The organism is Vibrio sabulosilitoris, assembly GCF_055391395.1.
On record NZ_AP029599.1, the window covers coordinates 1,264,330 to 1,322,000 of the forward strand.

Annotated in this window: 51 protein-coding genes and 1 other RNA gene (2 of these 52 only partly in view); 39 read left to right on the forward strand and 13 right to left on the reverse strand. The window is 49.7% G+C overall.

The annotated features are described in order from the left end of the window. The 5 genes from ACZ5R2_RS05960 to smpB all read right to left on the reverse strand — a co-directional run. Positions 1-116, reverse strand: the beginning of a protein-coding gene (locus ACZ5R2_RS05960; RefSeq protein WP_464901437.1) for a PmeII family type II restriction endonuclease. Its footprint begins 616 nt before the window's first position; 116 of the gene's 732 nt are visible here — the first part of the coding sequence; it begins with the start codon at positions 114-116; its stop codon lies beyond the left edge, outside the window. A gap of 126 nt (positions 117-242) precedes the next feature. Next, positions 243-1,604 (reverse strand): DNA cytosine methyltransferase, encoded by a 1,362-nt coding sequence (locus ACZ5R2_RS05965; RefSeq protein WP_464919427.1) that lies wholly within the window; start codon positions 1,602-1,604, stop codon positions 243-245. A gap of 336 nt (positions 1,605-1,940) precedes the next feature. Next, positions 1,941-3,200, reverse strand: coding sequence for a tyrosine-type recombinase/integrase (locus ACZ5R2_RS05970; protein WP_464901439.1), 1,260 nt, complete (start codon positions 3,198-3,200; stop codon positions 1,941-1,943). A 98-nt stretch (positions 3,201-3,298) separates the two neighbouring features. Further along, positions 3,299-3,665, reverse strand: a transfer-messenger RNA (tmRNA) gene (gene ssrA, locus ACZ5R2_RS05975). Between the two features lie 67 nt (positions 3,666-3,732). Further along, positions 3,733-4,218 carry an SsrA-binding protein SmpB gene (gene smpB, locus ACZ5R2_RS05980; RefSeq protein WP_438458928.1) on the reverse strand — a complete coding sequence of 162 codons (486 nt, stop codon included), beginning with the start codon at positions 4,216-4,218 and terminating at the stop codon, positions 3,733-3,735. A 117-nt stretch (positions 4,219-4,335) separates the two neighbouring features. Between smpB and ACZ5R2_RS05985 the strand changes: the two genes are divergently transcribed. Then, the gene (locus tag ACZ5R2_RS05985) at positions 4,336-4,779 is read left to right on the forward strand and encodes an SRPBCC family protein (protein ID WP_438473730.1); all 444 of its coding nucleotides are present in this window, start codon (positions 4,336-4,338) and stop codon (positions 4,777-4,779) included. After that, positions 4,769-5,128 (forward strand): RnfH family protein, encoded by a 360-nt coding sequence (locus ACZ5R2_RS05990; protein ID WP_438458926.1) that lies wholly within the window; start codon positions 4,769-4,771, stop codon positions 5,126-5,128. The genes ACZ5R2_RS05985 and ACZ5R2_RS05990 overlap by 11 nt, the downstream gene beginning before the upstream one ends. 72 nt (positions 5,129-5,200) lie before the next feature. Here ACZ5R2_RS05990 and bamE read toward each other — a convergent pair whose 3' ends face one another. From bamE to nadK, 3 genes are all read right to left on the reverse strand, one after another. Beyond that, positions 5,201-5,560, reverse strand: a complete 360-nt coding sequence (gene bamE / locus ACZ5R2_RS05995) for an outer membrane protein assembly factor BamE (protein WP_438458925.1) — start codon at positions 5,558-5,560, stop codon at positions 5,201-5,203. 198 nt (positions 5,561-5,758) lie between these two features. Continuing rightward, positions 5,759-7,423: a DNA repair protein RecN gene (recN, locus tag ACZ5R2_RS06000; protein ID WP_464902315.1), complete on the reverse strand. Its 1,665-nt coding sequence runs from the start codon at positions 7,421-7,423 to the stop codon at positions 5,759-5,761. Between the two features lie 265 nt (positions 7,424-7,688). After that, on the reverse strand, positions 7,689-8,573 hold the full coding sequence (gene nadK, locus ACZ5R2_RS06005) for an NAD(+) kinase (protein WP_464901440.1): 885 nt from the start codon (positions 8,571-8,573) through the stop codon (positions 7,689-7,691). A gap of 313 nt (positions 8,574-8,886) precedes the next feature. Here nadK and grpE point away from each other — a divergent pair, with 313 nt between their 5' ends. The 4 genes from grpE (at position 8,887) to ACZ5R2_RS06025 (ending at position 15,360) form a co-directional block, all read left to right on the forward strand. Next, complete coding sequence (grpE, locus tag ACZ5R2_RS06010; RefSeq protein WP_464902316.1) at positions 8,887-9,504, forward strand: nucleotide exchange factor GrpE; 618 nt, start codon at positions 8,887-8,889, stop codon at positions 9,502-9,504. A 430-nt stretch (positions 9,505-9,934) separates the two neighbouring features. Beyond that, on the forward strand, positions 9,935-11,845 hold the full coding sequence (gene dnaK / locus ACZ5R2_RS06015; protein WP_464901441.1) for a molecular chaperone DnaK: 1,911 nt from the start codon (positions 9,935-9,937) through the stop codon (positions 11,843-11,845). Between the two features lie 212 nt (positions 11,846-12,057). Continuing rightward, the gene (gene dnaJ / locus ACZ5R2_RS06020; protein WP_438458920.1) at positions 12,058-13,200 is read left to right on the forward strand and encodes a molecular chaperone DnaJ; all 1,143 of its coding nucleotides are present in this window, start codon (positions 12,058-12,060) and stop codon (positions 13,198-13,200) included. Between the two features lie 444 nt (positions 13,201-13,644). Beyond that, on the forward strand, positions 13,645-15,360 hold the full coding sequence (locus ACZ5R2_RS06025) for an amidohydrolase (RefSeq protein WP_464901442.1): 1,716 nt from the start codon (positions 13,645-13,647) through the stop codon (positions 15,358-15,360). A 34-nt stretch (positions 15,361-15,394) separates the two neighbouring features. Here ACZ5R2_RS06025 and ACZ5R2_RS06030 read toward each other — a convergent pair whose 3' ends face one another. Next, a complete protein-coding gene (locus ACZ5R2_RS06030) occupies positions 15,395-16,330 on the reverse strand; it encodes a LysR family transcriptional regulator (RefSeq protein ID WP_464901443.1) in 936 nt (311 codons plus the stop codon). Positions 16,331-16,560: 230 nt separating this feature from the next. Between ACZ5R2_RS06030 and dinB the strand changes: the two genes are divergently transcribed. Further along, the gene (gene dinB, locus ACZ5R2_RS06035) at positions 16,561-17,616 is read left to right on the forward strand and encodes a DNA polymerase IV (RefSeq protein ID WP_464901444.1); all 1,056 of its coding nucleotides are present in this window, start codon (positions 16,561-16,563) and stop codon (positions 17,614-17,616) included. A 31-nt stretch (positions 17,617-17,647) separates the two neighbouring features. Further along, a complete protein-coding gene (locus ACZ5R2_RS06040) occupies positions 17,648-18,388 on the forward strand; it encodes a DUF2884 family protein (protein WP_464901445.1) in 741 nt (246 codons plus the stop codon). A 153-nt stretch (positions 18,389-18,541) separates the two neighbouring features. Here ACZ5R2_RS06040 and ACZ5R2_RS06045 read toward each other — a convergent pair whose 3' ends face one another. Continuing rightward, positions 18,542-20,014: an aminoacyl-histidine dipeptidase gene (locus ACZ5R2_RS06045; RefSeq protein ID WP_464901446.1), complete on the reverse strand. Its 1,473-nt coding sequence runs from the start codon at positions 20,012-20,014 to the stop codon at positions 18,542-18,544. Positions 20,015-21,168: 1,154 nt separating this feature from the next. On the opposite strand from ACZ5R2_RS06045, the gene ACZ5R2_RS06050 reads away from it, so the two are divergent. The 14 genes from ACZ5R2_RS06050 to pgpA all read left to right on the forward strand — a co-directional run bounded on the left by ACZ5R2_RS06050 (position 21,169) and on the right by pgpA (position 33,819). Further along, positions 21,169-22,458: an NCS2 family permease gene (locus ACZ5R2_RS06050; RefSeq protein WP_464901447.1), complete on the forward strand. Its 1,290-nt coding sequence runs from the start codon at positions 21,169-21,171 to the stop codon at positions 22,456-22,458. 27 nt (positions 22,459-22,485) lie between these two features. Beyond that, the gene (gpt, locus tag ACZ5R2_RS06055) at positions 22,486-22,950 is read left to right on the forward strand and encodes a xanthine phosphoribosyltransferase (protein ID WP_438458915.1); all 465 of its coding nucleotides are present in this window, start codon (positions 22,486-22,488) and stop codon (positions 22,948-22,950) included. Between the two features lie 105 nt (positions 22,951-23,055). Continuing rightward, the gene (gene frsA / locus ACZ5R2_RS06060) at positions 23,056-24,342 is read left to right on the forward strand and encodes an esterase FrsA (protein ID WP_464902317.1); all 1,287 of its coding nucleotides are present in this window, start codon (positions 23,056-23,058) and stop codon (positions 24,340-24,342) included. An 86-nt stretch (positions 24,343-24,428) separates the two neighbouring features. Then, positions 24,429-24,815, forward strand: coding sequence for a sigma factor-binding protein Crl (crl, locus tag ACZ5R2_RS06065; protein WP_464901448.1), 387 nt, complete (start codon positions 24,429-24,431; stop codon positions 24,813-24,815). Between the two features lie 119 nt (positions 24,816-24,934). Beyond that, complete coding sequence (gene proB / locus ACZ5R2_RS06070; RefSeq protein ID WP_464901449.1) at positions 24,935-26,077, forward strand: glutamate 5-kinase; 1,143 nt, start codon at positions 24,935-24,937, stop codon at positions 26,075-26,077. Positions 26,078-26,094: 17 nt separating this feature from the next. Next, positions 26,095-27,345, forward strand: a complete 1,251-nt coding sequence (locus tag ACZ5R2_RS06075; protein ID WP_464901450.1) for a glutamate-5-semialdehyde dehydrogenase — start codon at positions 26,095-26,097, stop codon at positions 27,343-27,345. 105 nt (positions 27,346-27,450) lie between these two features. Beyond that, positions 27,451-27,900, forward strand: coding sequence for a transcriptional regulator NrdR (gene nrdR, locus ACZ5R2_RS06080; protein ID WP_438458911.1), 450 nt, complete (start codon positions 27,451-27,453; stop codon positions 27,898-27,900). 11 nt (positions 27,901-27,911) lie between these two features. Then, the gene (gene ribD, locus ACZ5R2_RS06085; protein WP_464901451.1) at positions 27,912-29,054 is read left to right on the forward strand and encodes a bifunctional diaminohydroxyphosphoribosylaminopyrimidine deaminase/5-amino-6-(5-phosphoribosylamino)uracil reductase RibD; all 1,143 of its coding nucleotides are present in this window, start codon (positions 27,912-27,914) and stop codon (positions 29,052-29,054) included. A gap of 14 nt (positions 29,055-29,068) precedes the next feature. Beyond that, a complete protein-coding gene (locus ACZ5R2_RS06090; RefSeq protein ID WP_464901452.1) occupies positions 29,069-29,722 on the forward strand; it encodes a riboflavin synthase in 654 nt (217 codons plus the stop codon). 27 nt (positions 29,723-29,749) lie between these two features. Further along, complete coding sequence (ribBA, locus tag ACZ5R2_RS06095) at positions 29,750-30,859, forward strand: bifunctional 3,4-dihydroxy-2-butanone-4-phosphate synthase/GTP cyclohydrolase II (RefSeq protein ID WP_464901453.1); 1,110 nt, start codon at positions 29,750-29,752, stop codon at positions 30,857-30,859. 199 nt (positions 30,860-31,058) lie between these two features. Continuing rightward, entirely contained in the window at positions 31,059-31,529 is a 471-nt protein-coding gene (gene ribH / locus ACZ5R2_RS06100) for a 6,7-dimethyl-8-ribityllumazine synthase (RefSeq protein WP_438458907.1), read from the forward strand. After that, complete coding sequence (gene nusB / locus ACZ5R2_RS06105) at positions 31,529-31,999, forward strand: transcription antitermination factor NusB (RefSeq protein WP_464901454.1); 471 nt, start codon at positions 31,529-31,531, stop codon at positions 31,997-31,999. Before ribH ends, nusB begins: the two co-directional genes overlap by 1 nt. 345 nt (positions 32,000-32,344) lie before the next feature. Next, complete coding sequence (gene thiL / locus ACZ5R2_RS06110) at positions 32,345-33,319, forward strand: thiamine-phosphate kinase (protein ID WP_464901455.1); 975 nt, start codon at positions 32,345-32,347, stop codon at positions 33,317-33,319. Next, positions 33,316-33,819: a phosphatidylglycerophosphatase A gene (gene pgpA / locus ACZ5R2_RS06115; protein WP_464901456.1), complete on the forward strand. Its 504-nt coding sequence runs from the start codon at positions 33,316-33,318 to the stop codon at positions 33,817-33,819. The genes thiL and pgpA overlap by 4 nt, the downstream gene beginning before the upstream one ends. Before the next feature lie 162 nt (positions 33,820-33,981). Here the strand turns inward: pgpA and ACZ5R2_RS06120 are convergent, their stop codons facing one another. From ACZ5R2_RS06120 to map, 3 genes are all read right to left on the reverse strand, one after another. Beyond that, positions 33,982-34,365 (reverse strand): DUF3461 family protein, encoded by a 384-nt coding sequence (locus ACZ5R2_RS06120; protein ID WP_464901457.1) that lies wholly within the window; start codon positions 34,363-34,365, stop codon positions 33,982-33,984. A gap of 177 nt (positions 34,366-34,542) precedes the next feature. Next, a complete protein-coding gene (gene glnD / locus ACZ5R2_RS06125) occupies positions 34,543-37,167 on the reverse strand; it encodes a bifunctional uridylyltransferase/uridylyl-removing protein GlnD (RefSeq protein WP_464901458.1) in 2,625 nt (874 codons plus the stop codon). Positions 37,168-37,379: 212 nt separating this feature from the next. Continuing rightward, entirely contained in the window at positions 37,380-38,261 is an 882-nt protein-coding gene (map, locus tag ACZ5R2_RS06130; RefSeq protein ID WP_464901459.1) for a type I methionyl aminopeptidase, read from the reverse strand. Between the two features lie 333 nt (positions 38,262-38,594). Between map and rpsB the strand changes: the two genes are divergently transcribed. The 17 genes from rpsB to accA all read left to right on the forward strand — a co-directional run. Next, on the forward strand, positions 38,595-39,323 hold the full coding sequence (gene rpsB, locus ACZ5R2_RS06135) for a 30S ribosomal protein S2 (protein WP_464901460.1): 729 nt from the start codon (positions 38,595-38,597) through the stop codon (positions 39,321-39,323). Between the two features lie 129 nt (positions 39,324-39,452). Continuing rightward, on the forward strand, positions 39,453-40,295 hold the full coding sequence (tsf, locus tag ACZ5R2_RS06140; protein WP_464901461.1) for a translation elongation factor Ts: 843 nt from the start codon (positions 39,453-39,455) through the stop codon (positions 40,293-40,295). A 140-nt stretch (positions 40,296-40,435) separates the two neighbouring features. Next, positions 40,436-41,167 (forward strand): UMP kinase, encoded by a 732-nt coding sequence (gene pyrH, locus ACZ5R2_RS06145; protein WP_464901462.1) that lies wholly within the window; start codon positions 40,436-40,438, stop codon positions 41,165-41,167. Positions 41,168-41,320: 153 nt separating this feature from the next. After that, complete coding sequence (gene frr, locus ACZ5R2_RS06150; protein ID WP_438458896.1) at positions 41,321-41,878, forward strand: ribosome recycling factor; 558 nt, start codon at positions 41,321-41,323, stop codon at positions 41,876-41,878. An 88-nt stretch (positions 41,879-41,966) separates the two neighbouring features. Next, positions 41,967-42,722 (forward strand): isoprenyl transferase, encoded by a 756-nt coding sequence (locus ACZ5R2_RS06155; protein WP_464901463.1) that lies wholly within the window; start codon positions 41,967-41,969, stop codon positions 42,720-42,722. Between the two features lie 15 nt (positions 42,723-42,737). After that, the gene (locus ACZ5R2_RS06160) at positions 42,738-43,580 is read left to right on the forward strand and encodes a phosphatidate cytidylyltransferase (protein ID WP_464901464.1); all 843 of its coding nucleotides are present in this window, start codon (positions 42,738-42,740) and stop codon (positions 43,578-43,580) included. A 42-nt stretch (positions 43,581-43,622) separates the two neighbouring features. Then, the gene (gene ispC, locus ACZ5R2_RS06165; RefSeq protein ID WP_464901465.1) at positions 43,623-44,825 is read left to right on the forward strand and encodes a 1-deoxy-D-xylulose-5-phosphate reductoisomerase; all 1,203 of its coding nucleotides are present in this window, start codon (positions 43,623-43,625) and stop codon (positions 44,823-44,825) included. Between the two features lie 2 nt (positions 44,826-44,827). Further along, positions 44,828-46,186, forward strand: a complete 1,359-nt coding sequence (gene rseP, locus ACZ5R2_RS06170) for a sigma E protease regulator RseP (protein ID WP_464901466.1) — start codon at positions 44,828-44,830, stop codon at positions 46,184-46,186. Positions 46,187-46,226: 40 nt separating this feature from the next. Next, the gene (gene bamA / locus ACZ5R2_RS06175) at positions 46,227-48,632 is read left to right on the forward strand and encodes an outer membrane protein assembly factor BamA (RefSeq protein WP_464901467.1); all 2,406 of its coding nucleotides are present in this window, start codon (positions 46,227-46,229) and stop codon (positions 48,630-48,632) included. Between the two features lie 111 nt (positions 48,633-48,743). Next, the gene (locus ACZ5R2_RS06180; RefSeq protein ID WP_464902318.1) at positions 48,744-49,244 is read left to right on the forward strand and encodes an OmpH/Skp family outer membrane protein; all 501 of its coding nucleotides are present in this window, start codon (positions 48,744-48,746) and stop codon (positions 49,242-49,244) included. Between the two features lie 6 nt (positions 49,245-49,250). Continuing rightward, complete coding sequence (gene lpxD / locus ACZ5R2_RS06185; protein WP_464902319.1) at positions 49,251-50,273, forward strand: UDP-3-O-(3-hydroxymyristoyl)glucosamine N-acyltransferase; 1,023 nt, start codon at positions 49,251-49,253, stop codon at positions 50,271-50,273. 281 nt (positions 50,274-50,554) lie between these two features. Continuing rightward, the gene (fabZ, locus tag ACZ5R2_RS06190) at positions 50,555-51,007 is read left to right on the forward strand and encodes a 3-hydroxyacyl-ACP dehydratase FabZ (protein ID WP_438458888.1); all 453 of its coding nucleotides are present in this window, start codon (positions 50,555-50,557) and stop codon (positions 51,005-51,007) included. A gap of 1 nt (position 51,008) precedes the next feature. Continuing rightward, a complete protein-coding gene (gene lpxA / locus ACZ5R2_RS06195; RefSeq protein WP_464901468.1) occupies positions 51,009-51,797 on the forward strand; it encodes an acyl-ACP--UDP-N-acetylglucosamine O-acyltransferase in 789 nt (262 codons plus the stop codon). A gap of 71 nt (positions 51,798-51,868) precedes the next feature. Next, a complete protein-coding gene (lpxB, locus tag ACZ5R2_RS06200; RefSeq protein WP_464901469.1) occupies positions 51,869-53,011 on the forward strand; it encodes a lipid-A-disaccharide synthase in 1,143 nt (380 codons plus the stop codon). A 2-nt stretch (positions 53,012-53,013) separates the two neighbouring features. Further along, positions 53,014-53,634, forward strand: a complete 621-nt coding sequence (gene rnhB, locus ACZ5R2_RS06205) for a ribonuclease HII (RefSeq protein WP_464901470.1) — start codon at positions 53,014-53,016, stop codon at positions 53,632-53,634. A gap of 123 nt (positions 53,635-53,757) precedes the next feature. Further along, positions 53,758-57,237 (forward strand): DNA polymerase III subunit alpha, encoded by a 3,480-nt coding sequence (gene dnaE, locus ACZ5R2_RS06210; protein ID WP_464901471.1) that lies wholly within the window; start codon positions 53,758-53,760, stop codon positions 57,235-57,237. A 53-nt stretch (positions 57,238-57,290) separates the two neighbouring features. Continuing rightward, positions 57,291-57,671, forward strand: the 5' portion of a protein-coding gene (accA, locus tag ACZ5R2_RS06215; protein WP_464901472.1) for an acetyl-CoA carboxylase carboxyl transferase subunit alpha. 579 nt of this gene lie beyond the right edge of the window; the window shows 381 of its 960 coding nt (coding positions 1-381); its start codon is at positions 57,291-57,293; its stop codon lies off the right edge, out of view.

The window sequence follows — 57,671 nt, forward strand, 5'->3', positions numbered from 1 at the left end:
TTTTTTCGCTGGAGGATTTTCGCTAGTTTTAGCTTTTGTAAGCGGTCAAGAATTGTATCGTGGTAAGTTTTGATACCCTCTTCGATAAAGGTATCTAGCTCTATGTCTTTGTCCATATGGCACCAGAAGAAGTTCAATATTCTCTTTACTTTACATTAGCATACAACCTTAGTCTAGCTAGGCCTTAGGCAAGTGCTTGGCTGGAGTCCCATGTTAACTACAGTCATCCAGCCAATTTGGAATTATCTGAAAAAAGAACGCTTCCACTCATGGTGAGATGTGTTTTTGTATCTTGAATAAGAGAAGTCAGGATAACATTTGATGTCTTCACCGTTGAGAAGCTTTGTAATGTGTTTGCCAATAGCGTACCCCAAGCCAACTGGAACAGCATTTCCTACTTGCTTATAACGCTCTTTGAGGCTCCCACATAACTTCCATTCTTCGGGGAACTGTTGGACAGCTCTATACTCTTGAATAGATAAAGGCCGATCTTCTTCGGGGTGAGCCAAGTCAGTAGCAGGCATTGTTGGGCTTGTTACCATCGTCGGGGCAGGTTTGTTCCAATCTAATCTTCTCAAAAAGCCACTTTTACCACCGCCAGAATAGAATGCTTTGCCCATTGCCTCTTTTTGAAGACTTTCAGGTAGAGCCTTCCAATTTTGACCAGATTTCAATACACGATAGTACTTTAGCCTCTTTTCAGGAAAATCCTCATGCTCATGCGCTTCGTTACTGTTGAGCAAAGAAGTAGCATCTTTGAACGTCCTCCACTTAGGAAGATCATATTCACTATTTTGAGTATGTGTTGGTTCCAGAAATGGGGCCTCTCGCCCATCTTTAGAGCAAATAATTACTACACGCTCTCTTACTTGCGGAACCCCAAAGTTTGCAGAATTGTAAAGCTCGAAGCTTATGCCATAGCCATTGCTCTCAAGTATTTTGATAATGTGGGACAAAGCACCTCCTTTTTGTTCTTCATCACTTAAAGGAGCATCGTCAGATGTTCTTTGATTATGCGGTCTGTGCTTCAGTGGTGATGATAGTAGTCCTCTAACATTTTCAATGACAAAATACTCAGGCTTGATCTCCATAGCAATATCTATGAATTTAAGAAATACGTTTCCCCGTTCGTCTTCGAAAGACTTGCGTTTTCCGGCTGTACTAAATGCTTGGCATGGCGGGCCTCCAACGATAAGGTCAACCTTATCGCCTAGCTTCAACCCGGCATTTGTCATAATTGATTCGGCATCATAGTTTCTGATATCACCAATCAGTGCCATATCGTGTTTGTTCTGTTGAATAGTCTGCCTTGCGTGTTTGTCGACTTCACATGCAAGTAAGCATTGGAATCCTGCCTGTTCTATTCCCAAATCAAGTCCCATAGCTCCGGAGAAGAAGCTTAAAACGATCGGTTTATCTGAATCACGGGGCATAGTTGCGCCATGATCAAGCGATGCATTTTGAGATACATAGGTTTGGAAGCTTTCTTTTGTCGCTACCCAAGACTTACCAACCTGTTCCGCGATGATCTTTCCGCTACTGCATAATTTTCTTGCAGATTGAGGAGTAATGGCTAGACTGGTCGCGATTTCTTGCACCGTCATTAGGGACTTCATTTTTTTTCCTAATAGTAAAAATCATACGTCCCTATCTTCTCAAGCTCTTTGCTGTGTGTCAATACGGCTGCTATGGTCGTTTCATCAATTACCAAAGGATGAGATATAGCTACTTGGTTTAAAGTTAAGTACTTGGACTAAGGAACTGTATTGATTTATATTTGTGTGCGTTGTCCGCTTTCATCACTCTGTTTTTCAATCATGGCCCGAATGATAGGCAGCGGAAGTGGACAACTCCTAAATCACTCTAAAACACACAGCTAAATATCCTGCTGTTTTGGCACGATAGCGTCGTTTCTGTCTATCGAAAAGCGCAGTCTATCATCAAAATTTAACTTCTATTTCCATAATTGCGGCTCTCAATGTTGATATGTCAATTGATTTGCCGTATCGATCATATGTGATGTTATTTTGTATATGTCCCAGAAGCTCCGCTGCTATTACTGGAGATACGTTTCTGTTTTTTAGTTGGGTAGCGACAGTGTGTCGAAAAGAATGGAAGTCATATCCTCGTTCAAATCCCAATGATTTTTTGAAGCGACCAAACCACTTAGAGGCAGCAGTGCCATAACCATCCCTCTCATGTTTTAGTACAGGAAATATGCGCTCATGTTGTATGCTTTTTACGTAGTCTATGAACCCGAGTTCTAGTAACTTGTCATGGATAGGGATTGTCCTTCTACTACTGTTGTTTTTTAAACGTTGACCCTCGAGTTTATCGTCAATTCTGATTACCCAGATATCATCTTGCTTGAAGATATCCTGCTTATAGAGCTGGCACAGTTCATTTAGTCTTGCACCCGAGTACACACCCAATAGTGGCAACCAGTAGTAATGGGGGTGCTTGTATTTCTTATGGGTGTGTATTTCAGTACCAAATAGCCTTTTCAGATCTGAATTGCTGTACGCGCTTTTCGCTTCACTATCCTTTCGAGTTTTTCTGAATTTCATACCTTTGAAAGGGTTTATATCAGTCAATTCCATCTGCAGGCACCATTCGAAGAATGAAGAGCATTTTTGGATGTAATCTTTTACGCTTTCAGGGCTTAAAGTTGGTAGTTTGTGTTTTTTGTTGGCCCTAATCAGTTGCTGTCCATTTAGCCCCTCAAATTGTTTGTGTTTTTTTGCATTGACCGGATATTGCGTTAGAAGAGAGCGAGCGTCTTCTGCCTGCAGTCGGCGAATATCTCTGATTTTGCTAGCTTTGAGTAGTGTAAGTACTATATGGCATTTAGCATAAGCCATCTCAAGGGTTTTGGGGCTTACTAGCCCTTGTTTAGACTCTTTGTACATTTCTAAACATGAGAATGCATCAAGTAAGGGTTTTTCATTCAGTGATGCAGGTGATGCAGGTGATGCAGGTGAAGTTGACTCTATATTACGGTCACTTAGTGCGCGATTTTTCTGTATGGAGATACGGATATCAAGTTCTAGCTGAAGCGCTTTCACAATCGCGACTTGTTTATCCGATGTACGGAGAGATCGTTTGATCTCAAATTTATGATTGAATAGATGACGGTAAGGAGCTGGTATTTGGTAGCGAAATTGCCAAATGCCATTCTTAGATATTTTTATCTTTTGCATGTTTTAGTACCTTTTTCTAGTACCAAACAGCTAAAATCAGCAAGTAACAAATACAAAAAGGGCGGTAAATCAGTGACTTACCGCCCTTTCCAAACGTTTGGTGGAGCTGGCGGGAGTTGAACCCGCGTCCAAAAATCATTCATCATTGGTACTACATGCTTAGTCGATCTTTAAATTCACCACCCACCTGCGAACCGACACGCTAATGAATGACTAACCTGAATTAAACTTCGCCGTTCATCTCTCAGGTGGGAGAATCCGGGCTAGCGCGTTTGGGTTTGATCTCTCGTTGGTCCCCGTCTTACGTGCGGAAGCTAGGGCGAGAGAGCTCTGAGCAGGTTATTAAGCTGCTAGTGCGTAGTTTTCGTCGTTTGCGACTATTTTTTTGCGGCTTTTTACGTGGCCAACCGCCCCACGGCATGCACCTCAGACTTCAAAATTCCTGTCGAATCCTAAATCAGCCCCGAAGTGTTCCTCGCATACTACCAGAATTGTTTACCCTGTCTAGCTTTGCGAGTTTAAGTGATTAATTTTAGCGCAGTGAGCTCTTCATAACGCGCGCTTTCTCACGTGCCCAATCTTTTTCTTTCAGATCAGTACGCTTATCGTGCAGTTTCTTACCTTTGGCGACACCAATCTTCATCTTGACCCAAGACTTAGACCAGTACAGAGAAAGGGCTGCCAGTGTCATACCTTCACGGTTGATGCGACCGAGTAGGTTGTCGAGTTCGCGGCGGCTCATCAGCAGCTTACGAACGCGGGTTGGGTTGGCGACAACGTGGGTTGACGCTTGATTAAGAGGAGTAATCGTCATGCCGCTGACAAAGGCTTCTCCATCACGCATGAAAACGTAGCTTTCGGCGATGTTGGCTTTGCCTTGGCGAAGGGCTTTTACTTCCCAGCCTTGAAGCTCTAGACCCGCTTCAATCTCATCATCGATGAAGTACTCGTGTCTCGCTTTTTTGTTTAGCGCGATAGTGTTGCTACCCGCTTTTTGTTTTGATTTTTTCTTTGCCATAATCATTGCATTATACGGTGGAGAATCGGCTTAGCATATCCCTTTATTTGCGCTCAGGCCAAATAAAAGAGAAAATGGTGAACTAGACGGTACTCAACACGTCCATGAGGAGAGTTTATGAAGCAAGTCAGTCGTTCGGCACTCGTGAGTTTTAGTGCGGATCAGATGTATGACCTAGTCAATGATGTATCAAACTATCCGGAGTTTTTACCCGGCTGCGCGGGCGCGGCGGTATTAGAAGCCAGTGAGCAGCAGATGGTGGCGTCGGTGGATGTGGCCAAGGCAGGGATCAGTAAGACCTTTACCACCAACAACGTACTCTCACCAGGGCGCTCGATCATGATGAATCTGGTCGATGGGCCTTTCAAGTCGCTGCAGGGGGGCTGGTACTTTACTCCGCTTGATGATCAGGCGTGTAAGGTTGAGCTAAAGCTCGAGTTTGAATTTAGCAGTAAGATGATTGAGCTTGCCTTTGGTAAGGTGTTTCATGAGTTAACCAGTAACATGGTCAATGCGTTTACTAAGCGCGCAAAGCAGGTGTACGACTGTTATGAGTATTGAGTCAGAGATGATCCACGTTGAGGTGGTGTACGCACTGCCGCACGAGCAGCGTGTGTTTACCCTAGTCGTTAACCGCTGCATGACCGTGGAAGAGATCATTCACCAGTCTGGTGTGCTGGAGCTCTATCCTGAGGTAGACCTAGCCAAAAACAAGGTTGGCGTGTTTAGCCGCAATGTGAAGCTCGATGCTACGGTGCGCGATCGTGACCGCATTGAGATTTATCGCCCGTTATTGGCCGACCCTAAAGAGATCCGCCGCAAGCGTGCTGAGCAAGCTAAGGCGTCTGGCAGCGCTGATCCTGTGACCGGCGGTAAGCCTAGTCCACTGCGCAAGACTGAGCAGTCTTAGCGACAGCATGGCAACAGATAAATGAAAAAGCTCGCCGATTTGGCGAGCTTTTTTGATCTGGGACTGGGCGTGTTAGCGCAGCTCTTGGAAGAAGCTATCGCCGATGGTGTAGTCACCATCCACTTCCACCAACGTACCGGCTTGGTCGAAGTCCACCACTAGGTTGCGTTGGATCGAGTCATTATGGCCTGGCGTGTGGTGATAGATGTAATACCACGTGTCAGGACGTCCATTCTCAATCAGCATTGGCGAGCCAAGCACAAAGCGCACCTGCTCTTTGGTCATGCCGAATCTTAGTTTGTCTACCGCTTCCTGCTCGACATAGTTACCCTGGTTGATATCGATTCGATACACCAGTTTCTCCAGTAAGGAGCAACCCGTTAACATCGTCATGGCAAGAGGGGCTGCGATCAGCCACTTCTTAAACTGCATAGGTAATTTCATTGTGTCTAGTGAATAAAACTTGGCTGATAATAAACAAGCTCGCGTCAGATGTATACCCAGCCGAGGCAAAGATGCGGGTTTCATCCCTTGCGCGCTTGGTTGCGCTGAGTATGACCCGCATCGATATTAAGACCACAAACACGTGGATTAGTTGCAGAATAAATAATGACTTATCACGCTGCAAGCTTAAGCGGCGATGAGTAGCTCTTTGGCATTGGCCAGTGTGCTCTCGGTGATCTCGCTGCCGCCAAGCAGTCTTGCCAGCTCGCTGACGCGCTGGTCGGTGTCGAGCACGCGCATTTGTGTCTCGGTTTTGCCTGCCTTGGTGTGTTTGGCGACGAATAGTTGCTGGTGGCCACTGCCTGCGACTTGCGGCAAGTGGGTCACACACATCACCTGGGTCGACTCACCCAGTTTGCGCAGCATTTTGCCGACCACGGCTGCGGTTGGGCCACTGATACCCACATCCACCTCATCGAAGATCAGGCTTGGGGTATCGACTTTTTGTGCAGTAATGACCTGAATCGCCAGGGAAATACGCGATAGCTCACCACCTGAGGCTACTTTAGCAATAGGCTGCATCGGCTGGCCTGGGTTGGTGGAGACAACAAAGGTCACGGTATCGATGCCAAGCGGTGACGGGTGCGGGGTCTCACAGCATACCTCAATGCAGAACTGGGCCTTTTCCATGCTCAGTTCGTGCATGCTTTGGGTGATCAGCTTGTTGAGCTCTTTGGCGTAGCGCACGCGGGATTTATGCAGCTTCTCAGCGCAGACTAGGAAGCGCTGATGCTTAGTTTCGACATCTTGTGCCAGCTCATCGAGCTTTTCATCAGAGCAGTCTAGGGCCTCGATCTGCTGAAGCAAATCTTGGTGATGTTGGTAAAGCTCTTCTGGCATTACGTGGTGCTTGCGCGAGATTGACATCACCTTGGAAAAGCGCTCTTCGACAAAGGCCATGCGCGCCGGGTCAACATCGATATTGTCTAGGTATGCACGCAGCTCACTGTTGGCTTCTTCGATCTGGATCATCGCCTCTGCCAGCATGTTTGGCAGCTCCGCGAGCTTTTCATCCATCTCGGCGAGATCAATCATCGATTGGCTGGCAGTTTGCAGGATACCGAGTGCGTTAACCTCATCGTTTTCGTAGATAAGATCGATGGCCTGCTGACAGCTGTGCGCTAGCTCACCGCTGTTGGATAGGCGTTTGTGCTCTTGTTCTAGCTCGGCAAACTCGCTTTCACCAATTGCTAGCTCGTTGAGCTCTTTGATTTGATACTCAAGCAGCTGTTTCTGCGCCAGGTTAGCCTGGCTGTTTTCTTTGAGCTGCTTAAGGGCATTATCCGCTTGGCGCCAGGTTTGATAGGCGTTACGGGTTGATTTTATTAGGTTATGGTGACCAGCGTATTGGTCGAGCATCGCCATCTGATAGTCAGATTTCATCAACTGATGATGGGCGTGTTGACCATGGATGTTGATCAGCATTTGGCCGAGTGATTTTAGCTGAGACAAAGGCACCGGGCTGCCATTGATAAAGGCGCGCGAGCGGCCTTCTTTAGTGATGGTGCGGCGCAGGATGCACTCATTGCCATCGAACAGGTCGTTGTCCTCCAGCCAGCGGGTGGCGTGGAGGTTATTATCCAGATGAAAGGCAGCGCTGACCTCGGTTTTCTCTTCACCTTGGCGCACCATGCCGGCTTCAGCGCGCCCGCCAAGGCACAGCCCTAGGGCATCGATAGCAATAGATTTACCTGCACCGGTTTCGCCGGTAATTGTGGTCATTCCTTGAGACAGTTCAAGTTGCAATGCTTTTACGATCGCGAAGTTGTTCACACTCAAATGGGCCAGCATCTTTTCATCACCTGTATAATTGAACATACTGTATAAGAAAACAGTATATACTGTTTCTTTATACAGTAAAGGCAGGGAATAAAAAAATTTTGTGACAATGGCTAAATTAAACCAGCAATAACAATAGGTTCACTTAGCAGGCAAGCAAAAGAATGGTCTTGGAGATGTGGTATCGGGAGAAGGGCTATGGCGGACCGGGAGTCAAGAACCAACCTCGCAGGGCAACGCCCGATCTCGCTTCTCGACTCTCGCCTCTGAATATTGGTTAAAACAGCTTACTTGACCAGCCGAGTTTATTGCGCAAAACGCGATAGTAGCTGTAATCCTTAGGGTGGATCAGCTTGAGTATATTCGGGCTGCGGTAGATATGGATCTCATCGCCAGGTGAAACCGGCAGCGATATCTGACCGTCGCAACTCACTTCTTGCGTGCCGCGATTCTCTGGTGAGACAACCAGCTTGATGCGGCGATAGCCATCGACGACCAAAGGTCGACTCGATAGGGTGTGCGGGAACATCGGCACTAAGCTTATTGCGTTCATGCTGGTGGAGAGAATCGGGCCGCCGCCAGAGAGTGAATAGGCAGTTGAGCCGGTTGGCGTGGCAACTATCAAGCCGTCTGAGCGCTGTGAAAACGCAAAGCTGTCATCGATGTAGACCTCAAATTCAATCATATGCGCTACTTGACCAGGGTGAAGCACCGCTTCATTAAATGCGGCGTTTTGGCTTTTTATCTGTCCGTGGCGGTGGATCTCGGTCTCAAGCAGGAAGCGGTCCTCAACGATGTATTCGCCGCGTAAAACCTCGGTTAGTGTGGTTTCAAAATCATCGGGGTTGATGTCGGTGAGAAAGCCAAGGTTGCCCTTATTGACACCGATAACGCAGATATCGAAGCGAGATAGCACCCGCGCCGCGCCCAGCATGTTGCCGTCACCGCCCACAACGATAGCCAGATCGGCACTCTCACCAAGCTCAATCAGATTGGCAAAGTGCTCTGCAGGAATATCGACCAAGATCTCTTCAAGGCGATCGTCAATGTACACGCGCTTGCCCTGTCCCATTAGCCAATGGTAGAGGTCGCGGTGGGTCTGTATCGCGTGTTGGTCGCGCGGTTTACCGATGATTGCAACGGTGTCAAAGGACTTATTCATGGGGTAATTTAGCCTAAGTGACGTCTGATATTGTTGTGTTTCAACAAATTACTTTACCGTCAAAATGAAAAACATGCACCTCTTGCGCTCAATAATCGCCCGCCGGCCAAGGTTCAATGGGTGATTTTTGCGAGCTGGCAGGTTTATTCGGCACTCGATTACCCATAATCCGAGGCGAAAGCCTTGAAACAGGGCTCATCATCCCCATAATAGTGGCAAGTTACCCTTACACGCGAATTTTTATGTCGTGACGCAGCGGGGCAATCGCACCCAAGGCGGCGTCATGCGTGAATCGTTGAATTCTGGAGACATCATGAGCAACGAAGAAAACAAAGTAAATGAAGAAGAGCTAAAGCAGCAGGCTGCTGAGCAGGAAGTTGAATCAGAGGTTGTTGGTAGCGACGCTGATATCGAATGGAATGAAGAGAGTGCGCAAGAGGTTGAGCAGGGCGAGACCGAAGCCAAGATCGCTCAGCTAGAAGCTGCACTGCTTTCAAGCGAAGCCAAAGTACAAGAGCAAAAAGACTCGGTACTGCGCGCCAAAGCAGAAGTTGAGAACATGCGCCGCCGCACCGAGACTGAAATCGACAAAGCGCGCAAATACGCTCTAAACAAGTTCGCGGAAGAGCTGCTACCGGTTATCGATAACCTAGAGCGCGCTATCCAAGCGGCAGACACAGAAAACGAAGCAGTGAAGCCAATCCTGGAAGGTGTTGAGCTAACGCACAAGACATTCGTTGACACGGTAGCCAAGTTTGGTCTGAAAGAGATCAACCCAGAAGGCGAGAAGTTCAACCCAGAGCTTCACCAAGCGATGTCTATCCAAGAAAGCCCAGACCACGAATCAAACACCGTCATGTTCGTCATGCAAAAAGGCTACGAACTCAACGGCCGCGTGGTTCGTCCTGCGATGGTTATGGTCGCGAAATAGTCACACCATTTAAGTTATTGAGAAAGAGAGAGGTTTTGCCTCTCTCTTTTTGTTTTTAGAGGCGAGAATCGAGAGGCGAGACCGCTAACGCGCGAGGAGGTGGTTGCTTTGACCCATGAGGTAGATGATTAGCTTCCATGATCGCTTCTCTTTAGGTTTTATCTAGATGAAATGGGCACGAAAAAGCCCCAGCAACTACAAAACCACCTCGACTCTCGAATCTCGCTTCTCGCCTCTGCGGGGTTTTAACCGCTAAAATTAATTTTTTTTCGATCCAACCCTTGAAAACCCCGCTGAAGGCCTTATCTATGGTGCATACGAGAAACAAACATCTTAGTTTTTGTTTGTAATTAGGGTTGAAACCCAATTCTCCATCCCCACATAAGGGGATATAACCAAACGAAAATAGAATTTATTCGGAGATAGCCTGATGGGTAAAATCATTGGTATTGACTTAGGTACTACTAACTCTTGTGTTGCTGTTCTTGACGGTGACAAGCCACGCGTAATTGAGAACGCGGAAGGCGAGCGTACAACAGCATCAGTAATTGCATACACAGATGGTGAGACGCTGGTAGGTCAACCTGCAAAACGTCAAGCGGTTACTAACCCAACCAACACGCTATTTGCAATTAAGCGTCTAATCGGTCGTCGTTTTGAAGACGAAGAAGTACAACGCGACATCGAAATCATGCCTTTCAACATTGTGAAAGCGGACAACGGTGATGCTTGGGTTGAAGCACAAGGCCAAAAAATGGCGGCTCCTCAGGTTTCTGCTGAAGTACTGAAGAAAATGAAGAAAACTGCTGAAGACTTCCTTGGTGAGGAAGTAACTGGCGCAGTTATCACTGTACCTGCTTACTTTAACGATGCTCAGCGTCAAGCAACTAAAGATGCTGGCCGTATCGCAGGTCTAGAAGTTAAGCGTATCATCAACGAACCAACAGCGGCGGCTCTAGCTTACGGTCTAGACAAGTCAGGCGGCGATCGCACTATCGCGGTTTACGACCTTGGTGGTGGTACATTCGATATCTCTATCATCGAGATCGACGAAGTAGAAGGCGAGAAAACTTTTGAAGTTCTAGCGACTAACGGTGACACGCACCTAGGTGGTGAAGACTTCGATAACCGCATGATCAACTACCTAGTTGAAGAGTTCCAAAAAGAGCAAGGCATCGATCTTAAGAACGATCCTCTAGCGATGCAGCGTGTCAAAGAAGCAGCAGAAAAAGCGAAGATTGAGCTTTCTTCTACTACTCAAACTGACGTAAACCTACCTTACGTGACTGCAGACGCGACTGGTCCTAAGCACATGAACATCAAGGTGACACGTGCGAAGCTAGAATCTCTAGTTGAAGACCTAGTACAACGCTCTCTTGAGCCACTAAAAGTTGCTCTAGCAGACTCTGACCTATCAGTTAACGACATCACTGACGTTATCCTAGTAGGTGGTCAGACTCGTATGCCTATGGTTCAAGCGAAAGTCGCTGAGTTCTTCGGTAAAGAAGCTCGCCGTGACGTTAACCCTGATGAAGCAGTAGCAATGGGTGCTGCAGTTCAAGGTGGTGTACTAGCGGGTGAAGTGAAAGACGTACTGCTTCTTGACGTAACTCCACTGTCTCTAGGTATCGAGACAATGGGTGGCGTAATGACTAAGCTGGTTGAGAAGAACACCACTATCCCAACTAAAGCGAACCAAGTTTTCTCTACAGCAGAAGACAACCAGAACGCGGTAACTATCCACGTTCTACAGGGTGAGCGTAAGCAAGCGACTTACAACAAGTCTCTAGGTCAATTCAACCTAGAAGGCATCCAGCCTGCTCCTCGTGGCATGCCACAAATCGAAGTTACTTTCGACCTTGATGCTGATGGTATCCTACACGTATCAGCGAAAGACAAGTCGACTGGTAAAGAGCAGAAGATCACTATCCAAGCATCTGGTGGTCTGAGCGATGAAGACATCGAGAAAATGGTTCAAGAAGCAGAAGCGAACAAAGAAGCGGACAAGAAGTTCGAAGAGCTAGCGACTGCACGTAACCAAGCTGACCAAATGATTCACGGTACTCAGAAGCAGGTAGAAGAAGCGGGTGACGCTCTACCAGCAGAAGAGAAAGAGAAGATTGAAGCAGCAATCAAAGAGCTTGAAGAAGCGAAGGGCGGCGACGACAAAGAAGCTATCGACGCAAAAGTTCAAGCGCTAATGACAGCAGCTCAGAAGCTGATGGAAATCGCTCAGCAACAAGCTCAAGCGGCTCAAGGCGCTGAAGCAGGTGCAGAGCAGCCACAGCAAGACGACGTTGTTGATGCTGAGTTCGAAGAAGTTAAAGAAGACAAGAAATAATTCTTGATTCATAAGTGTTAACTTTTTAATCTTGCGGGCGTTTGGGGAGACTCATACGCCCGTATGTTTGTTGATAACCTTGTCGCTCTAGCTAAACCCTTTGCCTTAATTTATTGATAACTAAGCGCAAAAGCTTTTAGCTAGAACGATACAAACACCAGACGGTGTGGGCTTTCCCACTGTTTGCAGTAACAAATTTGGTGACGAAGAACATGTCAAAACGTGATTTTTACGAAGTATTAGGCGTTGGCCGTGATGCATCAGAGCGCGATATTAAGAAGGCGTACAAGCGCCTAGCGATGAAATTCCACCCGGATCGCAACCAGGGTGATGAGTCTGCTGCAGAAAAGTTTAAAGAAGTAAAAGAAGCGTATGAGATCCTGCTTGATCCACAGAAGAAAGCAGCGTACGACCAATACGGCCATGCGGCATTTGAGCAAGGCGGTATGGGCGGCGGTGGCTTTGGTGGCGGCGGTGCTGATTTCGGTGACATCTTTGGTGATGTATTTGGTGATATCTTCGGTGGCGGCCGCGGTCGCGGTGGTCAGCAGCGTGCTCAGCGCGGTGCCGATTTGCGCTACAACATGGAGCTATCGCTAGAAGAAGCGGTACGTGGCGTTTCGAAAGAGATTGAAGTCCCAACCCTAGTTCACTGTGATACTTGTGATGGTAGCGGCGCGAAGAAAGGCTCTAAGCCTGAGACGTGTGGCACCTGTCATGGTCACGGCCAAGTGCAAATGCGGCAAGGCTTCTTTGCAGTACAACAGACCTGTCCTACTTGTCACGGTAAAGGTAAGATCATTAAAGATCCTTGTAACGAGTGTCACGGTCAAGGTCGTAAGCAGAAGACCAAGACGCTTAACGTTAAGATCCCAGCGGGCGTGGATACCGGCGATCGCATCCGTCTATCTGGCGAGGGTGAAGCGGGAGAAATGGGCGCACCAGCGGGCGATCTGTACGTTCAAGTGCACGTGCGCGAGCACCACATCTTCGAGCGCGATGGCAACAACCTGTACTGTGAAGTACCAGTCAGCTTTGCAATGGCCGCACTGGGTGGTGAGGTTGAAGTCCCAACTCTTGATGGTCGCGTGAACCTGAAAGTGCCAACCGAAACCCAAACTGGCCGTATGTTCCGTATGCGCGGTAAAGGCGTGAAAGGCGTTCGTGGCGGCGGTGTAGGTGATCTGATTGTCAAGCTAGTGGTAGAGACACCGGTTAACCTAAGCTCACGTCAAAAAGAATTGCTGAAAGAGTTTGAAGAGTCTTGTGGTGGTGATGCGGCAACGAAGCACAAGCCAAAGGCTGAGGGTTTCTTCAACGGCGTGAAGAAGTTCTTTGATGATTTGACTAGCTAATCCTACATTAGCAAACAGTCACTGACAGTTATAAAAAACCTGCACTTTAGTGCAGGTTTTTTTTTGCCTAGCATTTTGACCCAGTGCGCAAGATCGCAAACTACAAAATCACCGGTTTAGAGAGTAGTGAGCAATAACAAAGTCGCAACACACAGTAAGTTAACTCAGAGACGCTCATCAATTAGCTTGGTTTTGGATTTGTACAGGTCAATGGGCTATAGAGGCCGAGCCTGGTCAGAGTCGAATTGGATCAATAGCGATAGTGTTAACGCGATATCGCGATTGCTCAACCCTGTCGCATAGAGAGTGAGGCCCTATTACAAGCTTGTTTTATGCTGTCACTCTAAGTGGTACTTATACCTGCTATCGATGTGATTAATTGCAGTGTTGACGATAGAAACTACACTGCACCACGTGACATACGTTAATCAATCAAGGCGATATATGAAAACCAAGTTTACGAAACACAAGTCTATGATCAAAAGCTCAATTGCGCTGAGTATTATGGCAAGCTCTTTTGCTTTTGCCGGTGAGTATGCTGACAGCATCTACTTTGGTGGCAACATTCTGACCATGGAAAGTGATCAGCCTGAGTTTGCTCAAGCTGTAGCGGTTAAAGATGGCCGCATTACCTTCGTCGGTAGCCAAGATCAGGTAAAACAGCACCAAGGCGATGACACTCGCCTAGTAAACTTGGAAGGCAAAACCATGCTGCCAGGTTTTGTTGATGGTCATAGCCACTTCCAGATCGCGGTGGAGAACGTGGCGAAGGTTGACCTGACTGCGCCACCGACGGGTGAAGTTGGCGATATGGCGACCTTGGTTGAGCGTCTTAAGACTTTCCAGAAGGAAAACAATATTCAGAAAGGTGAGTGGATCTTTGGCTGGGGCTATGATGAAAACATGCTCGCAGAAAAGCGTCACCCAAGTATTTTTGACCTTGATGAAGCGTTCCCAGATAACCCAGTGTTCATGCGCCATATCTCTCAACACGGTGCATCAATGAACTCCAAGGCACTTGAGGCTCTGGGTATCGATGAGAACTTCGAGACCCCAGACGGCGGCGTCGTGACTCGTGTTGAAGGAACCAATAAACCATCAGGGACCTTGTTTGGCACAGCGCTTTTGGCCGTGCTGAAAGAAGTTCCTGGTCTGGATGATGATATGTATCCAGAGCTTGTACGCCGCGCCCAGTATATGTATGCGCGCAATGGTTACACCTTTGCTCAAGATGGTGCTTTGCACCTTGATGAGCATATGAAAATGTTGCAAGTGGCGAACACCGAGGGCTTTGACATTGATATCGCCTCTTTGATGCTGTTTTCTGAGGTGATGAAATGGGCGAACAACCCCGACGTCAAATTCGGCGAGCTGGAAAACGGCTACAAAGTCCAAGGTATGAAGTTCGTGATGGACGGCTCTCCACAAGGTAAAACCGCTTACTTTACGACGCCGTACCTAACCGGTGGTCTTAACGGTGAAGAAGACTGGACGGGTAAACCGTATATCAGTAAGCCTGCCGCCAAGCAGATGATGGCGATTGGCTTTGAAGCGGGCGCGCAGCTGTTTGCTCATGCTAATGGTGATGCGGGCATCGATATGCTGCTCGATATTATTGATGAGTTTGAGATGACCGCAGAAGACGATCACCGCTCAGTGGTGATCCACTCGCAGTTTATGCGTCCAGAGCAGCTCGAGCGTTACGTTGAACTAGGCATGACACCAAACTTCTTTACCGCGCACACCTGGTTGTGGGGTGATGCTCACTTGCAAAACCGTGGTGAGAAAGAGCCGCACTTTATCAGCCCTGTTAAAGCGGCGCTTGATCATGGCTTAGTCTACTCTAACCAATCTGATTACCCGGTAACGCCGCTGGATACTCGTATCCAACTGTGGAGTGCAATGGAGCGAACCACACTCAATGGCAAGGTACTAGGAGCTGATCAGCGTGTTGATGCCTACACCGCGCTTCAGGGCATCACCTCAGGTCCAGCTTGGCAGCACTTTGAAGAGCACAACCGCGGCATGATCAAAGAGGGCCTGATGGCGGACTTCGTAGTGCTTGACATCAACCCAATCGAAGCGACCTCTGAAGAGATTCGTCAAATGCAAGTACTGACCACAATCAAACAAGATGAAGTGATCTTTGAGAAAAAATAATTAGCGTCTTTAAGCACGCGCTAGAGTGAGCCGCCTATTTTGGGCGGCTTTTTTCGTTGGTTTGAGTCATTATTTCAATAATGGCTCGGCGGATAAACTGATGCAGCTTATCCTGGTGTGAGCGGCTGTGCCAGTAACAGTAAACCGTTTGCTTGCTCCCCATCGGCAGCAGACGCATTTCCATCGCTCGCTCACTAGCGAGTCCGTCAGCAATTCGGTCCGTGATCAGGCCGACACAGTCATTTTGCGCGATGCATTCCGCCATGACGGAGAAGTTACTGGTTTTGAGCGCAAAATGACGCTCGACTCCCAACTCTCGAGCAATCTTATCAACTTCTGTTTCGATTGACTCGGAGCTGGACAGGCGAACATGGGGAAAGTCGAATACCTGTTCGATAAGCTGTTCTGGAGCGAGTGTGGCAAGGGGGTGACCTTTGCGCATCAAAACCCCAATCGCTATTTTTCCCAGCTCATAGCCGTGAATATTGGCTGAGAGGCGTGACATTGGGTTGACGGCAATATCAATCTCACCTCGCTCGAGTTGCTCACGGACATTGGGGTTCCACTCGCATTGTTCTATGGTAACCCCCGGCGCTTCTTGAGCTAACTTGGCTAACAGTTGAGGTAATATTCGCGATGCGGGATAGTCTAAGATAGCAATGCGGATCACCCGTTTGACTTGAACAAGGTCGACCTCGGCTTCAAATAAAGTCCACTCTAATTGCTCCAGGATATCACCGAGAGTTCGAGATAGCTCGGTTGCGCGCTCAGTGAGGTGCATTGTTTTACCCGTGGCAATGAGCAAAGGATCATCCAATTGTTGTCTTAACTTTCCGAGATGGTAACTGACATTGGCTTGCGTAATGCCGAGTATCTCTGCAACTTTGGTGGTGTTTTGATGCCTAAGTAGCAAAGACAAGATTCGAAGGGATCGCAAATCGATTTGCTGCAGTCGCTCGTGTTGAGACATAGCATCATCGCCTTGATGGGTTGTTAATAACCGGGCAAAGTTAACACTTTCCGAGCAGATAGACAAAGTTTGACAGGGCTGAGCCTGGCCAAGGATATCGCTTGGACCAACGGCGAATAGAGACTGCTTGAGGCGTTGCTCAGGACAAATGGTACTGTTAATATATACAGTTATCGAAGAGCTTTTTTTTTTCTATCTTCCGTTCAGAGAGCCAGTATAGATTCAACCCTATGACGCGAAAAATCATTCATATCGATCTTGACTGTTACTATGCCGCGGTTGAGATGAGAGACAATCCAGAGCTACGTGATATTCCGCTGGCGATCGGTGGCTCACAAGATCGGCGTGGCGTTATCTCTACGTGCAACTATATTGCGCGCAAATTCGGTGTTCGCTCGGCGATGGCCACGGCGCATGCGCTCAAGCTGTGCCCGAATCTGACGGTGATCCCTGGTGATATGGCCAAATACAAGGCGGTATCGCGCCAAATCCATGCTATTTTCTCACGTTATACGGACTTAATTGAGCCGCTTTCTCTCGATGAGGCTTATTTGGACGTGACGGATTCGACGCTGTTTCATGGCTCCGCCACCCTGATTGCCGAAGATATCCGCAAGGCGATTGAGACTGAGCTCAATCTGACGGCCAGTGCCGGGGTGGCACCTATCAAGTTTGTTGCTAAGGTGGCCTCGGATGTGAATAAGCCCAATGGGATCTGTGTTGTTCCCCCTGATAAGCTGCAGGGATTTATCGATGACTTGCCCCTGGAGCGCATCCCTGGGGTGGGTAAGGTGTCGCTGGAGAAGCTGCACAAAGCGGGGTTGTATAAGTGTCGCGATGTGACTGCACGTAGCCAGGCGGAGGTGATCCGCCAGTTTGGCCGTCTTGGCGCTTCGCTGTGGAATCGCAGCCATGGGATTGATCGCCGCTCAGTCGAGACCCATCGTGAGCGTAAGTCGGTTGGGGTTGAGCGCACCTTAGTCACCGATATCTTTGATTATCAGCAGTGCTGGACCCTGATTGAAGAGACCCTGTTTCCCGAGCTTGAGCGGCGCCTTGCACGCCACAGCGAGCACGGCGCGATCGCCAAACAAGGCATCAAGCTCAAGTTCGCCGATTTTCAGCTCACGACGATTGAGCATCAACATAATCAGATTGATCTGCAGGACTTTAAGCCGCTGCTCAAGGAGATCCTCGAGCGGCAGAAAGGGCGTGGTATTCGTTTGATTGGCCTGAACGTGACTCTCAAACCTCAGGCTGACACACAGCAACTGTCTTTGATTTAGTCTTGAATGAGAGCAATAAGGAGAGCAGATAATGAAAGGAAAACAATGGGCGCTGCTGCTGATGGTGCCAAGCTTGGCTACCGCGCAGTGCCGAGTGGATATTAATAACGAGGTGCACATTAAGGGTGATACGCTTGAGATTGTGCAGTCGGAAACACACAAGCTGGTGGTCGATGGTGACGATCAGTTAGCGGTCGAAGGGGAAATATTGCCTTTAACACCAGAGCAGCGCCAAGCCTTGAGTGATTACAAGCAGCGCCTGTCTGAGTATGGGCCGAAGGTGAAACAACTGACCGACGATGGCTTGGCCATGGCCTTAGAGGTGGTGGATGAGGTGGCGCAGGCGCTCGATGATCCCGACGCCTTTGATAACCTTAAAAGCTCGATGAGAGAGTACTTTGCGGGCCTAGAACAGCGCTATTACAGTGAGGGTGAGTATTCACTACCCAAGGTGGAATACGATGATTTTGTCGCTCAGTGGCAGGAAGAGTTAGATAAAGCTAAAGCCCTGTTTACCAGCGAATTCTTCAGTGATGCGTTCACGGCGATGTCGGAAAAAATGCAGCTCGAGGGCGGGATTAATCTGACTCAGATGGCTGAAGAGATGGGTGAGTTGAAAGATAAGCTTGAGGCGCGATTGAAGGCGCATCGTGAGCAGCTTCGAGAAGATCAGAGGGCTTTGTGTGAGGAGCTGGAGGGGCTGAAAGAGGATGAGGAAGCCTTGCACCTTAAAATCCCGCAATTGGAGAATTATCGCGTGTTTACTATTTAGCGGTTTGCGGGATAGAGGCGAGAGTCGAGAAGCGAGAGGCGAGGGGTTTTGAGCACTCTGAGAGTGTGGGTGCTTAAAATAGGCTTTTTCGTTGGAAATCGGATGTTTGACAAGGCAGAGCGGGGCTCTGCCTTGATTGGTTTTGGGTGATGGTTAGGCTTTGGCTGGGATGGCGGCTAGGAGGGCGACCATTTGTTGCCAGAATAGGTCGACGGTGTCGATCTTGACCTTTTCATCTGGTGAGTGTGGGAACTTGATGGTTGGGCCGAAAGAGACCATGTCCATCTCTGGGTAAGGCTTCTTAAACAGGCCACACTCAAGACCGGCGTGGATGACCATGATATTTGGCTTATTGCCGTAGATGTCTTGGTACATGTCACGGAAGATGGCCATGATCTGTGAGTCTGCGTCTGGCTTCCAGCCAGGGTAGGCGCCGCCGAAGGTCATCGTCGCGCCTGCCAGCTCTGCCACTGAGTTAAGTGTCCCTTCAACCTGCTCGCGACCTGAGTCAATCAATGAGCGGATTAAGCACAACACAGTGATCTTGTCACCTTCAGTGGTGATCACGCCAACGTTGAGTGAGGTCTCAACCACACCCTCAATCTCATCACTCATACGCACCACGCCATTCGGACTGGCATTAAGCGCGGCAACGAAGCGGGCTTGGTCAGCAACAGACAGGACCTGTTGCGTGGTTTCTAGCGTTTCATTGAAGCTGACGATGTCGGTTTCAACGCGGCCAAGCTCTTGTGATAGCAGCGCGGTGTAAGCGTCAAAGCGCTCAGCCAATAGCGCTTGGTTTTCAGCAGGTAGCGCGACAGTGATGAAGGCTTCGCGTGGAATCGCGTTGCGCAGGCTGCCGCCACGGAATTCAATTAGGCGCAGGTCTAGCTCGCCAGCGTGCGCAGCAAGAAAGCGTGCGACAAGCTTGTTGGCATTGCCGCGACCGGTGTGGATATCACAGCCAGAGTGGCCACCTTTCAGGCCTTTTAGTGTTAGCTGACGAGTTACAAAACCCGCAGGAAGCGCTTCACGCTGGACATCAAAGGTCATCGCACCATCAATACCACCAGCGCAGCCCATGTACACCTCACCCTCTTGCTCTGAGTCAGTGTTGAGCAGGATATCGCCCTCAAGCCAACCTGACTCAAGACCGAAAGCACCGGTCATGCCTGCTTCTTCATCGATAGTCAGTAGTACTTCAATCGGACCGTGTGCGATATCATCCGCGTCTAGCACCGCCAAGCATGATGCCATACCGATACCATTATCAGCACCCAGTGTGGTGCCATCAGCGGTTAGCCACTCACCATCAATGTAAGGGCGGATTGGGTCGGTCTCGAAGTTGTGCTGGGTGTCTTCATTTTTCTGCGGCACCATATCGATGTGTGCTTGCAGAACCACGCCTTTACGATCTTCCATGCCCGGTGTTGCTGGCTTTTTAATGAATACGTTGCCTGTCTGGTCGCGTTTGACCTCAAGGCCTTTACCCGTTGCCCACTCAACAATATGTTGGGCTAGCGCCTCTTCGTGCTTAGACGGGTGGGGGATCGAGCAGATGGTCGCGAAGAAAGGCCAAATTGGGTTATTGGTCTGGGTTTGAATCTGAGTGAGGAAGTCTGTCACGGTGTGCTCCTTAAAAGACTGGATAAGGGGAAGTGCTAGCAACCTTGGTTTTTTATTGGCAGCGACGCGCTGCATTAACAGCCACGAGCTGATTTAATGGTTGAATACACTGAGCTTTACTTGAGGGCTAGCATATCACTCCAGCAGGCGCTGTCCAACTTTGGCATGCACTGTCAGGGCGTCGGGCAAGTTAAAAGGCGTGATTTTGTGTAATTTACTTACATAAATTAATGATATGGCGACATATTAGTCAAATTTACACTTTATTGATGAGTTTTGATTGTAATAAATTTTCAAAATGATATATTTGATCACGTTGCTTAGGCAGCGAAAAATGCTCACAGGACGAGCCCGATTTATCGCCTCCAAGGAACCGAGAAATCACTTAATTTAAACGATTGATTTATAGGTGATAGCGATGAAAGGTTTATCTTTTGCAATGTTTTGGAACAACATGGGCGTTTATTCCGCTAACTTTGCATACCCAACAAGCTTTGGATTCTAAGCTTGTTACTCGAACATCTTGTTCACCCCCGATTTTTTTAGAAATTTTATTGCAACCTACGTTTAGGTTGATTGATTCTACCGCCACTCGTTTTTTACGAGTGGCGTTTTTTTTATCCCCTATGGGGAGAGTCGAGAGGCGAGATCGCGTTGCTGCGAGAGGCGAGGGGGGCCTGTGCGCACCTTCTGCTAATTGTGCCTACCCAATCAGTTTTGAATTTCTACCGGTGAATTCAAATATCTTGCTCCTTCCCTTTAGGGCAGACGAGAAGCGAGATCACGGTGCTGCGAGAGTCGAGACTGTCACAGCGCGCTGGTAACAACCTCGCATCTCGCCTCTCGTCTCTCGCTTCTGCTCTTAAGTTGGTGTTTTTATCAATGTAATCCTTTGCATTAACGTGCTAAAGGTTTGGATATTTTTCAATGGTACGTTTTTTGCGCATTACGTCTTTATTGAATTACTAATTTAAATAAATGAATTCATTGGTGAATATTTGCCTGCATGACTTTTGTGAGTAACTGTTTTATTGATAAATATTAAGTTTTCTTTACTTTAAATTGTTTTGGCAGTGGAATTTGCAATTTGATGACTTTATAATTCGCACAATCGTTTACGCAATCGTTTACTTTTCCGATAAAGGATAAATAAAATGTTCGAAAAGCTGTTTAAACTCAGTGAAAATGGCACTAACGTTCGCACCGAGGTTATTGCAGGTATCACTACCTTCCTGACCATGGCGTACATCATTTTTGTTAACCCAGCAATCCTAGCTGACGCGGGCATGGACCGTGGGGCAGTCTTCGTGGCGACTTGTTTGGCCGCGGCAATTGGCTGTTTCATCATGGGCTTTATTGCTAACTACCCAATTGCACAGGCGCCGGGTATGGGGCTGAATGCCTTCTTTACCTATGCGGTTGTTCTGGGTATGGGTTATACCTGGCAGGTCGCACTGGCAGCGGTGTTTGTTTCGGGTATCTTATTTATCCTGCTAAGTGTGTTTAAGATTCGTGAGTGGATCATTAATTCGATTCCACTGTCGCTGCGCACGGGCATCTCTGCCGGTATTGGCTTGTTTTTGGCGTTTATTGCGCTAAAAAATGCCGGTATTGTAGTTGATAACCCAGCGACTCTGGTTCAATTGGGTGACATCACGTCAGTTCAATCGGCGCTGGCTGCATTTGGCTTCTTTTTGACGATTGCGCTGGTACATCGCGGCTTTAAAGGTGCGGTAATGATCGCCATCCTAGCGGTGACCCTACTCGGCATTATCGTGGGTGACGTTCAATGGGGCGGCGTTATGTCAACGCCACCAAGCATTGCACCAACCTTTATGCAGCTTGATTTCTCTGCCGTGTTTGAAGTGGGCATGATCTCGGTTGTGTTTGCGTTCTTGTTCGTTGACCTGTTCGATACGGCGGGCACCTTGGTTGGCGTAACGCAAAAAGCCAACCTAATGGACAAAGATGGCAAGATCCCACGCCTAAACCGCGCGCTATTGGCTGACTCAACCGCGACGTCTATCGGTGCGGTACTGGGTACCTCAAGCACCACCTCTTACATTGAGAGTGCGTCTGGTGTCGCTGCGGGTGGTCGTACTGGTCTAACTGCCGTGGTTGTTGGTGTGTTGTTCTTACTGGCACTGTTCTTCTCGCCTTTGGCGGGTATGATTCCAGCATACGCAACCGCAGGGGCATTGTTCTACGTTGCGATTCTAATGATGTCAGGTCTTGTGAGCGTTGATTGGCGTGACCTGACTGAAGCAGCACCCGTTGTGGTGACTTGCTTGCTAATGCCACTCACTTTTTCCATTGCGGAAGGTATTACGCTAGGCTTTATTTCGTACGCTGTGATCAAGACCATGAGTGGCAAAGGTCGTGATGTATCAATCAGTGTATGGGTTATGTCGGCAATCTTCGTTGTGAAATACATCGTTGGTTAACACCACAGTAAATATTAGGTTTGAATAATGAGTAATAAATTCATCATCACTTGGGACAACATGCAGAACTACTGTCGTCAACTGGCTGAGAAGCAGATGCCAGCTGAGCAGTGGAAAGGCATTATCGGCGTAAGCCGCGGTGGTCTGGTTCCGGCTGCGATCCTAGCGCGTGAGCTAGGCATTCGTTACGTAGATACCGTGTGTATCTCAAGCTACGATCACGACCATCAGCGTGACATGAGCGTACTAAAAGCGCCTGAGCACGACGGTGAAGGTTTCCTAATCGTTGATGATTTGGTCGACAGTGGCGACACCGCACGCAAGATCCGCGAGATGTACCCGAAAGCGAAACTCATTACGGTATGTGCTAAGCCTGCTGGTGCTGAGCTGGTTGATGAGTACATTGTTGACATTCCACAAGACACGTGGATTGAGCAACCTTGGGATATGACTATCCAGTACATCGAGCCAATCAACCGTAAGCACAAGTAATCTTACATTGATAGTTTGAAACAAAAAGCTCCGCGTCCAGCGGAGCTTTTTTTTTGAGGAGAATGTACTATGGTTGCTAGTATTTAGATGAGTATTCCCTCCATTATGTCCAAAGATCCTCAGCAACCTGCGAGCGCAGGTGAAGAACAAAAATCATCAACCAACAACCTATCTGAGAAGCTGTTTACCCAGCATAAGCAAGCCAAAGAGACATCAGGGCTGACCAACTACCTGCCTAACGACCAGCAGTGGCTCGATGAACGCCACGAGTCTGAGCAGGCCAGTTGGTATCGCAGCTTGCGCCGTATGCAGTGGATCTGGCAGGGGGTTGACCCGGTTGATTTAGAGGAAGTGTTGGCAAGGATCGCCAGTTCAACCCACTCACGCACCAACGATGATTGGTTGGATACCGTGATGGGGTATCGCTCGGGTAACTGGGCCTATGAGTGGACCAAGCTTGGTGCTCGTTATCAAAAGCAAGCCGCTGAATTAGAGGGAGAGCAGAGTGCCGACCGCTCCTTTGCCGCTTCCCTATGTTATTCGATTGCTGGTTACCCACACCTGAAAAACGACAATCTATCGCTGCAAGCCCAAGTCCTGGCAAATACGGCGTATGATGAGGGCGCGAAGGCGACCAGCAATTATATCCGCACAATTAAGATCCCGTTTAAAAAGCGTGAGATTGAGGCGCGTCTGCACGTGCCGCATACCCAAGAGCCGTTTCCTGTCGTGGTGGTCAGTGCAGGGCTAGACTCGCTGCAGACTGACCTGTGGCGCCTCTACCGTGATTATTTGCGCCCGCGTGGAATTGGTATGGTCACCGTGGATATGCCGTCAGTCGGTAGCTCAAGCCACTGGACCCTGAGTGAAGATAGTTCAGAGATCCATAAGGCGGTGGTCGAGCACCTACCCAATCTTCCTTGGGTCGCGCACAACCGGGTTGGTCTGCTTGGCTTTCGTTTTGGTGGTAATGCGATGGTGCGTTTGTCGTTCCTTGAGCAAGAGAAAGTACGCGCCTGTGTGTCTTTAGGGGCACCAATCCACAAGGTATTGTCCTCGCCAGAGAGCATCAAGGCGATGCCGAAGGTTTATCTGGATATGCTGGCGTCACGCTTGGGTAAGACCATGGTGGATATCTCTTCGCTGAGCTTCTTTATGATGAAATGGTCGCTCAAAGTTCAAGGTATTATCAATACCCGCCGTACCAAGGTACCGATTTTGGCCATTAGCATGGAAAACGATCCTATCTGCCCGGCTTCTGATAATCAGTTGGTGGCGATGTACAGCCTTGGTGGTAAGGCAAAGACAGTGAAATCCGCTAATATTTCTCAGGGTTATGAACAATCACTCGAAATGGCGATAAAATGGTTGGAAAATGAACTTTTGAAGTGACTTTGTTGTGAAATTGTTGAATGATAGTTAAGTAACAAGATGTTACAGACTGGCATAGACAACAATAAAAGGCAGAGGAGTTCTCAATGTCTGAAGTGACAAAAGGCCCAACTCATTACCGTTTGCTTTCTGCGTTTAAGGCCATCGGACCTTACCTCAGAGAGCAAGAGTGTACCAAGCAACAGTTTCTATTCGATTGTCTCGCTGCGTGTGTTGATGACGCTAAATCGCCTGAAGAGCGCGAGTTCTGGGGTTGGTGGCTGACACTCAGTGTCGAGGAAGGTAGTTTCGTCGCCAAATATCACAAAGGTCGTTACACCCTCGCAGGTGAATGGAAGGAAGAGGCTGTGCCGACTAAGGCCGAATCAGAGGTTAGTCGTACTCAGGCAAGCTTTCACACTAAGCTGATTGAGGCGCTAGACAAATTCTCACTTGAAGTGACGCTCGATGAAGAATCCCACGTATTTGTTTAATTAATTGTGTTGATTTAACTGAAAAAGGTGCCAATGGCACCTTTTTCTTGTTTATTGGTGGATTGATTGTTAAAACAATGAGTCCACCAATAAACAGTGATTGATGTGAATTAAACATTATGAAAGCGACGCAGCAGCAACAGATTGCTGAAAACAAACAGACGATTGTCGTCAAACTGGGTACCAGTGTCCTCACCGGGGGCACACAAGCGCTGGATCGCGCTCATATGGTAGAGTTGGTTCGCCAATGCGCACAGCTAAAGCAGCAAGGCCACCAAGTGGTTTTGGTCTCTTCTGGCGCGATTGCCGCAGGTCGAGAGCACCTGAACTACCCCAAACTCCCCAATGCGATGGCAACCAAACAACTGTTGGCTGCAGTCGGTCAGAGTCAATTGATCCAAACCTGGGAGGCCTTGTTTGGTATCTATGGCATCAAGATAGGTCAGATGTTGCTGACACGCGCCGATTTAGAGGATCGCGAGCGCTTTCTCAATGCGCGTGACACCATCCAGGCACTAGTCGAAAACGATATTGTGCCGGTAGTAAACGAAAATGATGCGGTAGCGACAACCGAGATCAAGGTTGGGGACAACGATAACCTCTCCGCTTTAGTCGGCATTTTATGCAGTGCAGACAAGCTGCTGCTTCTCACAGACCAAACCGGGCTATTTACCGCCGATCCGCGCAAAGACCCGAACGCCGAACTGATTAAAGAAGTAAAGACCATTGATGCCACGCTGCGCAAGATTGCCGGCGGCAGTGGCACCAACCTAGGCACGGGCGGTATGGCCACCAAGTTGCAGGCGGCTGATGTTGCGCGCCGTGCGGGCATCGAGGTGATCATCGCTGCGGGCAGTGCGCCGAATGTGGTATTTGATGCGCTGAGTGACGAACCGCATGGCACCCGTTTCTTGCCTTGTACCGAGGCATTGGAAAATCGCAAGCGCTGGATCTTAGCCGGTCCCTCGGCCACTGGCGATATCGTCATCGACCAGGGGGCAGTTAAGGCACTTAGTGATACTGGCAGTAGCCTTTTGGCGAAGGGCGTCACCCACATCAGCGGCACCTTCTCTCGTGGTGATGTGGCGCAGGTGGTGAGTGCGCAGGGTGAGCTGGTTGCGAAGGGGATTGTCAGCTACTCAAGCCAAGACCTTGGTAAATTGATTGGCAAACACAGTAAAGATTTTATCTCGATTCTCGGCTATGACTACGGTGCAGAAGTGATCCACCGTGATGATCTGGTCTTGATTCAGGAACAGTAAATTTAAGGATTACCAGTATGGATTTAACCCTCATGGGCCAGGCGGCCAAACAAGCAGCCTTCGAACTGGCGACAGCATCAACCCAGCAGAAAAACCGCGCATTGGCGCTGATCGCCGATGAGCTTGAAGCCAATGAAGCGACCATCTTGGCAGCCAATGGTAAGGATATCGCACTTGGACGCGAGGCAGGCCTTAGTGAGGCCTTGCTTGACCGCTTGCTGCTTAACTCAGACCGCCTTCAAGCCATCGCCAATGATGTGCGCAATGTGATCAGCTTAAATGACCCGGTTGGCAGCGAAATTGACAGTAAAGTGCTTGAGAACGGCATGTCACTTGCCCGCCGCCGCGTGCCACTGGGCGTGGTTGGTGTGATTTACGAAGCTAGACCCAATGTAACGATTGATATCGCGGCATTGTGCCTGAAAACCGGCAACGCAAGCATTCTGCGTGGCGGTAAAGAGACTTTCTTCTCTAATATGGAACTGGTGAAGATCATTCAATCAGCCCTGGCTAAAGCAGAGCTACCTGGGGCATCAGTGCAGTACATTGAAAAGCCAGATCGTGAGCTGGTTTCTCAGCTGCTCAAACTGGACGAGTATGTGGATATGATTATCCCGCGTGGTGGGGCTGGTCTACACAAGATGTGCAAGGAGAACAGTACTATTCCCGTGATCATTGGTGGTTTTGGTATCAGCCACATCTTTGTTGATGACAGTGCCGATGTTGATAAGTCGCTGCTGGTGATTGAGAACTCGAAGGTGCAGCGTCCATCGGCGTGTAACTCGCTAGATACGCTACTAGTGCATCAGAGTGTGGCAGCCGAGCTGCTACCAAAGCTGGCGAATAAGCTCTCTGGGCGCGTGGCGTTTGTGGCCGATGGCTCGGTTGGGGATTTATTGGCTGCGGCAAAAGACGTACGCGAGGCGCAAGCCGGGGATTTTGATACCGAGTGGTTAAGCTATACCCTGGGTGTTAAGGTGGTGACGGATGTTCATGCGGCGATCGATCATATGCGTGAGCATAATGCCAGCCATTCGGATGCGATCATGACCAATTCGCTGCAAAATGCTGAGCGGTTTATCAACTCGGTGGGCTCTGCCGCGGTGTATGTCAATGCCTCGACGCGCTTTACCGATGGCGCGCAGTTTGGTCTTGGTGCGGAAGTGGCAGTATCAACCCAGAAGCTGCATGCCCGTGGCCCAATGGGGCTTGAAGAGCTGACCAGCTACAAGTGGGTGGGTAAAGCCGACTATCTAGCACGTAGCTAAGTCACAAACTTATCGCTTGCGTTGAAAAAAGGGACCACTCGGTCCCTTTTTCTTTTCCTCAAGCAGGCAATTCCGCTACACTAGTCCGGTTAATTTGGAGGTGATATGCATTGTCCTTTTTGCTCAGAAAACGATACTAAGGTGATTGATTCACGCTTAGTTGCCGATGGCCATCAAGTGCGCCGTCGCCGCCAGTGTTTGGCGTGCAGTGAGCGATTTACCACATTCGAGACCGCGGAGTTGGTGATGCCGAAAATCATCAAGACCAACGGGAATCGTGAACCCTTTAATGAAGATAAGATGGTCGGTGGGTTGCAGCGTGCGCTAGAGAAGCGCCCTGTGCCGGCTGATGCGGTTGAGCTGGCGATCAGCATGATCAAGTCGAAGCTGCGCGCCACCGGTGAGCGCGAAGTGCCGAGCGAAATGGTCGGTAACTTGGTGATGGAACAGCTCAAGGAACTGGATAAGGTTGCCTACATTCGATTCGCTTCAGTGTATCGTAGTTTTGAAGATATTCGCGAGTTTGGTGAAGAGATCGCTAAACTCGAAGATTAAGGAGCGAGGGAATGGTCCCTTTTACGTCATTGGACTATGACATGATGAGTCGCGCCATTAAGCTTGCTTGGCGCGGTCGCTTCACCACCGCACCCAACCCCAATGTTGGCTGCGTGATTGTTAAAGATGGTGTAGTTGTTGGTGAGGGCTATCATCAACGCGCCGGTGAGCCACATGCCGAGGTGCATGCGATGCGTGCGGCGGGTGAAAAGGCCAAAGGGGCCACCGCTTACGTCACGCTTGAGCCCTGCTCACACTTTGGCCGCACACCACCGTGCGCCAAGGGATTGATAGAAGCGGGCGTTGCGAAGGTGGTCTGTGCCATGGCAGACCCAAACCCTCAAGTCGCGGGTCGTGGTTTTAAAATGCTCGAAGACGCGGGTGTTGAGGTGCTGGTGGGTCTTCTCGAGCACGAGTCCGAGCAACTGAATCGCGCCTTTCTCAAGCGAATGAGAACAGGCCTACCCTTTATTCAGCTCAAGATGGCTGCCAGTCTGGATGGTCAAACCGCTCTAGCAAATGGGGTTAGCCAATGGATCACCGGCAGCAAAGCGCGCCGCGATGTGCAGCGCTACCGCGCTCAGGCAGGTGCGATCCTCTCTACTAGCCAGACCGTGATTGCCGATAATGCCTCACTCAATGTGCGCGCTACCGAGCTTGATACCGATACGCTAGCAGCAATTGAGCCACAGCCAGTGCGCCAGCCGCTGCGTGTGATCCTTGATCGTCAAGCTAGTTTAACCCAAGAGCTCAAACTGTTTGATGTTGAGGGTGAACTGCTGGTATTAACCGCGCAGCAGCAGTCATTGTTGAGCGATGAACAGTTTGACCTTGAGCAGGTGTGTCGTTATCTCGCCAAAGAGCATAACGTCAACCACCTTTGGGTTGAGGCGGGTGCGACGCTTGCCAGTGGCTTTATTCAGGCAGAGTTGGTCGATGAGCTAATCGTCTATTTAGCGCCTAAGATTATGGGAAGTGATGGACGCGGTCTGTTTGGCGCATTGGGCCTTGAACAGATGAGTGAGACCATTGAGCTTGAATTCAGTGATGTGCGCCTGGTTGGCGACGATCTGCGCATTGTGGCTCAACCGAGTGCGGCCCAACCCAAGCGACATGCTGAGCCAAAAAACGCATCGCCTAAACCGAACAGATAGAAGAAAGAAGCAGGATGTTTACAGGAATTATTGAAGCTGTTGGGACGCTGACGGCGATCCAACAGAAAGGTGAAGATATTAGTATCACCGTTGAGGTGGGTAAGCTGGATATGGCCGACGTCAAACTCGGTGATAGCATTGCCACCAACGGTGTGTGTTTAACCGTCACGCACTGCTCCGAGAGCAGCTACAGCGCTGATTTGTCGGTTGAAACCTTAAATAAAACCGGCTTTGTTGATTACCAAGTTGGTGGTAAGGTCAACCTAGAAAAGGCGATGCTGCCGACCACCCGCTTTGGGGGGCATATCGTCTCAGGCCACGTCGATGGTGTGGGCACGATTGTCGAGCGCACACCGTCAGGTCGCGCGATTGACCTTTGGGTTGAGATGCCAGCAGATCTCGAAAAATACGTCGCAGAAAAAGGCTCCATCACGGTTGATGGCATCAGCTTGACCGTCAATGACGTGCGCGATAAAGCCTTTAAGCTGACGATTATTCCACATACCTCAGACGAGACCACGATTGAAGAGTTTCAGGTCGGGCGTAAGGTTAACCTTGAGGTGGATGTGCTCGCGCGCTACATGGAGCGCTTGATGAGCAAGCAGGCTAGCGAGCAGCCGCAATCACGCCTGACCATGGAATTCCTACAACAAAATGGCTTTGCATAAGCCGACAAACAATAAAGGGTAGATAAGATGCCGATTAGCACGCCGCAAGAAATCATTGAAGATATTCGCTTGGGTAAAATGGTTATCCTGATGGATGACGAAGACCGCGAGAATGAGGGTGACCTGATCATGGCCGCCGAGCACATTACGCCGGAATCCATTAACTTTATGGCGACGCATGGCCGTGGCTTGATCTGTCTGACCATGACTCAAGAGCGCTGTCGTCGTCTAGGTCTACCACCGATGGTGCAAGACAACAATGCTCAGTACACCACCAACTTTACTGTATCAATTGAAGCGGCAGAGGGCGTAACGACCGGTATCTCTGCAGCTGACCGCGCGCGCACCGTGCAAGCGGCAGTGGCGAAGGACGCGAAAGCGGCGGACCTAGTTCAACCTGGGCATATCTTCCCTCTATCGGCTCAAGATGGTGGCGTACTGACACGTGCTGGTCACACTGAAGCGGGCTGCGATCTTGCGCGCCTTGCAGGCTGTGAGCCAGCTTCGGTGATTGTTGAGATCCTCAATGACGACGGCACTATGGCACGTCGCCCTGATCTTGAAGTGTTCGCTGAGAAGCACGACATTAAGCTTGGTACTATCGCGGACTTGATTGAATATCGTAACAATACTGAAACGACCATTGAGCGCGTAGCGACTTGCCGCCTGCCGACCGAGTTTGGTGAGTTTGAACTGGTAACCTACCGCGATACCATCGATAACGAAGTGCACTATGCGATGTGTAAAGGCGATCTGACTGGCGAGCCACCATTGGTGCGCGTGCACTTACTGGATGTGTTTACCGACTTGCTGCACAGCGATCGCAATGCAGAGCGCAGTTGGTCTCTCGATCAGGCGATGCAGCGTATCGGTAAAGAAGGTGGCGTTTTGGTGGTCTTGGGCCACGAAGAATCGACCGACCTACTTATCCACCGCGTGAAGATGTTTGAAGCGCAAGATAAGGACGAGGCTCCGACCCTGGCGAAGAAGCAAGGCACCTCACGCCGCGTGGGTGTAGGCTCACAAATCCTGGCGGATCTCGGCGTGCATGATATGCGCTTGCTATCGTCAACCAATAAGAAGTATCACGCGTTGGGTGGCTTTGGCCTTAACGTGGTTGAGTACGTCTGCGAATAATCTGAAATTAAATCTGGCTGACGACGCGCAGCAATGACCAAGTGATGACTATACTGGTGTCTGTTAGGTCAATTTAAGCCGTCGTCGACCGTTATCCAATCTGTATTCGCCGGACACCAATTTTCCATTAGATATGTGTCACAAATTTGTGCTAGAATCCGGCGATTCTCACTTGATGAATGTAGTTAAAGGAAGGCTTATGAAAGTGATCGAGGGTGGTTTCCCTGCACCAAAGGCAAATATTGCTATCGTTATTTCTCGTTTTAACAGCTTTATTAACGAAAGCTTACTCTCTGGTGCTATCGACACTTTAAAGCGTCATGGACAAGTTAGCGAAGACAACATTACCGTAGTTCGTTGTCCAGGTGCTGTTGAGCTGCCATTGGTAGCGCAACGTGTGGCAAAAACCGGTAAATTTGACGCTATCGTATCGCTAGGTACGGTGATCCGTGGTGGTACGCCACACTTTGACTATGTTTGCAGTGAATGTAACAAAGGTCTAGCTCAAGTATCTCTAGAGTACAGCCTGCCAGTGGCATTTGGCGTACTGACTGTAGATACTATTGACCAAGCCATTGAGCGCGCGGGAACCAAGGCGGGTAATAAAGGTGCAGAGGCTGCACTAAGCGCACTTGAAATGATTAACGTTCTTTCAGAAATCGATTCCTAATGGGGGCCAGTGTGAAACCAGCCGCACGTCGTAATGCACGTCAATTTGCTCTACAAGCAATTTATTCTTGGCAAATTACAAAAGAAAATGTTGCTAACATCGAAGAGCAATTCTTATCAGGTGGTAAATATGAGGAAGAGGAGCACCACGCCTCTGAACCCGCGCTGTCTGCACCTGAAACTGACGTGGCATACTTCCGTGATCTTCTGACTGGTGTCGTACTGAGTCACAACGAACTGGACAGCAAGATCCGTCCGTACACTTCTCGTCCAATGCAAGATCTAGACATGATGGAACTTGCACTGCTACGTTTGGCTATGTACGAAATGACACGTCGCGAAGATGTACCTTTCAAAGTCGTGATCAACGAAGCCATCGAACTGGCGAAAGTGTTTGGTTCAGAAGAGAGCCACAAGTTCGTCAATGGTGTACTTGATAAAGCCGCACCACACGTTCGTAAGAAGAAATAAACGCGGATTATCCTCATTTTTTGAGGTTATAGTTGATAAAAGGCCAGTGGGTAGTTCCGCTGGCCTTTTTTATTCCCGGAGGGAAGAGGCGAGAGGCGAGATCGGGCTGGTCGCCCTGCGAGAGGCGAGGGGAGTGTGTTGTACTGTCTGGCGAAAAAATAAACTTCTTAAGTTTTTAATCATCTATATGGAAAAGGGTTGACACTGTTGCGTCAATCCAGAACGCTTTTTCTCGCCTCTCGCCTCTCGCCTCTCGCCTCTCGCCTCTCGCCTCTCGCCTCTCGCCTCTTTTTAATATAAGCTTTGGCGCTAATAATCTGTTTATAAAAAGGGAATGGCTGGCCAATGGCGGGTGAGTTTAACCTGATCGAAAAGTATTTTGTTGACCGTCAAGCGCGGCGCAGTGATGTGTTGTTGGCGGCGGGGGATGATTGTGCGTTGCTTGAGGTGCCAGAGGGGATGTCGATTGCGCTGAGTACTGACAGTTTAGTGGCGGGCACGCACTTTCTTGCCGATGCGCCGCCGGCTTGGGTGGCGCATAAGGCGCTGGCATCAAATCTCAGTGATCTTGCTGCGATGGGGGCGACACCAGCTTGGGTATCGATGGCTCTGACGATGCCTAAGCCTGACGAGGCTTGGCTGGCTCCATTTTGTGAGGCGTTTTTTGCCCTAGCAGATCGCTATAATCTGCAGTTGATTGGTGGTGATACCACCAAAGGCCCATTGAGTATTACTCTGACGGTACAAGGTTTTGTGCCTAAAGGTCAGGCGCTGCGCCGCACAGGCGCGCAAGTTGGCGATTGTGTTTATGTCACCGGCCAACTAGGTGATAGCAAGGCGGGGTTGGATGTTATCTTGGATCCAAGCCAACAGGACAGACCTGATGCGCAAGCCCTGGTTGAGCGCCATTTCCACGCCACGCCACGCATCGAGGTGGGAGAGGCGCTGCGCCCCTATGCCAGCGCGGCGATCGATATCTCAGATGGCCTGATTTCCGATCTTGGCCATATCCTCAAGGCCTCCGAGGTTGGCGCTCACATCAATGTTGATGCCTTACCGTTCTCAGCGTCATTGCTGTCATTTGTTGCTGACCACTCGTTAGCCCGCCAATATGCGTTGACTAGTGGCGAAGAGTACGAGTTGTGCTTTACCGCCCCACTGCAGCACCAAGCGCAGATAGACCATATTGCTGCCCAGTGCGGAGTAGCACTGACTTGTATTGGCACTATTCACACAGCGCCACAACTTACCCTTCATGCGAGTGGCGAGCCGCTCGATTGGACTATTTCTGGTTACGATCACTTTAAGGAAACACCATGACCAACCCAAAACAACACCTCTCTATGTCCAACCCATGGCATTTGCTTGCAACAGGTTTTGGTAGTGGTCTCTCCCCAGTTGTGCCAGGCACCATGGGCACGCTAGCATCAATCCCGTTTTACCTATTACTGGTTCAACTGCCACTGTGGCTGTATATCGTTATCGTGGCGGCCTCTTGCTGGGTTGGGGTGACGATTTGCCAAAAAACCTCTGACGACATGGGCGTCCACGACCACGGCTCTATCGTGTGGGATGAGTTCGCAGGCTTCTGGATCACTATGCTAGTGGTGCCTATGCTGTCGATTTCACCGTTCGACTGGAAATGGCTGATTGCCGGCTTCGTCCTGTTCCGCTTCTTCGACATGGTCAAGCCCTGGCCAATCGGCTGGCTCGACAAACGCATCCATGGCGGCCTGGGGATTATGGTTGATGATATTGTGGCTGGGGTGATGTCGGCGGTTGCGTTGGTTGGCGTGGCGTTGGTTTCTGGCTGGCTATAGCCTGTAGCCAGAGAGGCGAGACCGCCTTGCTGCGAGAAACGAGAGGCGAGTGTTTACTCGCTTTTCGAGAGCAGTCTTCTTAACAACGTCATGAGCGTTTAGCTCCGGAAGTTCAACGCGCGGCTAACAACCTCGCCTCTCGACTCTCGCTTCTCGCCTCTGCTACTTGATTTTTTGAAGATCAGCCTCGATCTCCGCGATCTTACTCGAGACGACTTTTTCAAGATGGCGTAGGTCGCTGAGGATCTTTTGTTTGACGTCGACTTCGGCGATTCTTTCTGGTTTGGTGATGGTGTTGAGTTCGTCGATGACTAGGGTTAGGTTGCGGTTGATCTCGGTGACTTCTTTGTAGTGGTGGGTACTGCTGTCGACCAGGACGTGTTTGACTTGGCGTGGGTACTTGAACTTAACGCTTTTGGCGAACAGCTCCCCTTTTTGCTTGCGAAAATAGATCTTGAGCACGTCTTTGTGCGCTTCTTGACGTAGGGAATAGCGCTCGATCTGCATTGGGTCTTGAATGCCTAAACCATTGAGGTTGGGGAACATAACAGGCCTCTCTTATTTTACTGGGTAGAGCATGACTGACTGGAGTTATCATCGAAACGGGTCCGTAAGCGTGAACATCGCCTCGAACCTTCTAATAACTGTAACAGTAGAGGCCGCATCTCGACAGTGAACGGCGGCCTCTTTTAATGAAAAACCAGTGAGTTGTGCACGAGATCGCTATTCTGGTGCGAGCTCTAAGACACTCTTTTTCAGTGACTCTGTCAGTTGTTGCTCTTGCTCAGCATCCAGCTTGCCGCCACACGGACCGGTGATGATAAAGAAATCCTCCGCGCGCTCACCAATGGTGGTGATCTTAGCGGCATGGATACTGATATCTAGCTCCGAAAATGTCGCCCCGACCTTGGCGAGCAGCCCAGGGGTGTCCAAGGCCACAAACTCGACAAACGAGTGCTTTTTACTCTTGGTTGGCAAGAAGTTGACCCGTGTTTTGACCTTAAAGTGCTTGAGGTTGCGCGGTGCGCGTCTGGTGCGGATCTTGGTTGGTCTGCCGTCTTCAAGCACATGCAATAGGTGCTTAATGACTGCCTTGTGGCGCGACTCATCGATTGCCTCGCCATGTTGATCAAGCACCATAAAGGTATCGAGCACAAAGCCATCTTTACTGATCATCACCTGCGCATCATGGACGTTAAAGTTACGTCGGTCGAGCTCGGCAACCACAGTTGCAAACAGGGATTGCTGATCCTTACTGTAGACAAACACCTCAGTGCCGCCGCGGGTTGCCTTTTTACTGATCAGCACCATTGGCTGCTCAGGGTCTTTATGGCGCAGCAGATTCATGCCGTGCCAAGCGATCTGCTTGTGGGTGTGGCGCAGGAAGTAATCGGCCTTAAAGCGTTGCCACAATACTTCAATCTCACGAGCGGTAAAGCCCTCTTTGCGCAAGATGGCAGAGGCGAGGTGCTGGTTGTGGCGAATTCGATCGCGCACATCGACCGGGTTTTCCAGGCCACGGCGCAGAGCGCGCTGTGTAGAATAGAACAGCTCAGCGAGTAGGGTGCGTTTCCAACTGTTCCACAGCTCGGGGTTGGTAGCGCAGATATCGGCAACCGTCAGACAGACCAGAAACTCTAAGTACTCTTCGTCGCGTACCTTTTTAGCAAACTCGGTAATCACTTCTGGGTCATAGATATCGCGACGCTGCGCAGTAACCGACATGAGAAGGTGGTTTTGCACCAGCCAAGAGACCAGTTTAGATTCTGGCTTCGACAGGCCGTGTTCAAGACAGAAGTCATACGCCTCGACCGCGCCAATTTCGGAGTGATCACCGCCGCGCCCCTTGCCGATGTCATGGAAGATGGCCGCCAGGATCAGCAGCTCCTTCTTCTGGATACGCGGGAAGACCTCGCAGCAGATTGGGTGCTTGTCGCGGTTTTTAGCGTAGCTATAGCCATTGATGTGTTTGAGCAGGCGCATACTGTGCTCGTCTACTGTGTAGACATGAAACAGGTCAAACTGCATCTGACCGACAATTTGACTCCACTGTGGCAGGTAGGCAGAAAGTACGCCCAGGCGGTGCATTAGGCTGAATGCCTTGTGCAGTGAATTCGGGTGGCGACACAGCGCCATAAACTTCTCGCGCGCTTCAGGCAACTCATGCAAGAACTTGTTGAGGCGACGTCTGGCGGTGCGCAATTGACGCATGGTGGCCGGTGCGACGCCCTCAATGGTCGAGTCGTTGGCGATATGTAGGAACATATCTAAGATGGTGTCAGGGCGGGCTTGGAACAGAGCAGGCTTGCGCGCCTCAATCAGCTTACCGCGACGTTGGAAATCGTCACTTAGCTCGACCGCATCTTCTACCACACCATTGTTGAGGATGGCCTGATCGAAGATCTTAAGCAGCATCTTATTCAGTTCAGCGACGCGGCGTAGAGTGCGATAGAACTCTTTCATCATCATCTCAACACCACGATTCCCTTCACCGACATAACCAAGGTGCTCAGCGACATTGGCTTGATGGGCGAAGGTCAGGCGATTATCGTAGCGGCGCAGGTCGATATGCAGCGCAAAGCGCACGCGCCAAAGGAAATCTTGGCACTCCAGCAACTCGCGATATTCGGCATCGGTTAGAAAGCCGTAGCGGCTCATCTCCAATAGTGATGTCGCGCCAAAGTGGCGGCGCGCAATCCAGCTTAGGGTGTGGATATCACGTAGGCCACCGGGTGTTGATTTGATGTCCGGCTCAAGGTTATAGGTGGTGTCATGATAGCGTGCATGACGCTCTTTCTGTTCTTCGAGCTTGGCCCTGTAGAACACCTCACTTGGCCAGAACTGTTCTGAGTGGATCTCTTGCTCTAGTAGTGAGAAGGTCTCTTGACAGCCGCACAGCAGGCGAGCTTCTTGCAAATTGGTTGCTACCGTCAGGTCATCGCGCGCAATCTCTGCACACTGAGTAACGGTACGCACCGCATGGCCGACCTCAAGACGCAAGTCCCACAGCAAGGTAATAAACTCACTGACCTTAGCTTCTAAATGGGTGGGTAGGGTAAGTTTGGAGACAATCAGGATGTCGATATCGGAGAGAGGGTGTAGTTCAGCACGCCCATAGCCACCGACCGCAACCAGGCTGATATGTGGCAGCTCATTAAAGCCAAAGTGTTGCCATAACCTTTCGAGCAGGTTATCCATATAATTGGAGCGACCCAGCACCAATTCGGTAATAGGCTGGTGGCTAAAAAACCGCTGTTTTTGGTGCTCAGCAAATTGCTCTAACTGCTGTTTGAGAGCGGTGATGGAGAGCTGCTGCTCTTCCAATGTCAAAGGTGATTGAATCGACATAGATGCATTCCGTGCAAGCTTTTAATAAAAATACTGTATCAAAAGCTTAGAACTGATGTTACTAAAAGGTTCATCAGTTTGACGTGAGAACCGGGATTAGGGGCGAGGTGCGGGTACGGGCTTTGCCCTACGAGGCGCGAGGAGTATCCAGCGCGTTGGGACTCCTCGCGCCTCGGAACGGAGTGAAACTCGAAGTGAAACGTCCTCGAGCCTCAGCCGTTGTTGTTCATGTGGCGTGGGATCGTGTCGTCTGAACGTAGGGTCAAGACTTCACAACCGTCTTTAGTTACTACGACCGTGTGTTCCCACTGGGCCGAATTTTTGCCATCGCCAGTGTAGACTGTCCAGTCATCTTCGGCGTCCACGCTACAGCCGAATTTACCGGCGTTGATCATTGGCTCGATGGTGAAGCACATGCCTTCTTTGAGGATGCGACGGTCGGCGTTTCTGTAGTGGACGACTTGCGGCTCTTCGTGGAACTCATTGCCGATACCGTGGCCACAGAAGTCCTTGACGATAGAGAACTTATTGCGCGGGTTTTTCTTGTTGTTGTCTTTGATGTACTTCTCAATCGCGGTGCCGATGTCGCCAACGGTTGCACCTGGCTTAACCTTGCGCATACCGATGTACAGCGCTTCTTGCGCAACCATACATAGGCGTTTGTCCGCTGGAGAAACATCGCCGACTAGGAACATCTTTGAGGTGTCGCCATGGTAACCGGCTGGGCGGGTTGATAGGTCTGCGTTCTCATCATCTGGGATGATCACTGTGATGTCGACGTTAATGATGTCGCCACTTTTTAGCACTGCAGGTTTTAGCTGACCATTGCTGCCCATCTCATCTTGTGTGGCCGGGATACCGTGACACACGATGTGGTTGATTGAGGTACAGATTGATTTAGGGAAGCCATGGTAATCCAGGGGCGCCGAGTACGCACCACGCTCTAGTGCGTAGTCGTGACAAATCTGGTTTAACTCTTCGGTTGTCACACCCTCTTTGATGTGTGGCTCGATCATCTCAAGAATCTCGCCTGCGAGTTTGCCCGCCAGGCGCATACGTTCGATTTCTTGTTCTGTTTTGATTTTGATTGACATAAATCTTTCTCAATAAGCTGCTCGCGCAGGTTGGTTGCTGGCGACTATTCTATCAGGATAAGTCTGCACGTGTAAGTGAGAAGCGACTGCATCTTGCGTCTACCTTAACAGGATGGATGACTTTACCGAGATTTTACTAGCCTAAAGGCACAAAAATATGGTATAAAGCGCGCCGGAATCATCACAGTTGTCTTCGTTATCGGCGATGCTGCGGTAGATTCTACACTTAACTTTAAATCACACACATTCCGACACATGTTCCGGGGTGCCCGCTTTTAGGCAGGGTCGGATACATGGGGGATGTGGAGGCCTAACCCCATAGAGGATTTTAAAATGGCAACTGTATCAATGCGCGATATGCTAAAAGCTGGTGTTCACTTCGGTCACCAGACTCGTTACTGGAACCCAAAAATGAAGCCATTCATCTTTGGTGCTCGTAACAAAGTTCATATCATCAACCTAGAAAAAACTGTACCTATGTTCAACGACGCTTTAGCAGAACTTGCTAAAGTTGGCGAGAAGAAAGGTAAAGTACTATTCGTAGGTACAAAACGCGCTGCATCTGAAGCTGTTAAAGAAGCTGCTATTGCAAGCAACCAATTCTACGTTAACAACCGCTGGCTTGGCGGTATGCTAACTAACTACAAAACTGTTCGTCAGTCTATCAAGCGTCTAAAAGAGCTAGAAGCTCAAGCTCAAGACGGTACTTTTGAGAAGCTAACTAAGAAAGAAGCTCTAATGCGTACTCGCGAAATGGAGAAGCTAGAGAAATCTCTTGGTGGTATCAAAGATATGGGCGGCCTACCAGACGCTCTATTCGTAATCGACGCTGATCACGAGCACATCGCAGTTAAAGAAGCTAACAACCTAGGTATCCCAGTTTACGCTGTAGTTGATACTAACTCTAACCCAGACGGCGTTGACTTCGTTATCCCAGGTAACGACGATGCAATCCGTGCAGTACAGCTTTACCTAAACGCTGCTGCATCTGCGGTTTCAGAAGGTCGTAACAAAGACGTAGCTCAAGCTGCTGACAAAGACGGTTTCGTAGAAGCTGAATAATAGCGGCTCACTGTTAATCTTGGTTTGCGTGAAATTATCTGTTCACATAAACTAAGTTATAGTTAGTTACAGGGGCCCCCAAGCGGCCCCTGATTTTTACCTTATTTAGAATCAACCGAGGAACAGAGAATGGCTGTAACTGCTGCTCTAGTTAAAGAACTGCGCGAACGTACTGGCGCAGGTATGATGGAATGTAAGAAAGCGCTTGTTGAAACTAACGGCGACATCGAACTAGCAATCGAAAACATGCGTAAATCTGGCGCTGCTAAAGCTGCTAAGAAAGCAGGTAACGTAGCTGCTGAAGGCGCAATCATCATTAAAGAAGAAAACGGCGTTGCTGTTCTTCTTGAAGTTAACTGCCAAACTGACTTCGTTGCTAAAGACGCTAGCTTCACTGCTTTCGCTGAAGAAGTAGCTGCTGACGCACTTGCGACTAAAGCAACTGCTGAAGAGCTTCAAGCGAAATTCGAAGAAACTCGCGTTGCTCTAGTAGCTAAAATCGGCGAAAACATCAACATCCGTCGCGTACAATACGTTGAAGGCGAAGCTATCTCTACTTACCGTCACGGTGAGAAGATCGGTGTTGTTGTTGCTGGTTCTGGCGACACAGAAACTCTTAAGCACGTTGCAATGCACGTTGCTGCTTCTCGTCCAGAGTTCGTTAACCCAGAAGACGTACCTGCAGACGTAGTTGAAAAAGAGAAAGCGGTTCAAGTTGAAATCGCAATGAACGAAGGCAAGCCTGCTGAGATCGCTGAGAAGATGGTTGTTGGCCGCATGAAGAAATTCACTGGCGAAATCTCTCTAACTGGTCAAGCGTTCGTAATGGAGCCTAAGAAATCTGTAGGTGAAATCCTAAAAGAGCGCGGCGCTGCTGTAACTAACTTCGTACGTCTAGAAGTTGGTGAAGGTATCGAGAAAGCGGAAGAAATGAGCTTCGCTGACGAAGTTGCTGCAGTTCAAAAAGGTTAATCCTTTCTGATTGCGCAATGAATGGACCGTGGCCTTGGCTGCGGTCTTTTTGTGAGTAATCGTCCCGAATTGGAATTGCGGACTTAATAGTTTCAATTCGTGACTGTTAATCAATAACTCTCTACTGGAAGGTAAACTCCATGGCTACAAACCCTAAACCAGCATATCAACGAATCCTGTTAAAACTGAGCGGCGAAGCACTTCAAGGCGACGAAGGCTTTGGTATCGATCCAACTATCCTTGATCGTATGGCTCAAGAAGTAAAAGAACTGGTAGAACTGGGTGTTCAAGTGGGTGTGGTTATCGGTGGTGGTAACCTGTTCCGTGGTGCTGGCCTTGCTGAAGCGGGCATGAACCGTGTTGTGGGTGACCACATGGGTATGCTAGCAACCGTAATGAACGGCCTAGCGATGCGCGATGCGCTGCACCGTGCTTATGTTAACGCACGCGTGATGTCAGCTATCCCACTAAAAGGTGTGTGTGACGACTATAACTGGGCAGACGCAATCAGCCAACTGCGCACCGGTCGCGTAGTGATCTTCTCAGCGGGTACTGGTAACCCATTCTTTACTACCGATTCTGCAGCGTGTCTGCGCGGTATTGAGATCGAGGCTGACGTAGTGCTTAAAGCGACTAAGGTTGATGGCGTGTTTACCGCTGACCCAGTATCAAACCCGGACGCTGAGCTACTTGAGCATCTTTCTTACACGCAAGTGCTAGAAAAAGAGCTGAAAGTGATGGATCTTGCGGCCTTTACCCTAGCGCGTGACCACAAAATGCCAATCCGTGTGTTCAACATGAACAAGCCGGGTGCTCTTCGCCGTGTGGTGATGGGTGAAGCGGAAGGCACACTAATTAGTGACGCAGAATAAACTCTGATAAAGAAAGGCTTGAGGAAGCTCCCTCAAGCCTTTGAGTTCTGATAGAATGTCGAGATTCGGTTCTGTTAGACCTCATTCTACCGTGGTATTAGGTGCCAATGACCACCTGATAAGCGGCAAAGAAAACAATATTAAGGTGAGATTGTGATTAACGAGATCAAACAAGACGCTCAAGAGCGCATGGATAAGAGCGTTGAAGCTCTACGTAACACCCTTTCTAAAGTACGTACAGGTCGTGCACACCCAAGCCTACTAGCGGGTATCTCAGTAGAGTACTACGGTGCGCCAACGCCTCTTAACCAAGTAGCAAACGTGGTTGCAGAAGATGCGCGCACACTGGCTATCACTGTATTCGACAAAGAGCTAACGCCAAAAGTTGAAAAAGCGATCATGACGTCTGACCTAGGTCTAAACCCAATGTCTGCGGGCACGATTATCCGTGTTCCACTGCCACCGCTAACAGAAGAGCGTCGTAAAGACCTAGTTAAGATTGTACGTGGCGAAGCTGAAGGTGGTCGTGTTGCTATCCGTAACATCCGTCGTGACGCAAACAATGATCTTAAAGCATTGCTAAAAGACAAAGAGATCTCAGAAGACGAAGATCGTAAAGCACAAGACGAAATCCAGAAGCTGACTGATGCGGCAGTGAAAAAGGTTGATGAAGTTCTTGCTGCAAAAGAAAAAGAGTTGATGGAAGTATAATCCCTCTTACTCTCTCCCTAAAACGCTGTGCTGTGTCACAGCGTTTCTTATTTATCTATCATCTATTTCACTTCCAATTGTAACGCTTATGCAAACTAACCAACTCGCCTCTGACAGTCTTCCAAAGCATATTGCCATTATTATGGACGGCAATGGCCGTTGGGCTAAAGAGCAAGGTAAACCAAGAGTGTTTGGTCATAAGAACGGGGTAAAATCCGTGCGCAAGACCATCTCAACCGCCAGCCAACTGGGCATTAAGGCCGTGACGCTCTTCGCGTTTAGTAGTGAGAACTGGCAGCGCCCAGAAGAAGAAGTCGGCGTATTGATGGAGCTGTTTATTACCGTTCTATCAACAGAAGTCAAAAAGCTACACCAAAATAATCTACGCTTACGTGTAATTGGCGACACGCAGCGCTTTAGTTCGCGCCTGCAAGACAAGATTGCTAAGGCACAAGCATTGACGGCAAACAATACTGGAATGGTGATCAATATTGCAGCCAACTACGGCGGTAAATGGGATATCACCCAAGCGACACGCAAGATTGCCAAGCTGGTTGAGCAAGGCCAATTGGCTGCAGAGGCAATCGATGAATCGTTGATCACCTCGCACCTAACCATGTCAGATTTGCCTGAGGTTGATCTTTTGATCCGCACCAGTGGTGAATGTCGCATCAGTAACTTTATGCTGTGGCAGTTGGCGTACGCAGAGATGTACTTTACCCCTGTCTACTGGCCAGATTTTGGTGAGGACAGTCTAATTGAGGCGGTAACCTGGTTTATCAATCGCGAGCGCCGTTTTGGTTGCACTGGTGAGCAAGTGAAAGCTCTAATGACGTCATCATAGAGTAGGACATAAAGTTTGAAGCAAAGAATAATTACTGCGTTGATACTCGCACCTCTTGTCATTTTGGGCATCTTTTTCTTGCCCCTAGGTTATTTTGTATCTGCTATTACCCTTATTACCCTCCTTGGTGCGTGGGAGTGGACCCAGTTTGTTGGTCAGCAATCTCGTCCTCTTGCCCTGCTGCCTATAGTGATTGTCACGGCACTCTCTTTTGTTGTTCTTCCCTTTGATGCACTCAGCCTCAACTCCGTTGGCGCTGGGCATGTTGCCTTGTTGGCCATTGGCAGTGTTTGGTGGCTGTTTGCTTCAGCCTTGGCGTTGAGCTACCCAAAGTCTGCCAAGTTTTGGTCTGACTCGTGCCCGCTGCGACATGTCTTCGGCATGCTGACCTTACTGCCTTTTTTGTGGAGTATTGTTATCCTGCGAGCGGATAGCGTCCTTGAGCAACCCTACTACGGCGCTAAGTTGGTGCTATTCGTGTGCTTGATTGTTTGGGCAGCGGACAGCGGCGCCTACTTTGCTGGCCGTGCCTTTGGTCAGCGCAAGATGGCACCGCACGTGAGTCCTAATAAGACGATTGAGGGGCTTGTCGGTGGCATAGTGACTGCGCTTGTGGTGGCGTTTCTGGCGGCGAAGGGCTTTGAACTTGAATTTTCAAGCACCGGCAGCATGCTGATGATTACCTTGCTGACCGTGATTATTTCGGTCTTGGGCGATCTTGTGGAAAGCATGTTTAAACGCGTGGCTGGGATCAAAGACAGCAGCAATCTTATTCCGGGTCACGGTGGAATTCTAGATCGCGTCGATAGCCTCACGGCAGCGTTCCCGGTCTTTGCTTTCCTTTACTACGTATTCTAAGTCAGGCGATATCGTCTGACCCTGATTTTATCGGTTGTTTCAATGAGAAAGCTTACTATCCTTGGCGCTACTGGATCGATTGGCGCCAGCACCTTAAAAGTAGTCGAAAATAATCCTGAGCTCTATTCGGTCGTAGCGATCGCCGCGGGCTCAAACCATCACAAGATGCTTGAGCTGTGTATCAAGTGGCAGCCACGCTACGCGGTCATGGCGGACAAACAGGCTGCTCGCCTTCTCGAGCAGGCGATTCAAAACCACTCGCTAGCGACTAAAGTCTTAGCTGGTGTTGAGGGTATGGTTGAGGTTGCGACGCTGTCTGAGGTGGATACCGTGATGGCGGCAATTGTTGGCGCAGCGGGTTTGGTGCCGACGCTGGCCGCGGTTAAGGCGGGCAAACGAATCCTACTGGCGAACAAAGAAGCACTGGTGATGTCAGGGCAGGTGTTTATCGATGCTGTGCAGGCCTCGGGCGCTGAGCTACTGCCTGTTGACAGTGAGCACAATGCAATCTTCCAGTGTTTGAATCGTGATATTCAAACGCGAATGGGCCATTGCGATTTGGCCGCGCACGGTGTGAGTAAGATCTTGCTCACGGGCTCGGGCGGACCATTTCGTTATACCGACGTAGAACAACTTGAACTTGTTACTCCGCAGCAAGCCATTGCTCATCCGAACTGGTCGATGGGACCAAAAATTTCGGTGGATTCTGCGACGATGATGAACAAGGGTCTTGAGTATATCGAGGCCAAATGGCTATTTAATGCCGTGCGTGAACAGCTTGAGGTGATTATTCACCCTCAATCGGTGATCCATTCGATGGTGCAGTATAACGATGGCTCAGTGTTAGCGCAGATGGGTGAGCCAGACATGGCGACTCCGATTGCGTGCGCGATGTCGTATCCACAGCGAACCCCATCGGGTGTCGGTGCTTTGGATTTTACCACGCTTGGCCAGCTGACATTTATGGCGCCGGACTATCAGCGCTACCCGTGTCTAAAGTTGGCCATTGATGCTTGTTATGAGGGGCAGCATGCCACGACGACCATCAACGCAGCCAATGAGATAGCGGTTGAGGCTTTCTTGCAGGGGCAGATCCGCTTCACAGATATTGCTCGCATCAATGAGAAGGTTCTGAATAAAGCTTGTACGATGAACCAACACTCACGTAGCTATGACTTGGAAAGCTTGATTGACCTCGATAGAATGGCTCGAACACTCGCAAATGAATCGCTAAAGGAACGCTAGCTATGACTGGTATTTTATGGAACTTCGCCTCCTTCGTCATTGCGTTGGGTATTTTGGTTGCCGTACACGAATTTGGTCACTTCTGGGTGGCTCGCCGTTGTGGTGTGAGAGTTGAGAAATTCTCTATCGGGTTTGGTAAGTCTATCTGGTCGCGCATTGGTAAAGATGGCACAGAGTACAGTGTCTCGATTATCCCACTCGGTGGTTACGTTAAAATGCTTGATGGCCGTGTTGACGACGTGCCAGCAAGCGAGCAACAGTTTGCTTTTGATAAGAAACCCCTCCTGCAGCGCTCTGCCATCGTGGCGGCGGGACCTGCGTTTAATTTTGCTTTTGCTATTTTCGCCTATTGGTTGGTTTTTTTGATTGGTGTGCCTGCGGTGAAGCCAGTGGTAGGGCAAGTGACCCCTCAATCGATCGCGGCAGAAGCTGGATTGCAACCTGGCATGGAACTTATTGAAGTTTCTGGCGTCAAAACGCGAGACTGGGAATCGGTTAACATGGGGCTGATCGCGCATATTGGCGATCAGCGCATGACACTGACGGTGACCACGCCAGAGCGAGTAGGCAGCTCTGAGATCAAAACCCTTGATTTAACTGAGTGGCAATTTGACCCTGAGCGCGAGTCTGCATTAACCTCACTCGGCTTTCGCCCCTACACCCCGGAAATCCAATCCGTATTGACCAACGTTGCGGATGATGGTGCTGCTGCTCGAGCGGGCATGCAAGTGGGCGATGAGATCATTGCGATTGGTGGCTTTGAGTCGCCAAGCTGGGAGCAGGTTGTCGAGGTGATTCAATCAAGCGCTGGCATCCCAATTGAGGTTTCGGTGGCGCGTGAGGGCACTACCGTCAATGTTACTCTTGTTCCTGACTCGCGTTCTGAACGTGGACTCGGTGATGTGGGTTTTGCTGGTATTGCTCCTCAGATCTCAGAATGGCCACAAGACTATCGCTTCGACCTGCAATATGGTGTATTTGAGTCAGTGGGCAAAGCGGTCGAAAAGACCGGGCAGGTGATCGGCTTGACCGTCACTATGCTCAAAAAACTGATTGTCGGTGATGTTGGTCTGAACAACTTAAGTGGGCCGATTTCCATTGCCCAAGGGGCGGGTGCAACCGCCGACTATGGTTTAGTGTACTTTCTTGGTTTCCTCGCCCTGATTAGTATCAACCTTGGAATAATAAATTTAGTGCCATTGCCGATGCTCGACGGTGGCCATCTGCTGTTTTTCGCTGTTGAGGCGGTGACTCGCCGTCCAGTACCAGAGAAAATTCAAGAGATGGGCTATCGTGTCGGCGGTATGATTATTTTTGCCCTAATGGCGGTGGCTATTTTTAATGATTTTGCGCGCCTGTAGAATAAGGCAGTAGTGAGTAGTAAGGAATAACTAACAACTTATGGCGATGAACAAAACGCTGCTAGCAACGCTGCTTGCAACCAGCCTGTCCGCTCAAGCTTCAGAGAGCTTTGTGGTACAGGATATTCAGATCGAAGGATTGCAACGCGTAGCGCTTGGTGCGGCGTTGTTAAACATGCCTGTGCGGGTCGGAGATGAGATTGATCAACAAGACATTGCTGAAATCATTCGTTCTCTCTACGCCTCAGGTAACTTCGAAGATATCCAAGTACTGCGCGAAAACGACGTATTGATTGCTCGTGTCACTGAGCGTCCAACGATCGCCAGTATCTCATTCTCAGGCAACAGCGCGATTAAAGATGAGCAGTTGGAACAAAACCTTGATGCTTCAAGCGTTCGTAAGGGTGAGGCGCTCGATCGCACCACGCTATCGTCGATTGAAAAAGGGCTAGAGGATTTTTACTACAGTGTTGGTAAGTACAACGCTCAAGTACAAGCGGTTGTTACGCCATTACCACGTAACCGTGCCGACCTAAAATTCGTCTTTACTGAAGGTGTTTCGGCGAAGATCGAACAGATTAATTTCCTGGGTAACCAAGCCTTTAGTGATCAAGAGCTACTTAATCGCTTCAATCTGAATGTGAATGTGGCCTGGTGGAACTTCCTCGCCGACGACAAGTACCAAAAGCAAGTCCTTGCTGGTGACCTTGAGGCGCTGCGCTCTTTCTATTACGACCGTGGCTATCTCAAGTTCCAGCTTGATTCAACTCAAGTTGCGATCTCTCCTGATAAGAAGGGCGTTTATATCACCCTAGGATTGGAAGAGGGTGAACCTTACACCATCGATCAGGTGAAATTCCGTGGAGATTTGATTGGCAAACAGGCGGAGTTTGCCGCCCTAGTGCCGTTTAAAGCAGGTGATATTTACAATGGTTCTGAGGTTACACGTCTTGAGGAAGGAATAAAGCGTATCCTTGGTGAGGCAGGCTATGCCTACCCGCAGGTGACGACGATGCCTGAGTTTGATGATGAGAATCAGCAGGTATCTTTGGTGGTGAATGTGGAGTCGGGTAACCGCATTTATGTGCGAGACATTCGCTTTACCGGCAACAACTCCACCAAAGATGAGGTATTGCGCCGCGAGATGCGCCAAATGGAGGGCAGCTGGCTCAACTCCCAGGCGATTGAGACTGGTAAAAACCGCCTTAACCGTCTTGGCTTCTTCGAGACTGTCGATGTACAAACCGTGCGCGTGCCTGGCAGTGAGGATCAGGTTGACTTGGTGTACAACGTCAAGGAAGCCAACTCGGGTAGCATCAACTTTGGTGTTGGCTATGGTACCGAATCGGGTGTCAGCTTTCAGGTCGGCTTGCAGCAAGACAACTTCTTGGGTACTGGTAACCGCGTTGGTATCAGTGCGATGATGAATGACTACCAGAAGAACGTCAGCCTTGACTATCGCGATCCGTATTGGAACCTCGATGGGGTGAGCTTAGCCGGCTCAATCTTTTACAACGAGTTTGAGGCGTCTGAAGCGGGTATTATCGACTACACCAACGAAAGTTACGGTACCTCGGTGACTTGGGGTTTCCCATTCGATGAACTCAACCGTTTTGAGTTTGGTGTTGGTTATACCCACAACAACATTGGTAATGTGCCGACCTATGACCAAGCACAGCGTTTTGCGCGCAGTATCGGTCAGGGGGATCAAAACGAACTGCGTACCGATGATTTTGACGTCAACCTATCTTGGACGCGCAACAACCTTAACCGAGGCTTTTTCCCAACCGCCGGCAACCATCAGCGTGCTTTTGTAAAAGTGACTGTGCCGGGTTCGGATGCGAAGTACTTTAAGGCTCAGTATGATGTCCGTCAGTACTTCCCATTGACAGAGAAGCATGACTTTTCACTCCTAATGCGTGGTCGACTTGGCTATGGTAACGGCTATGGTACGACGGGCGACAGCGATAACATCTTGCCGTTCTACGAGAACTACTACGCGGGTGGTTTCACTACGTTGCGTGGCTTCCGTTCCAATACGGCTGGTCCACGAGCGGTGTACAGCAACTTCAATGGCTCATGTGGTAACAATGGCTGTGTTACCGCGACCGATGATTCGGTGGGTGGTAACGCAATCGCGCTGGCGAGCCTTGAGCTGATTGTGCCAACGCCATTTGCTTCTGATGAGATGCGTGGTCAGTTGCGCACCAGTGTATTTGTCGATGCGGCTAGTGTATGGGACACCGAGTTCTTTTATGACTCTACGGTGAGTGAGCGTTACTACTACGACTATTCTGACTGGACCAACTACCGTGCTTCGTACGGTGTGGCGCTGCAATGGATGTCACCAATGGGACCTTTGGTCTTCTCATTAGCTAAGCCATTGAAAGATTTTGATGGCGATGATGACGAATTCTTTACTTTCACCATTGGACGCACCTTCTAAAACTCGATAGTCTGGTGCCAGACTATCGTTCGACTCCCCTGTGCAGCCTTTTCGGTTTTCCTGTTGCTAGGCTGCGCATTTAACCCTATTGAGGATGAAATTTTGAAATCTATGATCAAAGCGGCTGGTTTAAGCCTTGTAGTACTGAGCTCTTCTTTTTTCGCCCATGCTGCTGAGGCCGCGCAAAAGGTGGGTTACATTAACACCGCACAGGTTTTCCAAGCACTGCCGCAGCGTGAGGCGGTTCTGCAACAATTGCAAAACGAGTTTAAAGATAAAGCCGATGAGCTTAAATCGATTGAAGCCAAAGCGCGTACTCAGGTTGAGAAGCTGCAGCGCGATGGCGAGCTAATGAGCCCAGAGCAAATCGAGCAGGCGCGCATGGAGATCGCGCAGCTTGAAAACGAATTCCGTCTCAAGGGTCAGTCTCTTGAGCAGGCGTCTGCGCGCCGTGAGGCAGAAGAGCAGCAAAAACTGTTTGTTCTAATCCAAGGTGCAGTAGAGAAAGTGGCAGAGCAAGATGGCTACGATATGATCATCGACATTCAAGCAGTGTCTTACGCTAAGCCAGAATTTAACATTTCAGAAAAAGTGATTTCAGCGATCAAATAATTGATGATGACGACATTGACTCTAGAACAACTTGCCCAGATCACGGGCGGCACTCTGCACGGGGACACTAGCGCAGTAGTGACTCAAGTGGCGCCAATGGATAAGGCTCTGGAGGGTCAGGTGACCTTCCTTTCAAACCCAAAATACGCCAAGCACCTCGCCGATTGCCAGGCAACGGTGATTATGGTCAAAGAGGCGCAGTTGGCACTTTGCCCGAGCAATACCTTGGTAGTGGACGACCCTTATGTCGCGTTTGCTAAGGTGGCTCAAGCCTTGGATACCACACCTGCAGCGGCGAATCAGATTGCACCATCAGCGGTGATTGCTGATGATGCTCTGCTTGGTGACAATGTTTCGGTGGGGGCAAATGCCGTTATCGAATCCGGGGTGGTTCTAGGTGACAATGTAGTAATTGGTGCTGGCTGCTTTATCGGTCAAGGGGCAAAGCTGGGGCATAGAACTCAGCTGTGGTCCAATGTGAGCATCTATCATCGGGTTGAGATCGGCAGTGAATGCTTGGTTCAAGCTAATACGGTGATCGGGGCGGATGGTTTCGGTTATGCCAATGACAAGGGTGAGTGGGTTAAGATCCCACAGCTTGGTACGGTGCGTATTGGTAACCGGGTCGAAATCGGTGCCTGCACGACGATAGACCGTGGAGCCCTGGATGACACCGTAATCGAGGACAATGTTATCCTTGATAACCAAATTCAAATCGCGCATAACGTGCACATCGGATATGGTACGGCGATAGCTGGTGGTACAGTAGTGGCCGGCAGTACCACGATTGGCAAATACTGTGTCATTGGCGGCGCGTCGGTGATTAATGGCCATATCAATATTACCGATGGCGTTACGATTACCGGCATGGGTATGGTCATGCGCAGCATTGAGGAGAAGGGCATGTACTCCTCTGGCATTCCGTTGCAGCCCAATCGTGAGTGGCGCAAAACTGCGACTCGTGTACACCGAATTGATGACATGAATAAACGTTTGAAGGCGGTAGAGAAAAAGCTCGAGTCTGAGTAATCATCGTCTCGTGTCCATTTGCTTTTGAGTGAATGGGGTGTGCATCAGGCAAAACAACGTAAAGACTCGCATCTCGCGAGTCTTTTTCTTCGTTTCAACTATCTCTGACTCTGGATGGAGTCGGATGCCCAAGCTTGGCAAGCCTTTTTGTATGCCCATTGCTTATCATCTGCGACCACCGATGGATGCGGTGTATTTATTGACTATTTTGACACTTGCCAAGTGCAGCCCTTAGGGCTTTGGGTATAATATTAAGAATTAAATTAGTAAGGATTAGGACTGTGACTACAGAAAACAAAACGATGAACATTACTGAGATTCAAGAGCTATTGCCTCATCGTTACCCGTTTTTGATGATCGACCGAGTGGTTGATTTTGAAGAAGAGAAATTTCTAAAGGCAATCAAGAACGTCTCGGTTAATGAGCCGCAATTTACTGGTCACTTTCCACAGTTGCCTGTTTTTCCTGGTGTGATGATCCTAGAGGCGATGGCACAGGCAACGGGCCTTCTGGCATTCAAATCGTTTGGCGCGCCGCAAGGTAACGAACTGTATTATTTTGCTAGTGTTGATAATGCAAAATTCCGCAAACCAGTAACACCGGGCGATCAGTTGGTCATTGAAGTAGAATTTCTTAAAGAGCGTCGCGGCATCGCAGCCTTTAATGGCGTAGCCAAGGTTGACGGCGAGGTTGTGTGCTCAGCTGAACTAAAATGTGCGCGTAGAGAGTTTTAATATGATCCATGAATCAGCTCAAATCCACCCGGCAGCCGTTGTCGAAGAGGGTGCTAAGATTGGTGCCAACACCACGGTTGGACCTTTCACCTACATCACCAAAGACGTGATTATTGGTGAAGGCAATGAGATCATGTCGCATGTGGTGATCAAGGGACATACAACCATCGGTAATGATAACCGTATTTTCCCACAAGCGGTTATCGGTGAAGAGAACCAAGACAAGAAATACGGCGGTGAAGACACCACGGTTGTGGTGGGCTCGCGCAACGTGATTCGTGAAAGCGTACAGATCCATCGTGGCACGATACAAGACAAGAGTACCACGGTGATCGGTGATGATAATCTGCTGTGCGTGAATGCTCACATTGCCCATGATGTGATTGTTGGTAACCACACCCATATCGGCAACAACTCTATCCTCGGTGGTCACGTTACCGTTGGCGATTACGCGGGTGTAATGGCCCTTTCGGCTATCCATCCATTTTGTAGTGTTGGCGCATATGCCTACATTGGTGGTTGTTCGGCAGTGGTTCAGGATGTATTGCCATACGTACTGGCACAAGGAAATCACGCAACGCCATTTGGTCTTAACTTGGTGGGGCTAAAGCGTAATGGCTTTGAGCGTGCTGAGCTGCGTGCTCTTCAGAACGCTTACAAAGAGATCTATCGTTCAGGTAAGTCGTTAGATGAAGCGAAAGCGGTCTTGGCTGAAATGGCACAAGAGTGGCCAGCGGTTCAGCCAATGTGTGACATGTTAGAGCAGTCTGAGCGTGGTATCATTCGCTAATCAACGCTTGCGGTGGTTAGCAAAAGATCGCCCCCGTGGCGGTCTTTTTTCATTTTAAGGAACAGAAAGTTATGGCGAGACCATTGCGGGTTGGAATAGTCGCCGGCGAGTTATCAGGAGATACGCTTGGTGAGGGGCTGATAGCTGAGATCAAGCGCGTCCATCCAGACGCTGAATTTGTCGGTATTGGCGGACCAAAGATGATCGCCCAAGGTTGTCAGTCGCTGTTTGATATGGAAGAGCTGGCGGTGATGGGGCTGGTCGAGGTGCTTGGGCGCTTAAGACGCTTACTGCACGTCAAGGCCCAGCTGGTCAAACACTTTACCGCTAATCCACCGGACGTGTTTATCGGTATCGACGCGCCCGATTTTAATCTGCGTCTTGAGCGTGACCTTAAACTCGCTGGGATCACCACAGTCCATTACGTGAGCCCCTCAGTGTGGGCCTGGCGACAAAATCGCATTCATGGCATTGCCAAGGCAACCAACTTGGTGCTGGCGTTTCTGCCTTTCGAGAAGGCGTTCTATGATCGCTTCAATGTGCCTTGTGAGTTTATCGGTCATACTTTAGCTGATGCGATCCCGCTTGAATCGGATCAGCTAGCTGCGCGTCAAGAGTTGGGTCTTGCCAACGATAAGCGTTGGTTGGCAGTGTTACCAGGCAGTCGTGGTGGCGAGCTGGCAATGCTGGCTGAGCCGTTTATTGAGACGTGTAAGCGCCTTCATAAGGATGATCCAACACTTGGCTTTGTGGTCGCGCTGGTGAATGACAAGCGCCGTGCCCAGTTTGAACAGGCTTGGCAGCAAGTCGCGCCAGAGCTGGATTTTACCTTGGTCAATGATACCGCGCGCTCGGTGATCACGGCCTCTGACGCGGTTATGCTTGCATCGGGTACCGTCGCACTCGAGTGTATGTTGGTGAAAAGGCCCATGGTGGTGGGTTACAAAGTGAATGCCGTCACCGCCTTTTTAGCTAAGCGTATGCTTAAGACCAAATACGTCTCTTTGCCAAACATATTAGCGGATGAGCCCTTGGTGACTGAGCTGTTGCAAGAGGAGTGCAGCGTGGACAATCTCTATCGTGAGGTCAAGGCGCTGCTCGAGGGCGATAATCAGCAGGTCTTAGACAAGTTTACCCAGATGCATCAGTGGATTCGCAAGGGTGCAGATAAACAGGCAGCGGACGCCGTACTTAAATTAATAAATAGAGGTTAATCATGGCGGCAAGTAAAGCGTCAGAGCTTCCAGAATTTGAATACCCTGTAGGCTATCAGCTGGTCGCAGGTGTTGATGAAGTTGGCCGTGGCCCACTGGTTGGTGATGTGGTCACTGCAGCAGTGATCCTTGACCCGAATAATCCGATTGAAGGGTTGAACGACTCAAAAAAACTCTCAGAAAAGAAGCGCCTTGCGCTGCTCCCTGAGATCAAACAGAAAGCGCTTGCATGGTCGGTGGGGCGCTGCTCTCCAGAAGAGATCGATGAGCTCAATATCCTGCAAGCGACCATGGTTGCCATGCAGCGTGCGATTGCAGGCCTGTCAGTTCAGCCTGATCTTGCGCTAATTGATGGCAATCGTTGTCCAGAGCTGCCAATGGCCAGTCAAGCGGTGGTCAAGGGCGATTTGCGCGTCGCAGAAATCAGTGCCGCGTCGATTATCGCCAAGGTCGTGCGTGATCAAGAGATGGAAGCGCTGGATAAGCTTCATCCACAGTTTGGCTTTGCTCAGCACAAGGGTTACCCAACCAAGGCACACTTTGCCGCCATCGAGCAGCATGGGGTGATTGAGCAACATCGTAAGAGCTTTAAACCGGTTAAGCGTGCCCTTGGCCTAGAGTAGAAAAAAATAGCCAAACTGGGCGGAAATTGCAGCAGTTGGCGAGAATCAAGCATAGATATTGAATGAAATTGCGTTAGAATTTCATGAGCATCGATCCAAGATAGACAGTAACCGGACCGTTTAATGGCAGACCCAAAGTTTATACACCTTCGCATTCATAGTGACTTTTCCATGGTGGATGGAATTAACAAAGTCCCACCCTTGGTGAGTAAAGTCGCAGAGCTCGGCATGCCAGCGATGGCACTGACCGACTTCACCAACCTGTGTGGGTTGGTAAAATTTTATGGCAATGCGCACGGCAAAGGTATCAAGCCGATCATCGGTGCTGACTTTGCGGTTCAGTCAGAGGAGTTTGGCGATGAGTTGACGTCACTGACGGTCCTCGCTGCAGATAACGAAGGCTACAAGAATCTCACCATCTTGATCTCAGAAGCATACCTGCGCGGTCATGTTCAGCATAAGCCGGTGTTGGATAAGGCGTGGCTTGCCAAGTATGCAAAGGGTTTGATTTTGCTCTCTGGTGGTAAAGAGGGCGAGATCGGTCGAGCACTGCTCAAGGGCAACCAAGGGCTGGCTGCGCAATGTGCTGAGTTTTATCAGCAGCATTTTGCTGACCGCTTTTACCTTGAGCTGACGCGCACCGGTCGCGCGGATGAAGAGAGTTATCTGCACTTTGCCTTGGAATTTGCCGAGCTGCATCAACTGCCTGTTGTTGCCACTAATGATGTCGTCTTTATCGACCAAGATTTATTTGACGCGCATGAAATTCGTGTTGCGATCCACGATGGCTACACCCTAGATGATCCGCGTCGACCGAAAAATTACAGCCCACAGCAGTACCTGCGTAGCGAGCAGGAAATGTGCGAGCTGTTTGCCGATATTCCAGAGGCACTGGAGAACAGTGTCGAGATTGCCAAGCGCTGTAATGTTACGGTGCGCCTTGGCGAGTACTTCCTACCTGAATTCCCAACTGAGGGCATGCTGGAAACCGACTTCTTGGTGAAAAAGTCGCAAGAGGGGCTAGAAGAGCGCCTTGAGTTTCTGTTTCCCGACCCACAGGTGCGAGCGGAAAAACGCCCTGAATACGATGAACGCCTTGAGATTGAACTGCAGGTGATTAACCAGATGGGGTTCCCTGGTTACTTCTTGATCGTAATGGAGTTTATCCAGTGGTCTAAGGATAACGATATTCCGGTTGGCCCTGGACGTGGTTCGGGTGCGGGCTCGCTGGTGGCTTACGCACTCAAAATCACCGACTTGGACCCACTTGAATACGATCTGCTGTTTGAGCGCTTCTTGAACCCTGAGCGTGTCTCGATGCCCGACTTCGATGTCGACTTCTGTATGGATAAGCGTGACCAGGTGATTGACCATGTAGCGGAAATGTACGGTCGTGACGCGGTATCGCAGATCATCACCTTTGGTACCATGGCGGCCAAGGCGGTGATCCGCGATGTTGGCCGTGTGCTGGGTCACCCATTTGGCTTTGTTGATCGCATCTCGAAACTGATCCCACCTGATCCTGGCATGACGCTGGAGAAAGCCTTCAAGGCTGAACCTGCACTGCCTGAGCTCTATGAGCGCGATGAGGAGGTTAAAGATCTGATCGATATGTGTCGTATTCTTGAAGGGTGCACACGTAACGCGGGTAAACACGCCGGGGGCGTGGTGATCTCACCGACCACGATCACCGATTTTGCGCCAATTTATGCCGATGCTGAGGGTCACTTCCCGGTTACCCAGTTTGATAAGAACGACGTTGAGACCGCAGGCCTGGTCAAGTTTGACTTCTTAGGCCTGAGAACCCTGACCATCATTGATTGGGCGCTAGGCCTTATCAACCCACGCCTTGAGCGTGAGGGGATTGAGCCGGTGCGGATTGAGTCGATTCCACTGGAGGATGAGGCGTCATTCCGCTTACTACAGAACTCGGAGACGACGGCGGTATTCCAGCTTGAATCGCGCGGGATGAAGGAGCTGATCAAGCGCCTGCAGCCAGACTGTTTTGAGGACATCATCGCTCTGGTGGCACTTTTCCGTCCCGGTCCACTTCAGTCAGGCATGGTAGATAACTTTATTGACCGTAAGCATGGTCGTGAGGCGATCTCTTATCCTGACGAAAAATGGCAGCACGAGTCGCTCAAAGAGATCCTTGACCCGACCTACGGCATCATCTTGTACCAAGAGCAGGTGATGCAGATTGCTCAGGTCCTATCTGGCTATACCTTGGGTGGCGCGGATATGCTGCGTCGTGCTATGGGTAAGAAAAAGCCAGAAGAGATGGCCAAGCAGCGAGCGACCTTTGAAGACGGCGCAGTTAAGAATGGCGTAGACGGCGAGTTGGCGATGAAAATCTTCGACTTGGTGGAGAAGTTCGCCGGTTACGGCTTTAACAAATCCCACTCAGCAGCCTACGCTCTGGTTTCCTATCAAACCTTGTGGCTTAAAACTCATTACCCGGCCGAATTCATGGCGGCGGTAATGACTGCCGATATGGACAACACCGAGAAGGTGGTTGGTCTGGTGGATGAGTGTTTGCGCATGAAGCTGACAGTATTGCCACCAGACATTAACTCGGGCTTATATCGCTTTAATGTCGATGAAAAAGGCGCGATTGTTTACGGTATTGGTGCGATCAAAGGGGTCGGTGAGGGACCGATTGACGCTATCTTAGCAGCGCGAGAGAAAGATGGTCACTTCAAAGACCTATTCGACTTCTGTGCACGGATTGACCTTAAAAAGGTCAATAAGCGCGTGATTGAGAAGTTGATCTATGCAGGCGCGCTCGATCGCCTAGGTCCGCATCGTGCCGCGTTGATGGCATCGCTTGATGACGCGGTTAAGGCGGCGGCGCAGCACCACCAAGCTGAGGCTTATGGTCAAAGTGATATGTTCGGTGTATTAACTGACGCGCCTGATGAGGTTGAGCACAAGTACACCCAAGTACCACCCTGGCCTGAAAAGGTCTGGCTTGAGGGTGAGCGCAGCACCTTAGGGCTGTATTTGACCGGCCACCCGGTCAATGAGTATCTCAAGGAGCTCGGCAAGTACACCAGTTGCCGACTCAAAGATGCCACCCCGACCCGTCGCGATCAGAGCGTGACCGTTGCGGGACTGGTTATCGCTTCACGCGTGATGACCACTAAGCGTGGCACGCGGATTGGTATCATGACTCTCGATGACCGTAGTGGTCGGATGGAGGTGATGCTGTTCTCTGATGCGCTTGAAAAGTACGCTGATTTATTGGAACAAGACAAAATTTTGGTGGTTTCTGGACAGGTCAGCTTTGATGACTTCAACGGTGGACTTAAAATGTCTGCGCGCGAGGTTATGGACCTGGGGTCGGCGCGTGAGAAGTACGCCCGTGGTCTGTCCATTTCTATTAACCAATCACAGATCAATGACACATTTTTTGAGCGCTTTAGCCAGATATTAGAACCACATAGGGCCGGTACAGTGCCAGTCCATGTATACTATCAGCGGTCTGATGCACGTGCGCGTATCACCATGGGTACCCAATGGCGTGTGACCCCAAGTGATACCTTACTAGATGAATTAAAACAGCTACTTGGTAAGCACCAGGTAGAACTCGAATTTCACTAACCTCGACTGTCACGGATAACGTTGCGGTAAATCGAGTAAACAAGGATCTATAGATGAGCCTAACTTTTTTAGAATTTGAAAAGCCGATTGCAGAATTAGAAGCCAAGATTGAAGCTCTGCGTGATGTCACTCGTCACGGCGGCGAGAGCGCTGTGGACCTAGATAAAGAGATCAAACAGCTTGAAAAGAAGAGCTTAGAACTCAAGCAAAAGACTTTTAGCGACTTGACTGCTTGGCAGACAGCGCAGCTGGCTCGCCACCCTCAGCGTCCATACACGCTAGATTATATCGAGCACATCTTTACTGAGTTTGATGAGCTTGCAGGCGATCGCGCTTACGCCGACGACAAAGCGATTGTTGGCGGTATTGCGCGATTAGAGGGACGACCTGTGATGGTGATCGGGCATCAGAAGGGGCGTGAAACCAAGGATAAG

Bases quoted from the DNA above. Each gene is read 5' to 3' on its own strand.
- ACZ5R2_RS05965 (WP_464919427.1), bottom strand. From the start codon at position 1,604: ATGACGGTGCAAGAAATCGCGACCAGTCTAGCCATTACTCCTCAATCT.
- ACZ5R2_RS05970 (WP_464901439.1), bottom strand. From the start codon at position 3,200: ATGCAAAAGATAAAAATATCTAAGAATGGCATTTGGCAATTTCGCTAC.
- smpB (WP_438458928.1), bottom strand. From the start codon at position 4,218: ATGGCAAAGAAAAAATCAAAACAAAAAGCGGGTAGCAACACTATCGCG.
- ACZ5R2_RS05985 (WP_438473730.1), top strand. From the start codon at position 4,336: ATGAAGCAAGTCAGTCGTTCGGCACTCGTGAGTTTTAGTGCGGATCAG.
- ACZ5R2_RS05990 (WP_438458926.1), top strand. From the start codon at position 4,769: ATGAGTATTGAGTCAGAGATGATCCACGTTGAGGTGGTGTACGCACTG.
- bamE (WP_438458925.1), bottom strand. From the start codon at position 5,560: ATGCAGTTTAAGAAGTGGCTGATCGCAGCCCCTCTTGCCATGACGATG.
- recN (WP_464902315.1), bottom strand. From the start codon at position 7,423: ATGCTGGCCCATTTGAGTGTGAACAACTTCGCGATCGTAAAAGCATTG.
- nadK (WP_464901440.1), bottom strand. From the start codon at position 8,573: ATGAATAAGTCCTTTGACACCGTTGCAATCATCGGTAAACCGCGCGAC.
- grpE (WP_464902316.1), top strand. From the start codon at position 8,887: ATGAGCAACGAAGAAAACAAAGTAAATGAAGAAGAGCTAAAGCAGCAG.
- dnaK (WP_464901441.1), top strand. From the start codon at position 9,935: ATGGGTAAAATCATTGGTATTGACTTAGGTACTACTAACTCTTGTGTT.
- dnaJ (WP_438458920.1), top strand. From the start codon at position 12,058: ATGTCAAAACGTGATTTTTACGAAGTATTAGGCGTTGGCCGTGATGCA.
- ACZ5R2_RS06025 (WP_464901442.1), top strand. From the start codon at position 13,645: ATGAAAACCAAGTTTACGAAACACAAGTCTATGATCAAAAGCTCAATT.
- ACZ5R2_RS06030 (WP_464901443.1), bottom strand. From the start codon at position 16,330: ATGTCTCAACACGAGCGACTGCAGCAAATCGATTTGCGATCCCTTCGA.
- dinB (WP_464901444.1), top strand. From the start codon at position 16,561: ATGACGCGAAAAATCATTCATATCGATCTTGACTGTTACTATGCCGCG.
- ACZ5R2_RS06040 (WP_464901445.1), top strand. From the start codon at position 17,648: ATGAAAGGAAAACAATGGGCGCTGCTGCTGATGGTGCCAAGCTTGGCT.
- ACZ5R2_RS06050 (WP_464901447.1), top strand. From the start codon at position 21,169: ATGTTCGAAAAGCTGTTTAAACTCAGTGAAAATGGCACTAACGTTCGC.
- gpt (WP_438458915.1), top strand. From the start codon at position 22,486: ATGAGTAATAAATTCATCATCACTTGGGACAACATGCAGAACTACTGT.
- frsA (WP_464902317.1), top strand. From the start codon at position 23,056: ATGTCCAAAGATCCTCAGCAACCTGCGAGCGCAGGTGAAGAACAAAAA.
- crl (WP_464901448.1), top strand. From the start codon at position 24,429: ATGTCTGAAGTGACAAAAGGCCCAACTCATTACCGTTTGCTTTCTGCG.
- proB (WP_464901449.1), top strand. From the start codon at position 24,935: ATGAAAGCGACGCAGCAGCAACAGATTGCTGAAAACAAACAGACGATT.
- ACZ5R2_RS06075 (WP_464901450.1), top strand. From the start codon at position 26,095: ATGGATTTAACCCTCATGGGCCAGGCGGCCAAACAAGCAGCCTTCGAA.
- nrdR (WP_438458911.1), top strand. From the start codon at position 27,451: ATGCATTGTCCTTTTTGCTCAGAAAACGATACTAAGGTGATTGATTCA.
- ribD (WP_464901451.1), top strand. From the start codon at position 27,912: ATGGTCCCTTTTACGTCATTGGACTATGACATGATGAGTCGCGCCATT.
- ACZ5R2_RS06090 (WP_464901452.1), top strand. From the start codon at position 29,069: ATGTTTACAGGAATTATTGAAGCTGTTGGGACGCTGACGGCGATCCAA.
- ribBA (WP_464901453.1), top strand. From the start codon at position 29,750: ATGCCGATTAGCACGCCGCAAGAAATCATTGAAGATATTCGCTTGGGT.
- ribH (WP_438458907.1), top strand. From the start codon at position 31,059: ATGAAAGTGATCGAGGGTGGTTTCCCTGCACCAAAGGCAAATATTGCT.
- nusB (WP_464901454.1), top strand. From the start codon at position 31,529: ATGGGGGCCAGTGTGAAACCAGCCGCACGTCGTAATGCACGTCAATTT.
- thiL (WP_464901455.1), top strand. From the start codon at position 32,345: ATGGCGGGTGAGTTTAACCTGATCGAAAAGTATTTTGTTGACCGTCAA.
- pgpA (WP_464901456.1), top strand. From the start codon at position 33,316: ATGACCAACCCAAAACAACACCTCTCTATGTCCAACCCATGGCATTTG.
- ACZ5R2_RS06120 (WP_464901457.1), bottom strand. From the start codon at position 34,365: ATGTTCCCCAACCTCAATGGTTTAGGCATTCAAGACCCAATGCAGATC.
- glnD (WP_464901458.1), bottom strand. From the start codon at position 37,167: ATGTCGATTCAATCACCTTTGACATTGGAAGAGCAGCAGCTCTCCATC.
- map (WP_464901459.1), bottom strand. From the start codon at position 38,261: ATGTCAATCAAAATCAAAACAGAACAAGAAATCGAACGTATGCGCCTG.
- rpsB (WP_464901460.1), top strand. From the start codon at position 38,595: ATGGCAACTGTATCAATGCGCGATATGCTAAAAGCTGGTGTTCACTTC.
- tsf (WP_464901461.1), top strand. From the start codon at position 39,453: ATGGCTGTAACTGCTGCTCTAGTTAAAGAACTGCGCGAACGTACTGGC.
- pyrH (WP_464901462.1), top strand. From the start codon at position 40,436: ATGGCTACAAACCCTAAACCAGCATATCAACGAATCCTGTTAAAACTG.
- ACZ5R2_RS06155 (WP_464901463.1), top strand. From the start codon at position 41,967: ATGCAAACTAACCAACTCGCCTCTGACAGTCTTCCAAAGCATATTGCC.
- ispC (WP_464901465.1), top strand. From the start codon at position 43,623: ATGAGAAAGCTTACTATCCTTGGCGCTACTGGATCGATTGGCGCCAGC.
- rseP (WP_464901466.1), top strand. From the start codon at position 44,828: ATGACTGGTATTTTATGGAACTTCGCCTCCTTCGTCATTGCGTTGGGT.
- bamA (WP_464901467.1), top strand. From the start codon at position 46,227: ATGGCGATGAACAAAACGCTGCTAGCAACGCTGCTTGCAACCAGCCTG.
- ACZ5R2_RS06180 (WP_464902318.1), top strand. From the start codon at position 48,744: ATGATCAAAGCGGCTGGTTTAAGCCTTGTAGTACTGAGCTCTTCTTTT.
- lpxD (WP_464902319.1), top strand. From the start codon at position 49,251: ATGACGACATTGACTCTAGAACAACTTGCCCAGATCACGGGCGGCACT.
- lpxA (WP_464901468.1), top strand. From the start codon at position 51,009: ATGATCCATGAATCAGCTCAAATCCACCCGGCAGCCGTTGTCGAAGAG.
- lpxB (WP_464901469.1), top strand. From the start codon at position 51,869: ATGGCGAGACCATTGCGGGTTGGAATAGTCGCCGGCGAGTTATCAGGA.
- rnhB (WP_464901470.1), top strand. From the start codon at position 53,014: ATGGCGGCAAGTAAAGCGTCAGAGCTTCCAGAATTTGAATACCCTGTA.
- dnaE (WP_464901471.1), top strand. From the start codon at position 53,758: ATGGCAGACCCAAAGTTTATACACCTTCGCATTCATAGTGACTTTTCC.